General features: G+C 70.8%; 54 protein-coding genes and 1 rRNA gene (1 of these 55 cut by a window edge). 31 read left to right on the forward strand and 24 right to left on the reverse strand.

From position 1 onward, the window contains the following. The 10 genes from rrf to ACIRQH_RS35360 all read left to right on the forward strand — a co-directional run. Window positions 1-93: ribosomal RNA gene (rrf, locus tag ACIRQH_RS35315) — 5S ribosomal RNA — on the forward strand; the annotation flags it as partial. Window positions 94-155: 62 nt separating this feature from the next. Further along, window positions 156-800 carry an HAD family hydrolase gene (locus ACIRQH_RS35320; protein ID WP_358822336.1) on the forward strand — a complete coding sequence of 215 codons (645 nt, stop codon included), beginning with the start codon at window positions 156-158 and terminating at the stop codon, window positions 798-800. A 146-nt stretch (window positions 801-946) separates the two neighbouring features. Beyond that, window positions 947-1,690: a VC0807 family protein gene (locus ACIRQH_RS35325; protein WP_388874523.1), complete on the forward strand. Its 744-nt coding sequence runs from the start codon at window positions 947-949 to the stop codon at window positions 1,688-1,690. An 83-nt stretch (window positions 1,691-1,773) separates the two neighbouring features. After that, on the forward strand, window positions 1,774-3,003 hold the full coding sequence (locus tag ACIRQH_RS35330; RefSeq protein WP_404229105.1) for an MFS transporter: 1,230 nt from the start codon (window positions 1,774-1,776) through the stop codon (window positions 3,001-3,003). Then, on the forward strand, window positions 2,954-4,126 hold the full coding sequence (locus ACIRQH_RS35335) for an acetoin utilization protein AcuC (protein WP_388874527.1): 1,173 nt from the start codon (window positions 2,954-2,956) through the stop codon (window positions 4,124-4,126). Before ACIRQH_RS35330 ends, ACIRQH_RS35335 begins: the two co-directional genes overlap by 50 nt. 112 nt (window positions 4,127-4,238) lie before the next feature. Next, window positions 4,239-5,054, forward strand: coding sequence for a phosphatase (locus tag ACIRQH_RS35340; protein ID WP_388874530.1), 816 nt, complete (start codon window positions 4,239-4,241; stop codon window positions 5,052-5,054). A 129-nt stretch (window positions 5,055-5,183) separates the two neighbouring features. Continuing rightward, on the forward strand, window positions 5,184-5,393 hold the full coding sequence (locus ACIRQH_RS35345) for a helix-turn-helix domain-containing protein (protein WP_093781815.1): 210 nt from the start codon (window positions 5,184-5,186) through the stop codon (window positions 5,391-5,393). A 141-nt stretch (window positions 5,394-5,534) separates the two neighbouring features. After that, window positions 5,535-5,633, forward strand: coding sequence for a 30S ribosomal protein bS22 (locus ACIRQH_RS35350; RefSeq protein WP_003948845.1), 99 nt, complete (start codon window positions 5,535-5,537; stop codon window positions 5,631-5,633). 382 nt (window positions 5,634-6,015) lie between these two features. Beyond that, window positions 6,016-7,074 (forward strand): NAD-dependent epimerase/dehydratase family protein, encoded by a 1,059-nt coding sequence (locus ACIRQH_RS35355; RefSeq protein WP_358822340.1) that lies wholly within the window; start codon window positions 6,016-6,018, stop codon window positions 7,072-7,074. Window positions 7,075-7,088: 14 nt separating this feature from the next. Then, entirely contained in the window at window positions 7,089-8,141 is a 1,053-nt protein-coding gene (locus ACIRQH_RS35360) for a lysophospholipid acyltransferase family protein (protein ID WP_358822341.1), read from the forward strand. Window positions 8,142-8,258: 117 nt separating this feature from the next. Here the strand turns inward: ACIRQH_RS35360 and ACIRQH_RS35365 are convergent, their stop codons facing one another. From ACIRQH_RS35365 to ACIRQH_RS35375, 3 genes are all read right to left on the reverse strand, one after another. Continuing rightward, window positions 8,259-9,497, reverse strand: a complete 1,239-nt coding sequence (locus ACIRQH_RS35365) for a DUF5667 domain-containing protein (protein WP_404229110.1) — start codon at window positions 9,495-9,497, stop codon at window positions 8,259-8,261. Between the two features lie 254 nt (window positions 9,498-9,751). Then, window positions 9,752-10,522, reverse strand: coding sequence for an ECF subfamily RNA polymerase sigma factor, BldN family (locus tag ACIRQH_RS35370; protein WP_355880726.1), 771 nt, complete (start codon window positions 10,520-10,522; stop codon window positions 9,752-9,754). A gap of 429 nt (window positions 10,523-10,951) precedes the next feature. Then, complete coding sequence (locus tag ACIRQH_RS35375) at window positions 10,952-11,884, reverse strand: HAD-IB family hydrolase (protein ID WP_358822343.1); 933 nt, start codon at window positions 11,882-11,884, stop codon at window positions 10,952-10,954. A 185-nt stretch (window positions 11,885-12,069) separates the two neighbouring features. Between ACIRQH_RS35375 and ACIRQH_RS35380 the strand changes: the two genes are divergently transcribed. From ACIRQH_RS35380 to hemB, 6 genes are all read left to right on the forward strand, one after another. After that, window positions 12,070-12,369 carry a glutaredoxin family protein gene (locus tag ACIRQH_RS35380; RefSeq protein ID WP_358822344.1) on the forward strand — a complete coding sequence of 100 codons (300 nt, stop codon included), beginning with the start codon at window positions 12,070-12,072 and terminating at the stop codon, window positions 12,367-12,369. Between the two features lie 344 nt (window positions 12,370-12,713). Then, window positions 12,714-13,472, forward strand: a complete 759-nt coding sequence (locus tag ACIRQH_RS35385) for a redox-sensing transcriptional repressor Rex (RefSeq protein ID WP_355880717.1) — start codon at window positions 12,714-12,716, stop codon at window positions 13,470-13,472. Beyond that, window positions 13,469-15,175, forward strand: a complete 1,707-nt coding sequence (locus ACIRQH_RS35390) for a glutamyl-tRNA reductase (RefSeq protein WP_404229114.1) — start codon at window positions 13,469-13,471, stop codon at window positions 15,173-15,175. The genes ACIRQH_RS35385 and ACIRQH_RS35390 overlap by 4 nt, the downstream gene beginning before the upstream one ends. Continuing rightward, window positions 15,172-16,131, forward strand: coding sequence for a hydroxymethylbilane synthase (hemC, locus tag ACIRQH_RS35395; RefSeq protein ID WP_358822346.1), 960 nt, complete (start codon window positions 15,172-15,174; stop codon window positions 16,129-16,131). Before ACIRQH_RS35390 ends, hemC begins: the two co-directional genes overlap by 4 nt. Continuing rightward, window positions 16,128-17,831: a bifunctional uroporphyrinogen-III C-methyltransferase/uroporphyrinogen-III synthase gene (locus ACIRQH_RS35400; RefSeq protein WP_358822347.1), complete on the forward strand. Its 1,704-nt coding sequence runs from the start codon at window positions 16,128-16,130 to the stop codon at window positions 17,829-17,831. The genes hemC and ACIRQH_RS35400 overlap by 4 nt, the downstream gene beginning before the upstream one ends. Before the next feature lie 206 nt (window positions 17,832-18,037). Then, window positions 18,038-19,030 (forward strand): porphobilinogen synthase, encoded by a 993-nt coding sequence (gene hemB, locus ACIRQH_RS35405; RefSeq protein WP_358822462.1) that lies wholly within the window; start codon window positions 18,038-18,040, stop codon window positions 19,028-19,030. Window position 19,031: 1 nt separating this feature from the next. Here hemB and ACIRQH_RS35410 read toward each other — a convergent pair whose 3' ends face one another. The 4 genes from ACIRQH_RS35410 to ACIRQH_RS35425 all read right to left on the reverse strand — a co-directional run bounded on the left by ACIRQH_RS35410 (window position 19,032) and on the right by ACIRQH_RS35425 (window position 22,018). Next, entirely contained in the window at window positions 19,032-19,424 is a 393-nt protein-coding gene (locus ACIRQH_RS35410; protein WP_358822463.1) for a hypothetical protein, read from the reverse strand. Beyond that, complete coding sequence (locus tag ACIRQH_RS35415) at window positions 19,417-20,259, reverse strand: heavy metal-binding domain-containing protein (protein WP_358822464.1); 843 nt, start codon at window positions 20,257-20,259, stop codon at window positions 19,417-19,419. Before ACIRQH_RS35415 ends, ACIRQH_RS35410 begins: the two co-directional genes overlap by 8 nt. A gap of 1 nt (window position 20,260) precedes the next feature. Then, window positions 20,261-21,145 (reverse strand): heavy metal-binding domain-containing protein, encoded by an 885-nt coding sequence (locus tag ACIRQH_RS35420; RefSeq protein ID WP_358822465.1) that lies wholly within the window; start codon window positions 21,143-21,145, stop codon window positions 20,261-20,263. A gap of 147 nt (window positions 21,146-21,292) precedes the next feature. Continuing rightward, the gene (locus ACIRQH_RS35425; RefSeq protein ID WP_388874548.1) at window positions 21,293-22,018 is read right to left on the reverse strand and encodes a DUF4232 domain-containing protein; all 726 of its coding nucleotides are present in this window, start codon (window positions 22,016-22,018) and stop codon (window positions 21,293-21,295) included. Between the two features lie 210 nt (window positions 22,019-22,228). Here ACIRQH_RS35425 and ACIRQH_RS35430 point away from each other — a divergent pair, with 210 nt between their 5' ends. The 3 genes from ACIRQH_RS35430 to ACIRQH_RS35440 all read left to right on the forward strand — a co-directional run bounded on the left by ACIRQH_RS35430 (window position 22,229) and on the right by ACIRQH_RS35440 (window position 25,961). After that, on the forward strand, window positions 22,229-23,569 hold the full coding sequence (locus ACIRQH_RS35430) for a helix-turn-helix domain-containing protein (protein ID WP_388874551.1): 1,341 nt from the start codon (window positions 22,229-22,231) through the stop codon (window positions 23,567-23,569). Window positions 23,570-23,642: 73 nt separating this feature from the next. Next, window positions 23,643-24,545, forward strand: coding sequence for an SAM-dependent methyltransferase (locus ACIRQH_RS35435; protein ID WP_358822468.1), 903 nt, complete (start codon window positions 23,643-23,645; stop codon window positions 24,543-24,545). A 207-nt stretch (window positions 24,546-24,752) separates the two neighbouring features. Then, window positions 24,753-25,961 carry a PLP-dependent aminotransferase family protein gene (locus ACIRQH_RS35440; RefSeq protein WP_404229122.1) on the forward strand — a complete coding sequence of 403 codons (1,209 nt, stop codon included), beginning with the start codon at window positions 24,753-24,755 and terminating at the stop codon, window positions 25,959-25,961. 39 nt (window positions 25,962-26,000) lie between these two features. On the opposite strand, the gene ACIRQH_RS35445 is transcribed toward ACIRQH_RS35440, so the two are convergent. The 3 genes from ACIRQH_RS35445 to ACIRQH_RS35455 are packed head-to-tail and all read right to left on the reverse strand — an operon-like array spanning window position 26,001 to window position 27,935. Next, window positions 26,001-26,879: a DUF4253 domain-containing protein gene (locus ACIRQH_RS35445; protein WP_404229124.1), complete on the reverse strand. Its 879-nt coding sequence runs from the start codon at window positions 26,877-26,879 to the stop codon at window positions 26,001-26,003. A gap of 46 nt (window positions 26,880-26,925) precedes the next feature. After that, window positions 26,926-27,114, reverse strand: a complete 189-nt coding sequence (locus ACIRQH_RS35450; RefSeq protein ID WP_388874560.1) for a DUF397 domain-containing protein — start codon at window positions 27,112-27,114, stop codon at window positions 26,926-26,928. Next, window positions 27,111-27,935 carry a Scr1 family TA system antitoxin-like transcriptional regulator gene (locus ACIRQH_RS35455; RefSeq protein WP_404229127.1) on the reverse strand — a complete coding sequence of 275 codons (825 nt, stop codon included), beginning with the start codon at window positions 27,933-27,935 and terminating at the stop codon, window positions 27,111-27,113. Before ACIRQH_RS35455 ends, ACIRQH_RS35450 begins: the two co-directional genes overlap by 4 nt. Before the next feature lie 100 nt (window positions 27,936-28,035). On the opposite strand from ACIRQH_RS35455, the gene ACIRQH_RS35460 reads away from it, so the two are divergent. Then, window positions 28,036-28,482, forward strand: coding sequence for an ATP-binding protein (locus ACIRQH_RS35460; protein WP_404229130.1), 447 nt, complete (start codon window positions 28,036-28,038; stop codon window positions 28,480-28,482). An 87-nt stretch (window positions 28,483-28,569) separates the two neighbouring features. Then, window positions 28,570-29,517: a hypothetical protein gene (locus tag ACIRQH_RS35465; protein WP_388934007.1), complete on the forward strand. Its 948-nt coding sequence runs from the start codon at window positions 28,570-28,572 to the stop codon at window positions 29,515-29,517. Window positions 29,518-29,593: 76 nt separating this feature from the next. Here ACIRQH_RS35465 and argS read toward each other — a convergent pair whose 3' ends face one another. After that, window positions 29,594-31,363, reverse strand: a complete 1,770-nt coding sequence (gene argS, locus ACIRQH_RS35470) for an arginine--tRNA ligase (protein ID WP_358822475.1) — start codon at window positions 31,361-31,363, stop codon at window positions 29,594-29,596. Window positions 31,364-31,508: 145 nt separating this feature from the next. On the opposite strand from argS, the gene lysS reads away from it, so the two are divergent. Beyond that, window positions 31,509-33,251 carry a lysine--tRNA ligase gene (gene lysS, locus ACIRQH_RS35475; RefSeq protein ID WP_388874831.1) on the forward strand — a complete coding sequence of 581 codons (1,743 nt, stop codon included), beginning with the start codon at window positions 31,509-31,511 and terminating at the stop codon, window positions 33,249-33,251. Window positions 33,252-33,324: 73 nt separating this feature from the next. On the opposite strand, the gene ACIRQH_RS35480 is transcribed toward lysS, so the two are convergent. The 3 genes from ACIRQH_RS35480 to ACIRQH_RS35490 all read right to left on the reverse strand — a co-directional run bounded on the left by ACIRQH_RS35480 (window position 33,325) and on the right by ACIRQH_RS35490 (window position 36,805). Continuing rightward, entirely contained in the window at window positions 33,325-34,686 is a 1,362-nt protein-coding gene (locus ACIRQH_RS35480) for a DUF2637 domain-containing protein (protein ID WP_404229133.1), read from the reverse strand. 190 nt (window positions 34,687-34,876) lie between these two features. Beyond that, entirely contained in the window at window positions 34,877-35,797 is a 921-nt protein-coding gene (locus ACIRQH_RS35485; protein ID WP_388874578.1) for a DUF3558 family protein, read from the reverse strand. Window positions 35,798-35,944: 147 nt separating this feature from the next. After that, window positions 35,945-36,805, reverse strand: coding sequence for a DUF3558 domain-containing protein (locus ACIRQH_RS35490; RefSeq protein WP_404229136.1), 861 nt, complete (start codon window positions 36,803-36,805; stop codon window positions 35,945-35,947). A gap of 202 nt (window positions 36,806-37,007) precedes the next feature. Here ACIRQH_RS35490 and ACIRQH_RS35495 point away from each other — a divergent pair, with 202 nt between their 5' ends. Continuing rightward, a complete protein-coding gene (locus ACIRQH_RS35495; protein WP_388934000.1) occupies window positions 37,008-38,201 on the forward strand; it encodes an RtcB family protein in 1,194 nt (397 codons plus the stop codon). A gap of 112 nt (window positions 38,202-38,313) precedes the next feature. Here the strand turns inward: ACIRQH_RS35495 and ACIRQH_RS35500 are convergent, their stop codons facing one another. From ACIRQH_RS35500 to ACIRQH_RS35510, 3 genes are all read right to left on the reverse strand, one after another. Beyond that, on the reverse strand, window positions 38,314-38,487 hold the full coding sequence (locus tag ACIRQH_RS35500) for a hypothetical protein (RefSeq protein WP_358818304.1): 174 nt from the start codon (window positions 38,485-38,487) through the stop codon (window positions 38,314-38,316). After that, on the reverse strand, window positions 38,487-39,254 hold the full coding sequence (locus ACIRQH_RS35505) for an SDR family NAD(P)-dependent oxidoreductase (RefSeq protein ID WP_358818305.1): 768 nt from the start codon (window positions 39,252-39,254) through the stop codon (window positions 38,487-38,489). Before ACIRQH_RS35505 ends, ACIRQH_RS35500 begins: the two co-directional genes overlap by 1 nt. A gap of 172 nt (window positions 39,255-39,426) precedes the next feature. Further along, window positions 39,427-39,765 (reverse strand): YnfA family protein, encoded by a 339-nt coding sequence (locus tag ACIRQH_RS35510; protein ID WP_351429354.1) that lies wholly within the window; start codon window positions 39,763-39,765, stop codon window positions 39,427-39,429. A gap of 171 nt (window positions 39,766-39,936) precedes the next feature. Here ACIRQH_RS35510 and ACIRQH_RS35515 point away from each other — a divergent pair, with 171 nt between their 5' ends. Together ACIRQH_RS35515 and ACIRQH_RS35520 are read left to right on the forward strand one after the other, a co-directional pair. Next, window positions 39,937-40,404, forward strand: a complete 468-nt coding sequence (locus tag ACIRQH_RS35515; protein WP_404229141.1) for a hypothetical protein — start codon at window positions 39,937-39,939, stop codon at window positions 40,402-40,404. Between the two features lie 168 nt (window positions 40,405-40,572). Then, the gene (locus ACIRQH_RS35520; protein WP_404229143.1) at window positions 40,573-41,070 is read left to right on the forward strand and encodes a MarR family winged helix-turn-helix transcriptional regulator; all 498 of its coding nucleotides are present in this window, start codon (window positions 40,573-40,575) and stop codon (window positions 41,068-41,070) included. Here ACIRQH_RS35520 and ACIRQH_RS35525 read toward each other — a convergent pair. Then, entirely contained in the window at window positions 41,043-41,456 is a 414-nt protein-coding gene (locus ACIRQH_RS35525) for a winged helix-turn-helix transcriptional regulator (protein WP_404229146.1), read from the reverse strand. The two genes, ACIRQH_RS35520 and ACIRQH_RS35525, sit on opposite strands and share 28 nt — an antisense overlap. 124 nt (window positions 41,457-41,580) lie before the next feature. Between ACIRQH_RS35525 and ACIRQH_RS35530 the strand changes: the two genes are divergently transcribed. After that, window positions 41,581-42,471 carry a zinc-binding dehydrogenase gene (locus ACIRQH_RS35530; protein ID WP_404229149.1) on the forward strand — a complete coding sequence of 297 codons (891 nt, stop codon included), beginning with the start codon at window positions 41,581-41,583 and terminating at the stop codon, window positions 42,469-42,471. 19 nt (window positions 42,472-42,490) lie between these two features. On the opposite strand, the gene ACIRQH_RS35535 is transcribed toward ACIRQH_RS35530, so the two are convergent. Next, a complete protein-coding gene (locus tag ACIRQH_RS35535) occupies window positions 42,491-43,927 on the reverse strand; it encodes an MFS transporter (RefSeq protein ID WP_404229152.1) in 1,437 nt (478 codons plus the stop codon). A 167-nt stretch (window positions 43,928-44,094) separates the two neighbouring features. Between ACIRQH_RS35535 and ACIRQH_RS35540 the strand changes: the two genes are divergently transcribed. Continuing rightward, window positions 44,095-45,186, forward strand: a complete 1,092-nt coding sequence (locus ACIRQH_RS35540; protein ID WP_358818311.1) for an LLM class flavin-dependent oxidoreductase — start codon at window positions 44,095-44,097, stop codon at window positions 45,184-45,186. Continuing rightward, complete coding sequence (locus tag ACIRQH_RS35545) at window positions 45,183-45,872, forward strand: FMN reductase (RefSeq protein ID WP_388874599.1); 690 nt, start codon at window positions 45,183-45,185, stop codon at window positions 45,870-45,872. Before ACIRQH_RS35540 ends, ACIRQH_RS35545 begins: the two co-directional genes overlap by 4 nt. Before the next feature lie 104 nt (window positions 45,873-45,976). On the opposite strand, the gene ACIRQH_RS35550 is transcribed toward ACIRQH_RS35545, so the two are convergent. The 5 genes from ACIRQH_RS35550 to ACIRQH_RS35570 all read right to left on the reverse strand — a co-directional run bounded on the left by ACIRQH_RS35550 (window position 45,977) and on the right by ACIRQH_RS35570 (window position 53,124). Then, window positions 45,977-47,383: an ATP-binding protein gene (locus tag ACIRQH_RS35550; protein ID WP_404229277.1), complete on the reverse strand. Its 1,407-nt coding sequence runs from the start codon at window positions 47,381-47,383 to the stop codon at window positions 45,977-45,979. Window positions 47,384-47,527: 144 nt separating this feature from the next. After that, window positions 47,528-48,250 (reverse strand): response regulator transcription factor, encoded by a 723-nt coding sequence (locus ACIRQH_RS35555; protein WP_358818314.1) that lies wholly within the window; start codon window positions 48,248-48,250, stop codon window positions 47,528-47,530. A 91-nt stretch (window positions 48,251-48,341) separates the two neighbouring features. Continuing rightward, window positions 48,342-50,300 (reverse strand): amino acid transporter, encoded by a 1,959-nt coding sequence (locus ACIRQH_RS35560; RefSeq protein WP_388874603.1) that lies wholly within the window; start codon window positions 50,298-50,300, stop codon window positions 48,342-48,344. A gap of 168 nt (window positions 50,301-50,468) precedes the next feature. Beyond that, a complete protein-coding gene (locus tag ACIRQH_RS35565) occupies window positions 50,469-52,481 on the reverse strand; it encodes an APC family permease (protein WP_388874838.1) in 2,013 nt (670 codons plus the stop codon). 64 nt (window positions 52,482-52,545) lie between these two features. Further along, window positions 52,546-53,124 carry a hypothetical protein gene (locus tag ACIRQH_RS35570; RefSeq protein ID WP_388874606.1) on the reverse strand — a complete coding sequence of 193 codons (579 nt, stop codon included), beginning with the start codon at window positions 53,122-53,124 and terminating at the stop codon, window positions 52,546-52,548. Window positions 53,125-53,471: 347 nt separating this feature from the next. Between ACIRQH_RS35570 and kdpF the strand changes: the two genes are divergently transcribed. The 3 genes in view from kdpF to kdpB are tightly spaced (at most 8 nt apart) and all read left to right on the forward strand, a layout consistent with a single transcriptional unit that may run on beyond the window. Then, window positions 53,472-53,561, forward strand: coding sequence for a K(+)-transporting ATPase subunit F (gene kdpF / locus ACIRQH_RS35575; RefSeq protein ID WP_055544543.1), 90 nt, complete (start codon window positions 53,472-53,474; stop codon window positions 53,559-53,561). 8 nt (window positions 53,562-53,569) lie between these two features. Then, complete coding sequence (gene kdpA, locus ACIRQH_RS35580; protein ID WP_404229157.1) at window positions 53,570-55,234, forward strand: potassium-transporting ATPase subunit KdpA; 1,665 nt, start codon at window positions 53,570-53,572, stop codon at window positions 55,232-55,234. Continuing rightward, window positions 55,231-55,600 carry the 5' portion of a potassium-transporting ATPase subunit KdpB gene (gene kdpB, locus ACIRQH_RS35585; RefSeq protein ID WP_404229160.1) on the forward strand. The gene runs 1,766 nt beyond the window's last position, so the window shows 370 of its 2,136 coding nt (coding positions 1-370); it begins with the start codon at window positions 55,231-55,233; its stop codon lies off the right edge, out of view. The genes kdpA and kdpB overlap by 4 nt, the downstream gene beginning before the upstream one ends.

A 55,600-nucleotide genomic window follows, 5' to 3' on the forward strand; every position in this document is an offset into this window, starting at 1 on the left:
ACGCCCGGTTACATTCCGAACCCGGAAGCTAAGCCTCACAGCGCCGATGGTACTGCAGGGGGGACCCTGTGGGAGAGTAGGACGCCGCCGAACTATTTTTGAGAAAACCCCCTTGCCATTCGGCAAGGGGGTTTTCTGCGTTTAGGGTCTTTTCCATGCGCTACGACCTGGTCATCTTCGACAATGACGGCGTCCTCGTGGACAGTGAGCCGATCTCCAACACCCTGCTGGCCGCCCACCTCACCGAGCTGGGGCATCCCACCTCGTACGAGGAGTCCCTGCGCGACTACATGGGTGCCGCCATGCACCGCGTCCACGACATCGTCCTGGAGCGGAGCGGACAGCGTCTGCCGGACGACTTCGACGACGTGTTCCACGCGCGGGTCTTCGCCGCCTTCGAGCGCGAGCTGAAGCCCGTTCCCGGTGCCGTGCAGGTCGTGGAGAAGCTGGCGGCCGACGGGGTGCCGTACTGCGTGGCCTCGTCCGGGAGTCACGAGCGGATCCGGGTCGGGCACCGGACGACCGGACTCGACCGGTGGTTCGACGAGGGGCGGATCTTCAGCTCCCAGGACGTGGGCCGGGGCAAGCCGGCGCCGGACCTGTTCCTCCACGCCGCCGAGCGCATGGGCGTACCTCCGGAGAAGTGCGTGGTCGTCGAGGACAGTGCGCTCGGGGTGAGGGCGGCCAACGCGGCCGGTATGGACGTGTACGGGTTCACCGCCATGACACCCGCCGACCGGCTGGCCGGAGCGACCGAACTCTTCGGTGACATGCGGGACTTGGCTGACCTGCTGGTATGACGGCCCGTATGACGGCCTCCAGGGAGCTCCGCTGACATTTGTCATGCGGAGCACCGGACGATCGTTTCTGTCGGGGGAGAGGGTCCGACCGCGAAGCTGAGTACATCGGAACGGGACGTACACAGTGACGACGGAGGGACCCGATCATGAGCATCACCGCCAGCGAGATCAGCGCCGGATCGACCGACTACGCCGCCCCGGCGGTCATCGTGCCGGCCAAGGACATCGCCCCGGAGGCCGCTGGTCCCCGGCCGAGTTTCCTGCCGCTGATCGTGGACGTCGTGGTGCCCGTCGGGTCGTACTACCTGCTCAAGAACGGGTTCGGGATGGGCACCGTCGCGGCGCTCGGTTGGAGCAGCGTGGTGCCGGCCGTGCGGACCGTGTGGGGTGTGGTGAAGGAGCGCCGGGTGAACGCGCTCGCCGGGCTGATCCTGTTCGTCAACGTGGTCGGGCTCTCGCTCAGCCTCGTCGCCGGGGACCCGCGGCTCATGATGGCGAAGGACAGTGGTGCCAGCAGTGCGGTCGGCATCGGTGTCCTGCTGTCCGTGAAGTGGGGGCGGCCGATGATGACGCAGGGGATGAAGCCGTTCCTGGTGAAAGGGGACGCGGCGCGGGCCGCGGCCTGGGACCGGCTGGCGGCCGGTTCGGAGCCGTTCCGGAAGGCCGAGCGGACGTTCTCGCTCGTGTGGGGTGTGGTGCTGCTCGGCGAGTGTGTCGCGCGGGTGGTCGGGGTGTACACGCTGCCCATCGACACGATGGTCTGGCTCGGCACGGTCGTCATGGTCGCCTCGATGACCCTCGCCTTCCTGGTCAGCGGGCGCTTCGCGGTCGTCCCGATGGAGAAGATGCTGGAGCGAGAGCTCGCCGCCGGGGCCGGGTCGGACCGCTGAGGGACCTTCGGCCGAAGAGCTGAGCAGAATTCATCTTCGGCTTGATCTACCCACCGGTAAGCCGGGGCCCTACGCTCGCCGCCATGACAGATGTGCTGCGGCGCGGTAGGGCCTCTTTGGCGTTCAGTTTCTTCGCTCAGGGCGCCGCCTTCGCGCTGCTCGTGACGCGCATCCCGGCCATCCAGGACCGTTACGGGATCTCCGACGGGCTGTTGCCGGTATTCCTGGCCGCCGTTCCCGTGCTGGCCGGAGTCGGCAGCGTCACCACCGAGCAGTTGGTGAAGCGCATACCCCCCAGCCGCGTCCTGCGGTGGTCGCAGCCGGTCGTGCTGCTGGCCCTGCTGGGCGTCGGCGCCGGTGACCGACTCGTCGAAGTGGCGGTCTCCCTCGCTGCCTTCGGGCTCGCGGTCGGCGCGCTCGATGCCTCGATGAACATGCTCGGGGTGAGCCTCCAGCGGTCGTACGGGCGCAGCATCATGCTCGGTTTCCACGCCACGTACAGCCTGGGCGGGATCGTGGGTGCCTCGCTGGCGTGGGTCGGGGCGCACTGGCACCAGTCGCTGTTCATGTCGTATCTGCCGGTGGTGCTGGTGCTGTTGCCGCTCACGCTGGTGGGGAGCCGGTGGTACGTCGACGGGGGCGCGGTCGCCGTCGAGGGGAAGGACCGGGCGGCCGAGGGCGGTGCCGGCGCGGGACCGCTGGTCTTCCGGCTGCTGCTGCCGCTCTGCCTGGTGATGACGTTCGCGTACATCGGGGACTCGACGGTCTCCAACTGGAGCGCGAAGTACCTCCAGGACGTGCTGGGCAGTTCCGAGCAGCTGTCGACCGTTCCGTACAACGTCTACATGGTGATGACGCTGGTCGGGCGGGCTGTCGGGGACTTCGGGGTGCGGCGGTTCGGAGCGGTGGCGGTGGTGCGGCTGGGTGCCGTGATCGCCGCGCTCGGGTTCGGGGTGGTGGCGGTGGCGCCGGGGCCCTGGGTGGGCATGCTCGGGTTCACGCTGCTGGGTCTCGGGCTGTGTGTGATCGTGCCGCAGACCTTCGCGGCCGCGGGGCGGCTCTTCCCGGGAGCCTCGGACGCGGCGATCGCGCGGCTGAACATCTTCAACTACGTCGGGTTCCTGATCGGGTCGCCGTTGGTGGGGGCGTTGGGTGACGCCTGGAACTACCGCGGCGCCATGCTCGTACCGATGGTCCTGGTGCTCGCGACCTTGGGGTACGCCCGGTCGTTCGCTTCTGAACCGGACCGATACGGTGACGTGCATGAGCGGCCGCGCACAGCTGATGTGGGACGAGGCAGTAACGGGATATGACTTCGGGCCGGACCATCCGATGGATCCGGTCCGGCTCGCCCTGACCCGGAGTCTCGTCGACGCCTTCGGGATCGACCGGGACGTCGCCGTCGTCGCGGCGAAGCCCGCAGGGCAGTCGACGCTGCGGCTGGTGCACCGCGAGGACTACGTGGACGCGGTCAGGGCCGCGTCCGCGGATCCGGAGGCGGCCGACTCCGCGTACGGGCTGGGGACGATGGACGATCCCGCGTTCGCCGGGATGCACGAGGTGTCCGCGTTGATCGCGGGGCAGTCGGTGGGGGCCGCCGAGGCGGTGTGGCGTGGTGAGGCGCTGCACGCGGTGAACTTCGCCGGCGGGCTGCATCACGCGATGCCCGGTGCCGCGTCCGGTTTCTGCATCTACAACGACGCCGCGCTCGCTGTCGCCCGGTTGCTGGAGCTCGGCGCCGAGCGGGTCGCGTACGTGGACGTCGACGTGCACCACGGTGACGGTGTCCAGGCGGCGTTCTGGGAGGACCCGCGTGTTCTGACGATCTCGTTGCACGAGCATCCGCGGACGCTGTTCCCGCAGACGGGGTGGCCGGAGGAGACCGGCGCGGACGACGCCGAGGGTTCGGCCGTGAACGTCGCGCTGCCGGCGGGGACCGGGGACGCGGGCTGGCTGCGCGCCTTCCACGCCGTGGTTCCCGAGTTGCTCGCGGACTTCCGGCCGCAGGTCCTGGTGACGCAGCACGGCGCGGACACCCACTTCGAGGATCCCCTCGCGCACCTCGCCGTCTCGCTCGACGCGCAGCGGGCGGTGCAGGTCGCCTGTCACGACCTGGCGCACCGGTACGCGGACGGGCGCTGGGTGGCGCTGGGCGGCGGCGGGTACGCGGTGGTGGACGTCGTACCGCGGTCGTGGACGCATCTCGTGGCGATCGCCGCGGGGCGGCCGGTCGAGCCGGAGACGGTGATCCCGGAGGGCTGGCGCCAGGAAGTCTTCGCCCGGACCCGGCAGTTGGCGCCGATGCGGATGACGGACGGGCGGTGGCCGGTGTCCTGGAAGGACTGGGAGTCGGGGTACGACCCGGCGGACCGCCTCGACCAGGCGATCGTGGCGACGCGGCGGGCCGCGTTCCCGTTGCGGGGTCTGCTGCCGTAGGCCCCGCGCGGGAAACTGACGTGGAGGCGTCGCGGAGGGGCATTAGACCAACTGTGGGGCATTTTCCGTGTTTTGGGCGTTCGATCTTCGGTGATGCGTCAGCATCGCTGGCGTGTTGAGCACCGGAGCTTTGCGTGCACATCTGCTGGCCGCCCGGCTGGCCGGGCCTGTGGCCACCTCGCGCGAGGAGAGCTTGCGCAGTTATCGGCTCTTCGCGGCCCGTGACCCCCGTGTGCTGCTCGGGCTCGACCCCGAGTGGACCTGGGGGCAGCGGGAGCTGATCGAACTGATGGCGGACAAGTGTGGGGTTTCGGCCGACCCCTCGCACGTTTCGGGGCATGATGTGATCGACCCGGAGCGGACTCTGGCGGCTCTCGACGCTTTCGCGGAGCGGCTCGCTCGGGCGGCCCGTCATCGTCACCCTGTGCTCCTGGGCACGGGTCATCCGCACCGGCTGATCGCCTTCTACGCCGCGATCGCGGACGCCTTGTCGTCGGCTGGATGTACCGTCCTCACCCCGGCGCAGGGTAGCTCTGTCGACATAACGACCCGGTTCGGTCTACGCACCTACAACCTCGACTACGTACAAGGCGTCGCGTTGGTACGCGAACCCGGGCCGTCGGCCGCCGGTCGCACGACCGGCGCGCACAGCCATTCCCCGCTGCCGGTTCGGACGGTTCTGGCGGCCGCGGCGGCGTCCGGAGAGCCCCTCCCGGAGCTTGTCATCGGGGACCACGGATGGGTCTGCGGAGCAGGTCAGCTGGGGTTCGAGGCCATCGGGCTCGCTGATACGGACGATCCCGCGCTCTTCGTCGGAGAGGCGGAGGGGCGGGTGGCCGTCGTCGTTCCGCTTGATGACGCTGTGCGGTCTGATTACTACCGACCGCTTACTCGCTATGTACTCAATCGAGCGTGTCTGTCACAGTAGGCGGCCGATCGCATCCCCTCTTCCCCACTCGCATCACACGCCCCTACATTGGGGAGTGAGCACGCAACGACGAAGAGTCACCGGAAGGGGAAGCCGGTGACCGTCGAGTGCGGAAGGTTCGGGTGTGTCATGGCTGCAGGCGAGAGGCCTCTGAACGAGGTTCAGTTCCTTACCGTGGCGGAAGTCGCCTCGGTGATGCGAGTGTCGAAGATGACCGTGTACCGCTTGGTGCACAGCGGTCATCTGCCGGCGATCCGGGTGGGGAGGTCCTTCCGGGTTCCGGAGCAAGCGGTTCACGAATACCTCCGCGAGAGCTATGTGGGGGTGGAGACCGCCTGACCGATGTTCCGGGAGACCTCCGTGATCTCCCGGAACACCTCGATTACGACCTCAGCGTTCGGACGGGTAGGCTGGCCCCTCATAGGTCGTGTGGGCCCATGCAGCCCAGCACCGAGTAAAGAGAAGTGAGCGAGGGTAGTCGTGGGCTCTGTTATCAAGAAGCGGCGCAAGCGGATGGCGAAGAAGAAGCACCGCAAGCTGCTCAAGCGCACTCGCGTTCAGCGTCGCAACAAGAAGTAGGCGACGCCGCGGAAACGCGCGCGTACTGTGGCCCCCCGCCAGCAGGTGGGGGGCCACAGGCATGTCCGGCTCCGGGAGGGTCACCCGCACGGAGCGGCCCCCGGGATTCGGCTGCGCCACCCGGGAGTTCGCGTCGGCATCCGCGAACGCCGCCCGACGGGAACCTCCCGAAAGGCGACTCGGACGTCGAACGGTCTCCCGCGCTTTCGCGCGTACGCCTGTGGGCCGAATGGCTTGGTCTGGTCGTACGTCTGCGGCTGTCGTGACTTCATGCATCGGGCGGTCATCACAGCGCAACATCGACCCGCTAGGTTGGCGGCACACGGGGAACGCGGCAGGTACGAGTGAAGCTACGTCCAGATCTGGAAGGAAGGCGCTGATCTTGGGGAAGGTCGTGCTCGTGACCGGAGTGGCCCGACAGCTGGGGGGCCGGTTCGTACGACGGATCCAGCGTGACCCGCGGGTGGACCGGGTGATCGCCGTCGACGCCGTGCCGCCCGAGCACCACATCGGCGGCGCCGACTTCGTGCAGGCGGACATCAGACAGCCCGCGATCGCGCGGGTGCTCGCCGAGCACTCCGTCGACACGGTCGTGCACATGGACGTGACGGGCACGCCGCTGGGCTCCGGCAGCCGGACCTCGGTCAAGGAGACCAACGTCATCGGCACCATGCAGCTCCTCGGCGCCTGCCAGAAATCCCCGACGGTCAAGCGGCTCGTCGTGAAGTCCAGTACGAACGTCTACGGTTCGGCGCCCCGCGACCCCGCCGTCTTCACCGAGACCACCTCGCCCAAGTCCCTGCCCAGCGGCGGCTTCGCGAAGGACACGGTCGAGGTCGAGGGGTACGTGCGCGGCTTCGCCCGCCGCAGGCCCGACGTCGCCGTGTGCGTGCTGCGCTTCGCCAACATCCTCGGCCCGAGCGCGGACTCGCCGCTCGCCTCGTACTTCTCGCTGCCCGTGCTGCCGACCGTGTTCGGCTACGACCCGCGGCTCCAGTTCGTGCACGAGAACGACGTCATCGAGCTGTTGCTGCTCGCCTCGGACGAACCGCGGCGGGGCACGCTCAACAGTGGCACGTTCAACATCGCCGGCGACGGTGTCCTGCTGCTCTCGCAGTGCGCGCGGCGCCTCGGCCGCCCCACGGTCCCGCTGCTGCTGCCCGCGCTCAGCTGGGCCGGCACGGCCGTGCGTACCCTGGGCGTGACGGACTTCTCGCCGGAGCAGCTGCGGCTGCTGACGCACGGCAGGGTGGTCGCGACGCACCAGATGCGCGAAACCCTGGGCTATCACCCGAAGTACACGACGGCGGAGACCTTCGCGGACTTCGCCCACAGCCGGGGACCCGGACTCCTGCCCCCGGAGGCCCTCGCGGGGGCCGTGGACCGGATCGCCGCACTGCCTCTCCTGGGCGGCGGCCACCCGACGCAGAGCGCCAACTGAGGAGCGCATCAACGATGGCGGACGCCAAGGTCATTCCGTTCGACGACGACCGGTCGCGCGGGGCCGCCGCGCAACGCCCGCCGCGGCGCCGGGCCCATGGGACCCGGCGCAGGGGCGAGCCGACGGCGGTCCGGGAGGTCCAGCCCCTGCCGGGACGGGCCGTCCCGCAGGATGATGTTCCCGTGACGCACGACGAACAGCCGCCTCAGCAGCCCCAGCAGGGCGGTGCCGGCCTGGAGCAGCGCATCGCGGGAGGCCTCGCCTTCCTGCGGCGCCGGCTCACGGGCGACTACGAGATCGACGACTTCGGGTTCGACGAGGAGCTGACCGACCAGGTCCTCATGTCGCTGATCCGGCCGTTGTACGAGAAGTACTTCCGTGTCGACGTGAAGGGCATCGAGAACATCCCGTCCGAGGGCGGCGCCCTGATCGTCGCCAACCACTCGGGCACGCTGCCGCTGGACGGCCTGATGATGCAGGTCGCCGTCCACGACAACCACCCCGCCGACCGACACCTCCGGCTCCTCGCCGCCGACCTCGTCTTCATGCTGCCGGTCGTCAACGAGCTGGCCCGCAAGGCCGGTCACACGCTCGCGTGCGCCGAGGACGCCGAACGGCTCCTGGAGCGCGGGGAACTGGTCGGTGTGATGCCGGAGGGCTTCAAGGGCATCGGCAAGCCGTTCAGCGAGCGCTACAAGCTCCAGCGGTTCGGCCGGGGCGGCTTCGTCTCGACCGCGCTGCGCCAGGGCACCCCGATCATTCCGTGCTCGATCGTCGGCGCGGAGGAGATCTACCCGATGATCGGCAACGCGAAGACGCTCGCTCGGCTGCTCGGCTTCCCGTACTTCCCGGTCACGCCGACGTTCCCGTGGCTCGGTCCGCTCGGCGCGGTGCCGCTGCCGACGAAGTGGACGATCCAGTTCGGCGAGCCGATCCTGACGGACGGCTATCCGCCGGAGGCGGCCGAGGACCCGATGCTGATGTTCAACCTGACCGACCAGGTCAGGGAGCAGATCCAGCACACCCTGTACAAGCTGCTGGTGCAGCGCAGGTCCGTGTTCTTCTGATCATGCAGTTACGGTTCTGCTGATGATGCCCTGATATGCCCACGGGCTTTCGGCGGTACGGCGATGGGGCACCCTTCCTGAGAAGGGTGCCCCATCGCCGTACACGGAGTGCCTGGGTCAGCTGCTGTCCTCGGTGTCGATGCCGAGGCCCGGCAGCAGGCCGGGGAGCAGGGGAGGCAGGGTGACGTCCGGCTTGCTCGTCGCACTGCTGCCGCTGCTGCTGGACGGCGAGGAACTGGTGTCGTCCTTGGGCGGGTCGAGCAGGCCGCCGGTGTTGCCGCCGAGAAGGCCGTCGTCGCTCTCGCTGCCCGAGCTGGAGGGCTTCGGCTTGCCGCTGCTGCCGCCGCCGTGGCTGCCCTTCGCGGAACCGCTGGTGGCGCTGGGCTCCGGTGCGTCGGTGCCGGGGGAGTCGGTGGACTCCTCGCTCCTGCCGCGGTGACGCCCGGTGCCCTCGGGGGCGGGGGTCGTGGGCAGCAGTGAGCGGAGCGGGCCGACCTCTTCGTCTATGGCGTCGAAGACGGACGACACCTGGTCGCTGACGTCACCGAGCTGCACGGGCAGTCGGTCGCGCAGCGCGCCCCAGGCCTCGCGGTGCGACCGGGAGAAGGCGGACAGGGCCTGGATGGGGCCGAGTGAGCCGTCCCGTTCGTACGCCTCGTGCAGCAGGCGGTGGCCTTCGGAGGCGTCGTGCTGCATGCCGGACAGGGCGCGGCGGACCTCGCCCAGGGACTCGTGGTCGAGCTGTCCGGACCGGCCGCGCTCCATCAGCCGGCGTGCCTCGCTCAGGCGGTTCGAGGCCTGGTCGAGATAGAGCTCGCCCCGGTCGCTGTCACCCTGGGCCAGGCCCAGCTTGATGTCCTCCACGCCTCGCTTGAGCCCGTAGAGCGAATCGCCGGGCAGGGCGTCGGAGCTCGCGGCGGCTACACCGCCGAGGGCTCCGGCGGCCACGCCGATGCTGAGCCCGCCCGCGGCGAGCCCCTTGGTCAGCCGCGACCTGGGGCGCAGCTTCCCCAGTCCGGTCGCCCGGTGCGCGCCCTTGGCCCGATGGGACCGCTGCTCGGGCACGGCACGGTCCAAACCCTCGCCTCCGGCGGCGGTGCCTTCCAGCAGCATGGCCTCCATCGCGGCGACGAGCTGGGCTCGCTGCACGACCTTGACCTCGGGATCCAGCTCCGGTTTGGGCAGCTCGCCGAGACCCGTGGCAAGAGCCGTCAACGGCTCTTGCCCGGTTCGTTCCGCAGCAGCCCGTGACGGTGCAGACCCATCGGGCTGCTCGGCCGCCGTGCCCTGGTCGGACTGCTCCAGAGCCTGGGCGAAGGCGTCCGCCCGCCGGTGTGCCGATACGTTCGCGATCACTGGCGGCACCTCCTCTCGTCATGACGGTCGACTCCCCAGGGGGTCCTGAGGGTTGCACCCCTTGGCCATATCCACACGATCGGGTGATCGGCGATGGCCAAGGCGTGACCACAGGGAGCCTGTATCCCGCACAACGAGCGTCGCGGCACTTGGGTTACGGACGACGGATGATCGGACCGCGAAGTCAACGGACTCTTACGGACGGTGAGTTGGTCGTCGCCGAATGTGTCGGACCACCGTGGCTCGCAGCGGGCTCAGCGGACGTCGTCCGGCAGGAGTCGGGCCAGCGTACGGACGGCCCGGTACTGGAGGGTCTTGATGGCACCCTCGTTCTTCCCCATCACCCGGGCGGTCTCGGCGACCGAGAGCCCCTGGAGGAAGCGGAGTGTCACGCACTCCTGCTGCTGCGGGTTCAGTCGTTTCACGGCGTCCAGCAGCGCCGCGTTCGACAGGGACTCCAGGACGGAGTCCTCGGGGGAGCGCTCGACCTCGTTGGCGTCGAGCATCTCGCCGGTGGTGATCTCCAGCCGGAAGCGGCTGGACTTGAAGTGGTCGGCGACCAGGTTGCGGGCGATGGTCACCAGCCAGGCGCCGAAGTCCCGGCCCTGCCAGGTGAAGGTGCCGATCCGGCGCAGTGCCCGCAGGAAGGTCTCACTGGTGAGGTCCTCGGCAGTCGCCTTACCTCCCACCCGGTAGTAGATGTAGCGGTACACGGTGTCGCTGTACTGGTCGTAGAGCCGCCCGAAGGCGTCGGCCTCGCCGGCCTGAGCGCGCTCCACGAGATCCATCATCCGGGCGCTGTCGCTGTCCGCGGCCGGACGTCGTGCGGTGGTGGCCGAGCCTGAGCGGCCCCGTCTGCCGACCGTGGCGTTGCCGTCGGCCAGGGCATAGCAAGGGCCGACAGGCGTGGCGACGGCGAAGGCGGGGACGGCATACGCGGTGGGGACGAAGCCGCGCAGACGGTCGAGGACCGTTGCGCGCAGCGTAGCCAGGCCAGAGGCGTCAACCCCGACGTGTGAGTACACGGGACTCCCAGAGGCAGAGCTTCCATCACGTGCAGTGCGGGACCTTTCACCCGTCGTGGCGACGGAGGGGTACCGGTTTGCGTCTGAGGAGAATAACGCTTCGTACAGGCAGCGCTACACCGAGTTGCTCAAATCATCGATTACGTCGCTTCTGAGGCCTATCGGTGCCCGTTCAAGTACCGCTCGGTGATCAGTTGTTGATCGAATCAGTTCGCGTTCCGTCTGAGTGCAGGGCGTGTTGTGCCCGCCTGTGATGGGCGTGACTGGGCTGCCCACGGCGTGGGTAGGAGTGCTGACTGGCCGTCGCGGCAGGGGGCCCCGCCCAGGTCCGGACAGGTTTTCGCCCCGGCGGCCCTGCCCGCCCCGTACCGGGGGCTCCGCCCCGTACCCCGCTCCTCGAACGGAGGAGGGGCTCGAAACGCCGAGTGGTCAGCGGCGGCGGCGGTGGAGGGCGATGGCCGCCGCTGTGCCGCCGGCGACCGCGCCGACACCGGCCGCGGCCGGGATGCCGACCTTCGCGGCCTTGCGCGCCGTGCGGTAGTCCCGCAGGCGCCAGTCGAAGTCCCGCGCGTGCCTGCGCAGTTTCGCGTCGGGATTGATCGCGTACGGATGTCCGACGAGCGAGAGCATCGGGATGTCGTTGTGCGAGTCGCTGTAGGCCGCGCAGCGCGAGAGGTCCAGGCCCTCGGCGGTGGCGAGCGCCCGGACGGCCTCGGCCTTCGCCGGTCCGTGCAGCGGTTCGCCCACCAGCTTGCCGGTGTAGACGCCGCCCACCGACTCGGCGACCGTGCCGAGCGCGCCCGTGAGGCCGAGGCGTCGTGCGATCACCGTGGCGATCTCCACCGGGGCCGCCGTGACGAGCCAGACCTTCTGTCCCGCGTCCAGGTGGGCCTGGGCGAGGGCGCGGGTGCCGGGCCAGATCCGCTCGGCCATGTACTCGTCGTAGATCTCCTCGCCGATGGACATCAGCTCGGCGACCCGGTGGCCCTTGACGATCGACAGCGCGGAGTCGCGCGCCTCCTGCATGTGCTCGGGGTCCTCGACACCGGCCAGCCGGAACCACGCCTGCTGCCAGGCGAACTTGGCGAGGTCGCGGGTCTCGAAGAACTTCCGCTTGTAGAGGCCCCGCCCGAAGTGGAAGAGGGCGGCGCCCTGCATCACGGTGTTGTCGAGGTCGAAGAACGCGGCGGCCCTGTCGTCGCCGAGCACCGGGAACTCCGGTTCCTCCACGGCGTCCGGTGGCGCCAGTTCTTCCAGTTCCTGCGAGGACTTGCGGGCTGCCTCCGCAGAGGCCTCGCCTGCCAACACGCTCCGCGCGGTGGCGGAGCGCCTACGGGGAGTGAGCCATCCGAGAGCGGCCATGTCGTGAGCATAGCCAGTCTGTTCGGTGGTTCCGGAGTCGAGAGGATTCCACGCTGTGAACTCTCCGCGACCGAGCCGTTAAAGAAGTGGTCCCGTCCGTCGGCGTGGCGGCGCGTCGTCCCCGGTGGAGTCCGCTTGTCACATAAAGCGCGGAGGGGGCCCGTGGGCGCGCCGGGGGCGGGAGAATGGCGCGTATGAGCCCCATGTTCCGGCGCAGCGACCGCCGTACGGAGAGGAAGGCGCCCGAGGATCGCCTGGTCACGCTGATCAGGAAGCCCGGGTGTCATCTGTGTGATGACGCACAGGAAGTGATCGAGAAGGTCTGTGCCGACCTCGGGGTCCCGTGGGAGAAGAAGGACATCACCGAGGACGAGGAACTGCACCGTCAGTACTGGGAGCAGATCCCGGTGGTGCTGGTGGACGGCGCCCAGCACACGTTCTGGCGCGTGAACGAGGAGCGCCTGCGCAAAGCCCTCGCACAGTGAGTTCTGTGCGGGGCAGGCCCGCCCCGCTCGCGTTGTGCCCCGACTTGTGACCTGACCGAGTAGTCCAAGTGGCAGGGAAAGTCGCCTAGGATCGACGGCGGATTGGTCTCGGGGGCGGGATTCGTTGAGGAGTGTGTGCGGTTTTGCCCCCTTCAGGAGCGGAACGAAGCTGTCCACGCGCTGGTTCCATAGGCGTGCGCCGGACATGCGTGACCCCGGTCACGTTGGCCGGGCAAATCGGACACCATCTTTGTGCACGCGTTCACAAAGACATAGCCTGCATTCGACGGGGCGGTCTAGGTACGTGTGACCGCCTGCAGCCCCGCTCTACCCGCAGGAGCACCGTGGCAACTGGCCGAACTCACCGACCGGCGACCCGCAGCCGAGGGATTCCCGAGGCCACCGTCGCCCGGCTTCCGCTGTACCTCCGAGCCCTCACCGCACTGTCGGAACGCTCGGTACCCACGGTCTCCTCGGAGGAGCTCGCGGCCGCGGCGGGGGTCAACTCCGCGAAGCTGCGCAAGGACTTCTCCTACCTCGGCTCCTACGGGACGCGCGGTGTGGGCTACGACGTCGAGTATCTCGTGTATCAGATCTCCCGCGAACTGGGCCTGACCCAGGACTGGCCGGTTGTGATCGTCGGTATCGGTAACCTCGGTGCGGCACTGGCCAATTACGGAGGGTTCGCCTCCCGCGGATTCCGTGTCGCGGCGCTCATAGACGCGGACCCGGCGATGGCCGGAAAGCCCGTCGCCGGAATCCCGGTCCAGCACACGGACGAGCTGGAAAAGATCATCGACGAGAACGGTGTCTCGATCGGTGTCATCGCCACTCCGGCCGGAGCCGCCCAGCAGGTCTGCGACCGCCTGGTGGCCGCCGGAGTCACCTCCATCCTGAACTTCGCGCCGACCGTCCTGACCGTTCCGGACGGCGTCGACGTGCGCAAGGTCGACCTCTCCATCGAGCTGCAGATCCTCGCGTTCCACGAGCAGCGCAAGGCCGGCGAGGAGGCCGAGGCTCAGGCCGGTGCCGCCGCCCGGGCCGCGCGCGAGAACGACGGCGAGGGACCCGACGGGGACGTTCCCGCGGTGATGCCGGCATGAGTCTCCTCGTCGTCGGGCTGAGCCACCGCAGCGCCCCGGTCAGCGTTCTGGAGCGGGCCGCGCTGTCCGCGGACGCCCAGGTCAAGCTGCTGCAGGACACCCTCGCCGCCGAGCCGGCCACCGAGGGCGCCGTCCTCGCCACCTGCAACCGCATCGAGCTGTACGCCGACGTGGACAAGTTCCACGCGGGTGTCGCGGAGCTGTCCACCCTGCTCGCCCAGCACAGCGGCGTCGGGCTGGAGGAGCTCACCCCCCACCTGTACGTGCACTACGAGGACCGGGCCGTCCACCACCTCTTCGCGGTGGCCTGCGGTCTGGACTCGATGGTCGTCGGCGAGGGCCAGATCCTCGGCCAGATCAAGGACGCGCTCGCCACCGCGCAGGAACTGCACACGGCGGGCCGTCTCCTGAACGACCTGTTCCAGCAGGCCCTGCGGGTCGGCAAGCGCGCCCACTCCGAGACCGGCATCGACCGGGCCGGACAGTCCCTGGTCACTTTCGGCCTGGAGCAGCTGTCCGCCGGCCGGGCCGTCGAGGCCTGGGCCAAGGGCAAGAAGGCCCTCGTGATCGGCGCGGGCTCGATGTCCTCGCTGGCCGCGGCGACGCTCGCGCGCGCCGGAGTCGCCGAGATCGTGATCGCCAACCGCACCCACGACCGCGCCGAGCGCCTCGCCGAGATCCTCTCCGGCGGCGACGACACGGACGTGCTGGCCCGCGCGGTACCGATGGACGCGGTGCCGGCCGAGCTGACACGTGCCGACATCGCCGTCTCCTGCACGGGCGCGACCGGGCTGGTGCTGAGCGCCGACTCCGTCGCGGCCGCCGTCGAGGGACGGACCGGCAGCCCCGTCGCCGTCCGCGACGAGACGCCCGCCGGGCCCGACGGACAGCTCGCCCCCACCAGCATCGGCACCGACGACGGCTGTCCCCTGGACCTGTCCGCCGTCCAGGGCGCGACCGGCTTCTCCGTCATGGGTGAGGCCGCCGTCGCCGGTATGGACGCGGCCACCCTGGAGCAGCACGCCGTCTGGGTGGACAAGGGCACCGGGACCGACGAGCGCCGCGACAACCGCGGTACGCCCGACGCCGACGCCGAGCTGATCACCGCGCTGGCCGCCACGGCCTCGACGGTCGGCCGTATCCCCGAGCGCCGCAGGCCGGAGCCCGTCGCCAGGGTGCCGCGCCCCGCGCCGGTGCTCGCGCTGCTGGACCTCGCGATGCCCCGGGACATCGACGCCGCCGTGCAGCGGCTGCTCGGTGTGCGCCTCGTCGACATCGAGTCGCTGGCCGAGGCCTCCGCCGACGCGCCGATGGCCGCCGACGTGGACCAGGTCCGCCGGATCGTCTCCGACGAGGTCGCCGCGTTCGGCGCGGCGCAGCGGGCCGCGCACATCACCCCCACCGTCGTGGCGCTGCGCGCCATGGCAGCCGACGTCGTCGCGAACGAGATCGCGCGGCTGGACGGACGGCTGCCGGACCTCGACGACAAGCAGCGCGGCGAGATCGGTCAGACCGTGCGCCGCGTCGTCGACAAGCTGCTGCACGCTCCGACCGTACGGGTCAAGCAACTCGCCGCCGAACCCGGCGGTGCCGGGTACGCGGACGCGCTGCGGACCCTGTTCGACCTGGACCCGGAGACGGTCGCCGCCGTCTCGCGGGCCGAGAACAACACCGAGAACGCCAAGAACCGAGGGCGAGCATGAGTGAGCAGGCTTTGAGGCTCGGGACCAGGCGCAGCAAACTCGCCATGGCCCAGTCCGGGCAGGTGGCGGATGCCGTGAGCCAGGTGACGGGACGGCCCGTCGAGCTCGTTGAGATCACGACGTACGGCGACGTTTCCCGCGAACACCTGGCCCAGATCGGCGGTACGGGCGTCTTCGTGACCGCCCTGCGCGAGGCACTGGTGCGCGGGGAGGTCGACTTCGCCGTGCACTCCCTCAAGGATCTGCCGACCGCGCAGCCCGAGGACCTCGCGCTGGCCGCCGTGCCGGTGCGCGAGGACGTGCGGGACGTGCTCGTCGCCCGCGACGGGCTGACCTTCGCGGAGCTGCCGGACGGCGCCCGTGTGGGCACCGGTTCGCCGCGCCGCATGGCCCAGCTGAACGCGTACGCGCGCAGCCATGGCCTGACGATCGAGACGGTCGCCATCCGCGGGAACATCGACACCCGCGTCGGATTCGTCCGCAGCGGGGAGCTCGACGCCGTCGTGCTCGCCGCGGCCGGACTGAAGCGGATCGGCCGTATCGACGAGGTCACCGACTTCTTGTCGGTCGACACCGTTCTACCTGCCCCCGGCCAGGGGGCTTTGGCGATCGAGTGTGCCGCGGACAACGCGGACCTCGTCGCCGCGCTCGGAGAGCTCGACGACCCGCTCACGCGGGCCGCCGTGACCGCCGAGCGATCTCTGCTTGCCGCCCTGGAGGCCGGCTGCAGCGCACCTGTGGGCGCGTTCGCCGACCTCCTGGCCGACGGGCAGACTGTCAAGGAGATGCGCCTGCGCGGCGTCGTCGGCACGACCGACGGCTCGACGCTGGTGCAGCTGTCCACCACCGGTCCCGTGCCCGAGACACATGACCAAGCAATGGCGCTCGGCCGTGAACTCGCCGCCGAGATGCTTGCCAAGGGCGCGGCCGGTCTGATGGGGGAGCGAGCACTGTGAGCCCCACCAACCTTCCCGCCGGTCCCGTTCACGGGCACGTCACCTTCCTGGGTGCCGGACCCGGAGATCCAGGGCTGCTGACACTGCGCGCCGTCGAGGCGCTGGCGAACGCGGACGTCCTCGTCGCCGAGGACGACGTGCTCGACGTGGTGCGCGTACACGCCAGACAAGGCGTCGCTGTTCTGAACACGGATCCGGACACTTCGCCGGATACGTACCGGAACACAGGCACGCCTCAGCTGACGGTTGTTGACGGCACGTCAACAACCGTTGGTGACCCCGCGTCGAGGGATGCCGCCAATCTTGTCATGACGGCCGCACGGGGCGGCAAGCGGGTCGTACGCGCGGTGCCCGGGGACCCGGGACTTGATACGTACGCCGCCGAGGAAATGCTCGCCTGCGCCGCCGCGGGTGTTCCGTTCGAGGTCGTGCCCGGCATCGCCGCCGCCGTCGGGGTGCCCGCGTACGCGGGTGTTCCGCTGCGGGACGCGCAGGGCGCGGACGTCCGGTTCGTCGACGCGCGGACCGCCTCCGACCGTTGCTGGAGCGAGGTCGGCGCCTCCGACGGCACCGTCGTCGTGTCGTCGACGCTCGACTCGGTGGCCGCGGCAGCGGGCGAGCTGGTGGCCTCCGGCCGCAAGCCCGACACCCCGATGTCGGTGACGATCGCCGGTACGACGACCCGTCAGCGCACCTGGTCGGCCACCCTCGGCACGATCGCGCAGACGCTGAAGCAGGCGAAGGTGCTGCCGTCCCCGGACGGTGGCCGCCCGGTGATAGCCGTGGTCGGTGAGCGTTCCTCCGCCGCCCAGCGCGACCAGTTGTCGTGGTTCGAGTCCAAGCCGCTGTTCGGCTGGAAGGTCCTCGTGCCGCGGACGAAGGAGCAGGCGGCGTCGCTCTCCGACCAGTTGCGGTCCTACGGTGCCGTGCCGCACGAGGTTCCGACGATCGCCGTCGAACCGCCGCGCACGCCCCAGCAGATGGAGCGCGCGGTCAAGGGCCTGGTCACGGGCCGCTACGAGTGGATCGCCTTTACCTCGGTGAACGCGGTCAAGGCCGTGCGCGAGAAGTTCGAGGAGTACGGGCTCGACGCCCGTGCCTTCGCGGGCATCAAGGTCGCCGCGGTCGGCGAGCAGACCGCGACGGCGCTCATCGCCTTCGGCGTGAAGCCGGACCTGGTGCCGAGCGGTGAGCAGTCCGCCGCCGGTCTCCTGGAGGACTGGCCGCCCTACGACCCGGTCTTCGACCCGATCGACCGGGTGTTCCTGCCGCGTGCCGACATCGCCACCGAGACGCTGGTGGCCGGGCTCATCGAGCTGGGCTGGGAGGTCGACGACGTCACGGCGTACCGCACCGTGCGTGCCTCGCCGCCGCCGTCCGACACCCGTGAGGCGATCAAGGGCGGCGGTTTCGACGCGGTGCTGTTCACCTCGTCGTCGACCGTGCGGAACCTGGTCGGTATCGCGGGCAAGCCGCACAACGTGACGGTGATCGCCTGTATCGGTCCCGCCACGGCCAAGACGGCCGAGGAGCACGGGCTGCGGGTCGACGTGATGGCTCCCGAGCCGTCCGTGCACAAGCTGGCCGAGGCCCTGGCCGACTTCGGGCTTCGTCGGCGGGCCGCCGCGCTGGACGCGGGGGACCCTGTCACCCGGCCCAGTGAGCGCCGGCCCGGGTCTCGGCGTCGCCGGACCACCTGACGCCGGTGGGGGCGGGGGAGGCGGGTTTCCGCCTCCCCCGCCCCTTCCCGTCCCGGACCCGGGGGCGCTGCCCCCGGACCCACGCGCCTCGAACGCCGGAGGGGCTGGATGGTTCGCCGGAGGGGCTGGATTCGGGGTCGATCCACGCCCTGGCCCCGACACAGCGTCGGTATGGGTGCCCTTGTGGCGGGCGTAGCGTAGATGTCATGACGAAGTACGGATCCTTCCCCGGTACGCGTCCCCGGCGGCTGCGTACCACGCCCGCCATGCGCCGGATGGTCGCCGAGACCCGGCTGCACCCCGCCGATCTCATCCTCCCCGCGTTCGTGCGCGAGGGTGTCGGCGAGCCGGTGCCGATCGCCGCGATGCCCGGAGTCGTGCAGCACACCCGGGACAGCCTGCGGAAGGCCGCCGTGGAGGCGCTGGAGGCCGGGGTCTCCGGGATCATGCTGTTCGGCGTTCCCGAGGACGCCAAGAAGGACGCTGTCGGGACGCCCGGCACGGACCCGGACGGCATCCTCCAGGTCGCCCTGCGCGACGTCCGCGCCGAGGTCGGCGACGAACTGCTCGTGATGTCCGACCTGTGCCTCGACGAGACGACCGACCACGGGCACTGCGGTGTGCTGGACGAGCAGGGCCGGGTCGACAACGACGCCACCCTGGAGCGGTACGCCGAGATGGCCCAGGTGCAGGCCGACGCGGGCGCCCACATCGTGGGCCCCAGCGGGATGATGGACGGCCAGATCGGCGTCGTCCGGGACGCCCTCGACCAGATCGGCCGCGAGGACGTAGCCATCCTCGCCTACACCGTCAAGTACTCCTCCGCCTTCTACGGCCCCTTCCGGGAGGCCGTCGGCTCCTCGCTCAAGGGCGACCGCAAGACGTACCAGCAGGACCCGGCCAACGCGCGGGAGTCGCTGCGGGAGTTGGCGCTCGACCTGGAGGAGGGCGCCGACATGGTGATGGTCAAGCCCGCCGGTCCCTACCTCGACATCCTCACCCGGGTCGCCGACGCGTCGGACGTGCCGGTCGTCGCCTACCAGATCTCCGGCGAGTACTCGATGATCGAGGCCGCCGCGGAGAAGGGCTGGATCGACCGGGACAAGGCGATCCTGGAGTCCCTCGCCGGCATCAAGCGGGCCGGCGCGCAGAACATCCTCACGTACTGGGCGACCGAGGTGGCGCGGAACCTGCGCTAGGTCAGGTCAGGAACCGTTCGACGGCCGCGCGGGCGCGAGCGTTCGAGGCCGCGGCGTCGGCCAGCGAACGGGCCAGTAGGTCGATCCACTCGTCCAGGGCCACCGGGCGCCGCGAGAGCACGATGCCCCGCACCTCGTGGAGGATCTCCCCGGTCACCCGGCCCCGGTCGGTCCGCAGGGCGAGCCGTTGGTCCCCGAGCGCGACGTGCAGCTCGGCGACCGTGCCCGCGCGCCCGGCCAGCCGGTCCGCGACGGAACGCCTGCGCCCCACCCGCACGGCGCCGGGCGGCAGCGAGTCGGCGAGGTTCTCCGTCAGGACCCGGGCGTACAGGTTCAGGTCCGCGCTGTCCCGGCGCAGGGCGGCGGCGAGGAGTTCGACATCAGGGTCAGCCATCGAGGCTCAGCACCATCGTCGGCCGTTCGATGACGTGGTCGTCGCGGAGCGGGCGCACCGCTGTGCCGATGGCGAAGAACTCCGTGGTGTGCGATCCCCAGGTGTGCGCGTGCTGCGTGAGCCGGACCGCCACGATCCCCTCGGCCTCCAGTGCCTGCCCCTCCGCCTGCATGCGGCTCATCGCCAACTCGCGTGCGTCGTAGAGGGCCTGGGTGAACTGTTCGATCTCGACGTTGCGGCCGGTGGTGTTGAGCACCTGGCCGAAGCGCTGGTGGGCCACGTGGTAGACGCACGACCCCATGACCATGTCCAGCGGCGCGTAGCCGGCCCGGATCAGGGTCCAGAAATCCTGGCCCGACAGGTCCGAGGTGAAGGGCCTGCCCTTGTTGTTGAGCCAGGTCCCGCCCGGCCCCGGGTCCGCGCCGTCGGCCTTCACCGCCGTGCCGACCGCGATGAACTCGGCGATGTCCGAGCCGAACTCCTTGAACTCGATGTCCAGCCGGACACCCACGACGCCGTCCGCCCCGAGCGCGGCGGCCTCGGCCTCCATCCGGCTCATCGCCAGCTCACGCGCGCTGTACATCGCCTGGGACAGCTTCGTCAGTTCCTGGTTGCTCGACCACCGGCCGAGCTGGAGACCCACGTGGTAGACCGAGCAGCCGAGGACCAGCCCGAGCGGACGGAAGCCGGCCTCGCGGACCAGCAGGAACTCGTTGACCGTCAGGTCCGAGGTGAAGAGGGAGCCCTTCTCCCCGGGGGTGAGCTGGGCGAGTCGCCGCATCGCATCCTCGGGCACGCCCTCGGGGGCCGGTCGCCGCTCTGTTCGGTCGGTCATGTCAGCGCTCGCGCTCCAGTCTCATGATGGTCAGGGGCCGTGGTCCGGCGGGTCGCCGGGAGCGGTCGAACCGGACAACGGAGGTGCCGACGAGGACCGCCTCCGCGTCGAGGTCGTGCGTGTCCCCGTACGTGGTGCACGCCCGCTCGCGCACCTCCAGGTCCATCCCGTCCACGACCACCCCGTCCCCGCCCTGTTTCCGGGCGTCCAGGGCCAGTTGGTTCCGGGCCTCCCGGCGGACGTGGCCGATCAGCCGGGTGTAGCCGTCGACCTCCTGGTTCCCCGCGGTCCAGGAGATCGTGCGTGAGGTGCGCCAGTCGTCGTGCCGGGTGGCGAGCGCGATGCCGAAGGCGAGTCCGGCGGGAACCCAGCCGGTCCCGATCAGCTTGGCGAAGTCCTGGCCGCTCAGGTGCGAGGTGAACGGCCTGCGCGGGCGGATCCGCGAGCGGGCCCGGACGGCGGTGCCCCGTACGGTGAACTCGACGCCTCCAGCGGGGAATTGGGCGATCCGCAGACGCACCCCGACGACCCCGTCACCGGCCAGCGCGGCGCACTCGGCCACCGCCCGGGAAAGGGCCAGCCTGCGCGCCGCGTACAGCGTTCTCAGCAGCGGCGCGAACGACGAGGACCACGGTGAGGACGGGCCGCCCGCGTCGCCCGACCACGCGCCGGGGCAGCCCCAGACCCCGGTGTACGCGATGGTGTGGACGGCGGTGCCGAGTACCTGTCCGACCGGCTCGAACCCGGCGCCCTTGATCGCGGCGAACTCCTCCACCGAGAGGCCCGAGTTCCACGTGTCACCGGGTTGTCGTGGATGCGCGGAACCGTTGCCGGAAGTGCCGGCCGGACCGGCGTCCCGTCCGTGTGACTTCGGCTCCTGTGTCATCGACCTCTCGGCTCACCGTGCGGATCATCGCTTCGCCGTCCGGCAGCGTATGCCATGGGGCCGTTCGGCGAAACGGCGATCACGAGCCTCAACGGCCGTGCCCGGCAGGGTTTCTGGAGGTGTCGGGTGCGGCCGCGTGCCGGGCGCTCAGTACGAGAGCGCCGTGTCCAGGTCCTGCTGCCAGTACGTCACCGTGAGCTTCTCGTCGATGTAGACGCCCTTCGCGGGGAGGGCGGGGCGGGCGCTGCCGCCCTTGTCGCCGAAGTAGATCTCCAGGGTCTTGGCCGTGTAGCCGTGGACGCCGCTGCCGTCGGCCGCCGACAGGAGCACACCGGCGTAGCCGGACTCGCCGGGAGCGAGCGTGACGACCGCCTGCGGGTGGGTCTCCTCAGCGACCGGCGGGACGGACTGGGCCTCGCTGAAGCGGACGATCGGATAGCCCGTCAGGTCGCAGGTCTTCGAGCCCTTGTTGGTGACGGTGAGCAGCAGGTGGTTGAGCGGGCGCGAGACGACCGTCGCGGTCGTACGGGTGTTGGCGCCGACGCACGCCGGATTCCGGGTGCCGCTGCCGTTCTGGCCCGTGGAGCCACCCGCGGACCCGGTGGTGCTGCCGGTGCCCTTCGAGCCCGTGGTACTGCCGGTGCCCTTCGAACCGTTCGTCGAGCCCGTGGTGGTGCCGGTGCCCGCGGGCTTCGCCGTCGTGCCGCCACCGGTCGTCCGGTTCTGGTCGTCCGGTCGCGCCGAGGAGCGGGCCCCGGCGGACGGGCCCTCGTCGCGGACGCCGTCTCCGTTGCCGCAGGCCGTGAGGGCGAACGCGGCGAGCGCGATGGCGGGGACGGCGAGCAGACGGGTGCGGGTGGTGCGTGCGGACATGGGTGATCCCCCTGTGATGTGGCTGGTGGAACGGCCGCTCGACCGGTCGTCGGGAGCGGCGTGCTTGGATGGCAGAAGCTTGTGCGGTGATCCGTCCCGGCCGCCACACCCGGCGGGGAACACGGGACGCTGGAACGCCGATACAGGCTCTGACCTGGGAGAACGGCATCTCCCTGGAACGCGGTCCGGGACACGGGGGATGGAGGAACGGTGGCGGGGGACGAGTTCGCGGGAATGCTCCGGGAGCTGAAGGAGCGGTCCGGTCTCAGCTACGGGGCGCTCGCCAAACGGCTGCACGTCAGTACGTCCACACTGCACCGGTACGTCAACGGGGACGCGGTACCGGCGGACTACGCGCCCGTCGAGCGGCTCGCGCGGGTCTGCCGGGCCACTCCGGACGAGCTGGTGGAGCTGCACCGGCGGTGGGTCCTCGCGGACGTGCTGCGGGGGAAGAAGGCCCCGGGGCGTCCGGGAAACGGTTCGGACGCGGGAGCCGTGGACGCTGCCCCTGTTGTTCCCGGGATCGAAGCCGCGGACGCGAGCGGTGCGGCGCCCGGTGCGGGGACGAGAGGTACGGCGGACGGCGGGCCGGAGGGCGTCGGCGAGGAGGCCGGCGGTGCCGCGCCGGTGAGGCCGAGCCGGCTGCGGAACCGGCGGGCCGCGGTGCTCGCCGGGGTCGGTGCCGTCGTCGTGACGGCGGTCGTGTCCGGCGTGCTGGCCGTGCAGCTCGGGTCCGGCGGTGGTGACGACGACGCCGGGGCAGGCGCCGGGGCCGTCGAAGTCCCGTCCTCGGCGCGTCCGAGCGCAGCCGGTACGACACCCGGCGCGCGTCACGGATCGGCCTCGCCGTCCGCCTCGCGCCACCCGAGCCCCGAGCCGTCGGGTTCGCCGGTCGGCGGAGCCGTCGACGAGAACGGTGTCGTCGACGACAACGCGTCCGATGAAGGCGCCGGCGCACCGACCGTCGTCGTCGACCCGTACAAGTTCGACGACCCGTGCAGCCAGCATTACTTGGTGAACCGGCCCGCGCAGCAGGTGCCCCCGCCGCCGAACGAGTCGGACGCGCGGGGCTGGGTCACCGCGCTCGGCGGAGTCCCCGGCGGGGAGCAATTGCTCGCGCTCACCGTGCAGGGCGCCGGGAAGGCGACCGTCGTCCTGAAGGCGCTGCACGTGCGGGTGCTGGACAAGGGCGCGCCGCTCGCGTGGAACGACTACGCGATGGGCGTGGGCTGCGGCGGAGGGGTGGAGACGAAGTCGTTCATCGTGGACCTCGACGCGGGACGTCCGTCGGTCGCGCTCAAGGGCGGGCAGCGCGACTTCCCCTACAAGGTGAGCGAGTCCGATCCCGAGGTCTTCTACGTGTTCGCGGACGCGCAGGCGCACAACGTGAGCTGGTACCTGGAACTCGACTGGTCCAGCGGGACGCGGAGCGGCACCGTGCGGGTCGACGACCACGGCAAGCCGTTCCGGACCAGCGGGAACGTGGGGCGGCCCGCGTACGACTACCCGCTGGGTGGCAGCGAGTGGGGCAAGGCTGCTCCTCCGGGCTGACCGGCGCCGTCAAGTCGCCCCAGCGGCTAGGTTGTTGCCTGTTGTATGCCGCGACTCTCCAGGGAGATGTTTCATGTCCGGTGATGCCCTCAGCCAGGATCCCGCGGAGCTGAGAAGGAGGATCGACACCACCAAGGCACACCCCGCCCGGGTCTACGACGTCTTCCTCGGCGGCAAGGACAACTACCCGGTCGACCGCGACGCGGCCGCCGCCGCGCTCGCCGCGAATCCGCGGGGCTACCTCGACGTCCGGCACAACCGCGACTTCCTGCGTCGTGCCGTGACGGCGCTGACGGCGGAGAGCGGCGTCAAGCAGTTCCTCGACATCGGCACCGGGCTGCCGACCCAGGAGAACGTCCACCAGATCGCGCAGGGGATCACCCCGGACGCGCGGGTCGTGTACGTGGACAACGACCCGGTCGTCCTCGCCCACGCGCGGGCCCTGCTCACCAGCGGGCCCGAGGGGCGTACGGACTACATCGACGCGGACCTCAAGCAGCCCGGGCAGATCCTCGAACAGGCCGCCAAGACGCTGGACTTCGACGAGCCGGTCGTCCTGGTGCTGGTCGCGATCCTGCACTTCGTCGAGGACGAGGAGGCGTACCCGATCGTCCGCGGTCTGGTCGACGCCCTGCCGTCCGGCAGCCGGATCGTCCTCAGCCACCTCACCGAGGACCTGAACCCCGAGGCCATCCGCGCGGTCCAACGCACCTACACCGAACGCGGGTTCACCTTCGTGCTGCGGTCGCGGGCGGAGGTCGAGCGCTTCTTCACCGAGAACGGCCTGGTGCTGGACGAGCCCGGTGTCGTCCCGGCCCACCACTGGCGTCCCGACGGGGGGGCTCCGGCCCCGGAGAAGGCCGACGCCGACCTCCTGGCCACGCTCGACGCCATCGAGATGGTCCGTTACCGCGACATCAACGACGTGACGGACGCGGACATCAACGTGTACGTGGCGACGGGCGTCAAGCCGTAGCCGACGGACACCCAAAGCCCGACGGGCACCGGGGCGCGACGTCGCCCCGGGCCTCCGTCCGGATGCCGGAATCGACGGGTGCGGGCGGCACGCAGCCGCCTAGGGTGCGGGCACGAGCGGTCCCGGGGTGACGGGGCCGCCCGCCCGTCGTTCCCGGGAAGGCCACCGGCCCCCGCGAGGTCTCCGCCAGGACAAGGAGCCGTCATCGTGACCGTCATCGATCCCGCAGCCGCGACCGCCCCCGTGCCCCCGCTCGCCGCCCGGGCCACCGCGATCGGAGGCTCACCGGTACGGGACATCCTCGCGGTCACCGCCCGTCCCGAGGTGATCAACTTCGCGGGCGGGCTGCCCGCCCCGGAACTGTTCGACGCGGCCGGTATCGCCGCCGCCTACCGCGACGTCCTCGCCGAGGAGCCCGCACGGGCCCTGCAGTACTCGACGACCGAGGGCGAACCGGCGCTGCGGACGGCCCTCGCCGAGCGGACCGCGGCGCGCGGTCTGCCGACCGGGCCGGACGACGTGCTCGTCACCACCGGTTCGCAGCAGGCGCTGTCCCTGCTCGCCACGGCCCTGCTGGAGCCGGGCGACACGGTCCTCGTCGAGAGCCCCTGTTATCTGGCGGCACTTCAGGCGTTCGCCTTCGCGGGGGCCCGCGTGCTCGCCGTGCCGGGCGACGAGGACGGCATCGACCCCGAGGCGCTGGACACCCTGGTCGCCCGGGAGCGGCCGAAGCTCCTCTACACCGTGCCGACCTTCCAGAACCCGACCGGCCGCACCCTCCCCGCCGAGCGCCGCGCCGCCATCGCCCGCGTCGCCGCCACGCGCGGCCTGTGGATCGTCGAGGACGACCCCTACGGCGAACTGCGCTTCGAGGGCGGGCGCGTCCCGTGGATCGCCTCCCACGAAGGTGCCGGGGACCGGACCGTGCTCCTCGGGTCCTTCTCCAAGGTGATGGCACCCGGCCTGCGGCTGGGCTGGCTGCGGGCACCCGCGGCGCTGCGGCGGGCCTGCGCCGTCGCCAAGCAGGCCGCCGACCTGCACACCCCGACCGTCAACCAGCTCGCCGCCGCACGGTATCTGGCCGACCAGGACCTGGACGCGCACGTGGCCAAGGTCGCCGGTGTGTACCGCGAGCGGCGCGACGCCATGCTCGCCGGGATCGGCGACGCCCTCCCGGCCGGGTCGACGTGGACCCGGCCGGAGGGCGGCATGTTCCTCTGGGCCCGGCTGCCCGAGCCGTACGACACCACGGCGCTGCTCCGGCCGGTGGTGGAGCACGGGGTGGCGTACGTGCCCGGCGCGCCCTTCTACGCGGGCACCCCGGAGGCGTCGACGATGCGCCTGTGCTTCGTCACGCAGACCCCGGACGAGATCGCGGAGGGGCTGCGCAGGCTCGCCTCGGGCCTGCGCGGCTGACCCCGGCCACCCTCAACCGGGGAGTGGCGCCGGCGCCGGTCAGTCCCACCAGAAGGACCACACCGGCTTGTCCAGCACCTCCTGCTCGGCATACGTCCGCAGCGCCGTGTGACTCCCCTGCGTGATGTTGTCCGGGCAGAACGCGAAGTGCTCGGCGGCGACCGCCTCGGCCTCCGCCATGGTCGTCGGCGGCGCCGCCACGGACACCACCAACTGGTCGAAGGTCAGCGCCACCACCCGTATCCCGAAACGGTCCTCCCAGGACCGCAGGACCGCGCACAGGCGCGCCACGTCGTTCTCGTAGTTCAGCGGGCCCGTCCAGCCCAGCGCCGCCGGGATGTCCGCACTCCGGCGCGCCGGAACGAGCGCGAGCCGGGGCTCCTTCAGCCACGAGCCGCGGCCTCCGAGGACGTCCGCGATCTGTGCCGCGCGCGCGTCCGGATCGGCCTCCCGCACTCCGGCGGCGGCGAGCCCCGGCCACGCGGGGCCGTACGGCGCGACCTGCGCGTCATAGGGCTCCGGCTTGCCGAAGAGGCTCTCGACGACCTCCCGACTCGCGTAGTCCTGGGCGCCCTCCAGCTCGTCCGCCGCGTACCGCTCCCAGAAGTCGGCCAGCACCTCGTCGGCGTCGTGGTCCCCGGCGTACGACATCTCGCCGGGCATCAACTCCCAGTCCTCCGGGCCCTCCTGTGAACCACCGACCTCCAGCAGCACCGGCAGCAGGCCGAGCATGCGGGCGGGATTCGTCGCGGTCCAGGCCCCGGGAGCCGGCCGCTCCTCGGCATGCCACACCAACGGCTCGTGCCACGCCCCTTCGTGGGTCGCGTCGATCAGTCTCCCGGCGGGGAGTTCGAGCCCGAGGGTGCGCCCACTCGGGTCTGCCACCAGCCGCGGCAGCGGGTTGGGAAGAGTCGCCATGCCGGTGACTGTAGGGGCCCCCACTGACAGGGGCCGCTCCGCTCTCCTACTGGGCTGCGGTGAACGCGGCCCAGGCCTGCGGCGAGACACGGAGGTGGTGTCCGGCGGGGTTCTTGGAGTCGCGGAGGTGGACCGCGGTCACGTTGCCGAACCGGGGCCCGGAGTAGGCGACTTCGAGGCACTCGCCTTCGTCGCTGCTGTAGGTCGACTTGAACCAGTGCAGTTCGACGCTCATTGCCCTCCCAGCATGCGGTCCAACAGGCCTTTGCTGTCCTCGGTGTTGAGGGCCTGCGTCCGCAGCATCGCATATTTTTGCGAAAGGGCCGACACCTCGCCGGGGTCGGCCACGAGCTGGCTCCCGCGTTGCGTTTCGGCGTAGGCGAGACGCTGGTGATCGTCGGTCTCCAGGAGGATGAAGGGGCCGGCCAGCCCGGCGTGGGCGCGGCGGCCGAACGGCAGGATCTGCAAGGAGACCCCAGCGAGGTCGGAGTCCGCGCGCAGGTGGCGCAGTTGCTCGGCGAAGACCTCCGGGCCGCCGATGCGGTCCATCAGGACGGCTTCCCAGATGACGAAGCTGACGGTGGTGGGAGTCGGGCGGCGGAGCAGCCCCTGCCGAGCCGTGCGGGCGGCCGTCCGCCTCTCGACCTCATCCTCGCTGTACGCGGGGACGCGACTCCTGAAGACCGCGCGCGCATAGTTCTCGGTCTGGAGCGACCCGGGAAGGACCGCGTTGGCGTAGAAGCTGAGCGCGGGTGCGGTCCTTTCGAGGTCAAGGTACTCATCGACCCAGCGGGGGACGAGGTCGATCTCCGGCATGTTCTCCACGGCGACCGCCAACACCCCTTTGGTGTCCAGGAATTCGTCCAACTCGGCGGCCAAGGAGTCCTTCAGGGGGCGCCGCCCCTGTTCGATCGAGGCGATCGTCTCCTCCTGCGCGCCCACATGGCGGCTGAGGGAGGCCTGGCTGTGCCCCGCCGCTCGCCGGAGCGTGGCCAGCATGGCGCCCAGCATCTTCATCGCCGAAGCGTTCTTCTTGTAGTGGCGCCTTGGGCTCACGGTGCATCAACTCCGTTACGGGGGCGACGCATCCCGTACGGACAATCTGTACGGGATAGCACACTGCACCAGTGTGACCACGGAGGGTCACTCTTGTCCGGTGAACGAGACCATCCACCTCCCGCCCCTGCGTGAGCGCTTCTTCCGACGGGACCGGCGGGCCGTGGCCGCCGCCAGGCGGTTCGCCCACGAGACCCTTGCCGGATGGGGACTCGTCGGCACCGAACAGGCCGACGACGTGTTGCTCTGCGTCAGCGAGCTCGCGACCAACGCCCTCGTGCACGCCGTACCGCCCGGACGGCACTTTCGGGTCTTCCTGCGTTACGACGGCACCGTCCTCCGGGTGGAGGTGCACGACAGCGGGCCGGGCGTGCCCCGGATCACCGACCGGGCCGACGAGGGAGGCCGGGGACTCCTGCTGGTCGCCGCGTTCGCCGACCGCTGGGGGGTCGACGAACGGAACCCGGGCAAAGCGGTGTGGTGCGAGTTCGGCGACCGCAAGGCCCCAACACCGCTTCGGCTGAAAGAAGTTGATGGGTTGAGGTAATAGTTCGACTGCCGTGCGTGGCCCTGGTTACTTGAGAGGCGCGGGCGCTCAGCAGGGGCGCCCGCTCTCATGGAGGGGGAGGCATCCGTGCCCAGAAGCACTGGATGGAGACGCGTTCTGACCGGCGTTCTCGCCGGCCTGACCGCGACGGTCGGTCTCACCACGGCGCTGGCCGCGCCCGCCGCGGCGGCCACCACCACACCGGTCGCCGTGACCAAGTACAGCCACACCAGTCAGCCCGGGGACTACATAGGCCAGGGCGCCACCGCGTCGTACACGCCGAAGACGGCCACGATCACGGCGGGCGGCACCGCGGAGTACGTGCGCTTCCGTGCGTGGGCCGACGACACCTGGTGGGACGTCGACCTCGCCGCACCGCAGGGGGAGAAACTCCATCCCGGCGTCTACCGGAACGCCGAGCGCGCGGCGTTCCGCACAGGACGCTCACCGGGCCTCGACGTCTCCGGGGACGGGCGCGGCTGCAACGAGGTGTACGGGCAGTTCTCGGTCAACCAGATCGAGACGGACGCCGACGGCGCCATCACCCTGCTCGACGCCACCTACACCCAGCACTGCGAGAGCGCGACCGCCCCGGCCCTCACCGGTGTGGTCAAGTACCGCGCCTACCCGCTGTCCTACGCCTACACCAGTGACGCCGGGGACTACATCGGGCAGGGCCTGAGCGCCACCCACACCGGGGCCACCAGCACGTTCGGCATCCGCAAGTGGGGTGACGGCATCCAGTACGACGTGTCCGGCAAGCGCAGCTACTTCACCGCACTGCTCACGCCGCCCACCGGACGGAAGCTGGAGGCGGGGCACACCTACGAGACGCGGCGCAGCAACGACGAGACGTACGCGGGTCTCGACGTCTTCGGTGACGGCCGCGGCTGCAACAGCAGCACCGGCGAACTGACCGTCGGCAAGCTGGCGTTGAACGACGACGGCACCGTGAAGGCGTTCGCGGCGACGTTCGTCCAGCACTGCGAGGGCGGCACGCCCGCGCTGCGCGGCACGATCCACTACTACGCCTGACAGCCGGACGGCCCCGGCGGGGCGGTGATGTCACCGTCCCGCCGGGGCCGCGAGGTCCGTGCGTCCCGCCCGGCCGTCAGAGCCGCTCGGGCGTCCTGATCCCCAGCAGGGACATGCCCTGGTGGAGGGTCCGGCCCGTCAGGTCGCAGAGGAACAGGCGGTTCTCCGCGATCTCCTGGGCCGGGGCCGGCTTGATGACCGGGCACTGGTCGTAGAACGTCGTGTAGAGCGAGGCCAGCTGGTACAGGTACGCCGCCAGCTTGTGCGGCGCGTACTCCGCGGCGACCTCCTCCAACGTCTCCCCGAACCGGTCCAGGTGCAGACCCAATGCCCGCTCCGCCGGAGCCAGTTCGAGCTCCGGGTGCGCCACCGGCGTACGGTCGCCCGCCTTGCCGAAGATCGACCGGATCCGGGCGTACGCGTACTGCAGGTACACCGAGGTGTCACCGTTCAGCGAGACCATCTGGTCCAGGTCGAACTTGTAGTCCCGGACCGCGGAGGTGGACAGGTCCGCGTACTTCACGGCACCGATGCCGACGAACCGGCCGTTCTCCTCGATCTCCGGCTCGCTCAGGCCCACCTTCTCGGCCTTCTCCCGCACGACCGCCGTGGCCCGGTCGATCGCCTCGTCGAGCAGGTCGACCAGCCGCACCGTCTCGCCCTCACGGGTCTTGAACGGCTTGCCGTCCTTGCCCAGCACCGTGCCGAACGCCAGCTGGTGCGCCTTCACGTCGTCGTTCAGCCAGCCCGCCCTGCGCGCCGTCTCGAAGACCATCTTGAAGTGCAGGGACTGCCGGGCGTCCACGACGTAGATCAGGCTGTCGGCCTTCAGGTTGAAGACCCGGTCACGGATCGCGGAGAGGTCGGTGGCCGCGTACCCGTAGCCGCCGTCCGACTTCTTCACGATCAGCGGCACCGGGTTGCCGTCCGGGCCCTTCACGTCGTCGAAGAACACGCACAGCGCACCGTCCGAGCGGACCGCGACGCCCGACTCCTCCAGCAGCCGGCACGTCTCGTCCAGCATGTCGTTGTAGCCGGACTCGCCGACCACGTCCGCGTCGCGGATCTCCATGTCGAGCTTGTCGAAGACCGAGTAGAAGTAGATCTTCGACTCGTCCACGAACTTCTGCCACATGGCCAGCGTCTCCGGCTCGCCCGCCTGGAGGTCCACCACCCGGCGCCGCGCCCGCGTCTTGAACTCCTCGTCGGAGTCGAAGACCGTCCGGGCCGCCTTGTAGAGCCCGTTCAGGTTCGACATGGCCTCCTCGCCGGAGACCGCGCCGCCCTGGTGGTCCAGCTCGTGCGGGTGCTCGATCAGGTACTGGATGAGCATGCCGAACTGGGTGCCCCAGTCGCCGATGTGGTGCCGCCGCACGACGGACTCACCGGTGAACTCCAGGATCTGCACCACCGCGGCGCCGATCACCGCGGACCGCAGGTGACCGACGTGCATCTCCTTCGCCACGTTCGGCTGGGCGTAGTCGATCACCGTCGTGCCCGGGTGCTCCGCGAGCGGCACGCCGAGCCGGTCGCTGTCCGCGTACCGCTCCGCCAGGTTCCGGACGATCGCCCCGTCGGTGACCGTGATGTTCAGGAAGCCGGGCCCGGAGACCTCGATGTCCTTGATCACGTCACCCGACGCCACCTGCGCCACCACCTGCGTCGCCAGGTCGCGCGGGTTCGCCTTCGCCTTCTTCGCGAGGGCCAGGATCCCGTTGGCCTGGAAGTCGGCCCGGTCGCTTCGGCGCAGCAGCGGGTCCGCGGAACCGGCCTCCGGCAGAGCTGCCGAGAGGGCGTCCGCGAGGCGCTGGTGGACGGAAGCGGTGAGGGACGTGACCGAGGCCATGGAGTGGCTGCCGTTCTAGTCGGGTTCCAGGGTTTCTACGTACAGGAAAGCCAGTATCCCACGCGGTGAAAAGCCGTTTTCGCGGTTGCGGCGCGAGCTGGGAGAATGGTCGCGTCAGCCGTAGTGGCGTATGAGAAAGAAGGACGTGCCGATCGTGGCTCAGAGCACCGAGACCACCGACTGGGTCTCCCGTTTCGCGGACGAGGTCATCGAGGAGTCGGAGCGTCGGGCCCCGGGCAAACCTGTGGTCGTCGCGTCCGGCCTCTCCCCCTCCGGCCCGATCCACCTCGGCAACCTCCGCGAGGTCATGACCCCGCACCTGGTCGCCGACGAGATCCGCCGCCGCGGGTACACCGTGCGCCACCTGATCTCCTGGGACGACTACGACCGCTACCGCAAGGTCCCGGCCGGCATCGCGGGCATCGACGCGTCCTGGGCCGAGCACATCGGCAAGCCGCTGACCTCCGTCCCCGCCCCGGCCGGCTCGGCCCACCCGAACTGGGCCGAGCACTTCAAGGCCGCGATGACCGAGGCGCTCGCCGACCTCGGCGTCGAGTACGACGGGATCAGCCAGACCGAGCAGTACACGACGGGCGTCTACCGCGAGCAGGTGCTGTTCGCGATGAAGCACCGCGGTGACATCGACGCCATCCTTGAGCAGTACCGCACCAAGAAGGCCCCGGCCAAGAAGCAGCAGGGCCAGAAGCCCGTCGACGAGGCCGAGCTGGAGGCGGCCGAGGGCTCCGGCGCAGCCGCCGAGGACGACGGCAGCTCCACCTCGGGGTACTACCCGTACAAGCCCTACTGCGGGCGGTGCGGGACGGACCTCACCACCGTCACGTCCTACGACGACGAGACGACCGAGCTGTCGTACACCTGCGCAGCCTGCGACTTCTCCGAGACGGTGCTGCTGAGCGAGTTCAACCGCGGCAAGCTCGTCTGGAAGGTCGACTGGCCGATGCGCTGGGCCTACGAGGGCGTGATCTTCGAGCCCAGCGGCGTCGACCACTCCTCGCCCGGCTCCAGCTTCCAGGTCGGCGGACAGATCGTCGGCCTGTTCGGCGGCAAGCAGCCCATCGGCCCCATGTACGCCTTCGTCGGCATCAGCGGCATGGCCAAGATGTCCAGCAGCAAGGGCGGCGTCCCCACCGCGGCGGACGCCCTCCGGATCATGGAGCCGCAGCTGCTGCGCTGGCTGTACGCCCGCCGCCGCCCCAACCAGTCGTTCAAGATCGCCTTCGACCAGGAGATCCAGCGGCTCTACGACGAGTGGGACAAGCTCGCGGGCAAGGTCGCCGACGGCTCCGTGCTGCCCGCCGACGCCGCCGCGTACAGCCGCGCCATCGGCACCGCCGCCGGAGAGCTGCCCCGCACCCCCCGTCCGATGGCCTACCGCACCCTGGCCTCCGTCGCCGACATCACCGCCGGCGCCGAGGACCAGACCCTGCGGATCCTGAGCGAACTCGACCCGGAGAACCCGCTCGCCTCCCTCGACGAGGTGCGCCCCCGGCTCGACAAGGCCGAGACCTGGATCAACACCCAGGTTCCCGCCGAGGAGCGCACCGTCGTCCGCGACGAGCCCGACGTCGACCTCATCACGTCCCTCGACGACCAGGGCCGCGAGTCGCTGCGCCTGCTCCTCGACGGACTGGAGCGCAACTGGTCCCTGGACGGCCTCACCCACCTCGTCTACGGCGTTCCCAAGGTCCAGGCCGGCTTCCCCGCCGACGCCACGGCCAAGGAACTCCCCGCCGAGATCAAGGTCGCCCAGCGCACCTTCTTCGCGCGGCTCTACCACCTGCTCGTCGGCCGCGACACCGGCCCACGCCTGCCCACACTGCTCCTCGCGGTGGGCCAGGACCGGGTCCGCAAGCTGCTCTCCGCGTAGGACCTCCGGCGGTACGAGAGAGGGGGCGCCCGGTGATCACCGGGCGCCCCCTTCCACGTGGACCATGGCGTGGCTACGCGATGTGGTCCTCCTGCAGTTCCGCCGTGTGGCGGTTGGTGAAGCGGTTGACCATCCGCTCCGCCTCGCGCTGCGGGAGCGTGGTGCCGTACGTGGCCTCCACGTCGCCCCTGAACTGGCCCGACGTCGGGTAGCTGCCGTCTATCGACTTCTTGAAGACCAGGTAGTAGTCGTTCTCGGTCGGTTCCGTGCCGCCGCCCGCACCCATCTCACGGGTACGTCCGGGGCCGGCCGGGATCGGGAACGTGCCGGTGTCCTCCGGAGAGGGCTCCGGGGCGGGTACGGGGGCAGGGGCGGACTGCTCCTCGTACTGCTGCTGGAGCAACGCCTGCTGCTCGAACCGCTGCTGTTCCTCGTCGTACGGCTGGGGGAACACCCGCTGCCCGAACCGCTGCTGTTCCTCGTCGTACTGCCGGAACTGCCCGGCCTGCTGCTCCGCGTACCACTGCTGGTCCGCGACATCCGGGTCGAACGTCGGGTCGTAGCCGCCCTGATACGCGATGCCCTGGGGGTTGCGCGCCGAGAGCCACGGATTCTGCGACTCGGCGTACCCCTCCGCCTGTTCGGGGAACTCGCCGGCCTCGGCAGCCGGAAGCTGCTCCCGGACAGGTGCCTCGTCGCTCTGCGCGGCGGGTGCCGTCGGCTCCGGCTCGCGCGCCACCTCCAACTGCGGAGCGGGCGGCAGCAGCACCGGCTCGATGCCCGCCGCCGCGAGACCCGAGGGAGCCGTCTGGGCGAGAGGGACGCCGTAGCGCGCCAGGCGCAGCGGCATCAGCGACTCCACCGGGGCCTTGCGGCGCCAGGCGCGGCCGAAGCGGGAGTGCAGGCGGGCCTGGTAGACGAGGCGGTCCTGCTCCAGCTTGATGACCTGCTCGTAGGAGCGCAGCTCCCACAGCTTCATCCGTCGCCAGAGGAGGAAGGTCGGGACGGGGGAGAGCAGCCAGCGGGTGAGGCGGACGCCCTCCATGTGCTTGTCGGCCGTGATGTCGGCGATGCGGCCGATCGCGTGCCGGGCCGCCTCGACGGAGACCACGAACAGCACCGGGATGACGGCGTGCATGCCGACACCCAGCGGGTCCGGCCAGGCCGCCGCGCCGTTGAACGCGATCGTCGCGATCGTCAGAAGCCACGCGGTCTGACGCAGCAGGGGGAACGGGATACGGATCCAGGTCAGCAGCAGGTCCAGCGCGAGCAGGACGCAGATCCCCGCGTCGATACCGATCGGGAAGACGTACGAGAAGTTCCCGAACCCCTTCTTGATCGCGAGCTCACGGACCGCCGCGTACGAACCCGCGAAGCCGATCCCGGCGATGACGACCGCACCGGCGACGACCACACCGATGAGTATCTTGTGCATCCGAGTCAGCTGTATGGGCGCGGACACCTGTACTCCCCTCCCCTTGCGTGTTGTTGCGCGCAACAGAGTGGCACATGTGTGCGGCGTCCGGGTGCCCGGCATGGAAGGAGCCCGGGCCCCTCGGGTACCGGGCCCCGACAACTGCCCAGCTCAGAACGGAAGTTGGGCCTCCGGAACGCCTGTGGGCGGGTCAGCTCCTGGTCGCCGCGGACTTCGACGCGGACTTCGACGGGGAAGCGCTCCCGGAGTCCGCCTTCGCGTCACCCTCGGAGCCGCTCTTGTCCGCGCTCTTGGACGGCGACGCCGACTTCGAACCGGAGGAGGGCTTCGAGGACGAGCCCTTGGACGGGGACGAATCGGCCGATCCGCCGTCCTTGTTCGCCGCGGACACCGCCGCGACGGCCTCCTTCGCAGCCTTCTCGGCCGCCTTCAGCAGGTCACCGGAGTCCGGGGTCTTCTCACCCGCGAGACCGGCGCCGTTGTAGTCGACCGTGACGACCACGTTCTCCACGCGCGCCACGACCGTCTGCTGCTTGAAGGCGCCTTCCTTCTTCTTCAGGTCGTAGCGCACGGCCGTCGCCTCGTCGCCCGTCCCGGCGACCGGAGCCGACTTGGCACCCTTCGCGCCCTCGACCGCCTGCGCACCCGAGACCTGCTTCTCGAAGTACGCGTGCGCCTGCTCGTCGCCCGAGCCCCGCGCGTCCGAGTCGAAACGCAGCAGCGCCACGTTCAGCCAGCGAAACTGGGAGCCCTTCACGCCGTTGTTGTCGAGGCTGCTCCAGTTGCAGTTGCTGCGCTGAGCCGCATCGTCCGATGCGCCCTTCTTGCCGGACTTGTCGGCCTTCGGGGCAAGTTCACCCAGCGTCTTCTTCGACAGCACCGAACACGGCTGGGGAAGCGTCGCGTACGCCGCCGGCTGGACGGCCTCGGCCGTCGGGCTCGCGGACTTCTTCGCGTCCGGCGTCGCGCTCGCGCCCTTCTGGGCGTCGTCTCCGGAGCCGGAGTCCGAGGAACAGCCCGCGGCGACGAGCGCCACCGGGATTGCGGCTGCGCTGACAAGGATGCGGGTGAGTCGCGGTGCTCGGCCTACTCGCTGTACTGGTCGGTGCATGGTTCCTTCACTCGTGGCGCTCGTGGTACGGCCGCACATGGGACGAGCGACCGGTCGGGTCCGAGGGGCCACGGTACGCGGTGATCCGCCGGGCCGGTTCCCGTTCGGGCGGTTCGTGCAGGGGTGTCCGAGGGGGGTGCCGAGACGTCAGCCGTCGAGCTTTCCGGCGAGCACGTCGGCCAGTTTCCGGGCCCTGTCCTGCATTTCCTCGCTGTCGGGGACGCCTCCGGAAGCCGTCGGCTGCTCCGCGTACTCGATCGTCACGATGACGTTCGACGTGCGGAACACCACAGTCACCGTGCGCTGCCGGGCGGTCGACGAGCCAGTGCTCAGCTTGTCGTCCAGGAACGCCTGGTCCGCCAGATCGTCGAGGACGCGGGGCTGGAGCGCGGCGGGCGTCTCGGAGGGAGAACCGGAGCCGGAAGGAGTGGGCTCGGAGCCGTCTCCAGCAGTGTCCTTGCTACTGCTACTGCTACTGCCGCTGGTCTTGCCGGTGCCGCTCGGGGTGCCGGCGTCGCCGCTCGGGCTCGACGAGGCGTCGGTGCTGGAGGGGGCGGGCTCGGGAAGGTCCGCCGCCGTCTCCCGGGTGGTGTAGAGGTCCTCGGCCTTGTTGTCGTCGCTCACCGCGTTGTCGTACGACACGACCCGCTCGAAGCCGACGGAGAGGTGGTCGGTGGCGGAGGCGGACTCCACCTTCCAACTGCAGCCGTCACTCCGGTCCGTGTCGTACGTGAGCGCCGCCTCACCCTCGTACGCCGTCTCCTGCTGTGCCGGGTCGGTGAGTTGCCGGACGCCCGGCAACAGCGAGTCCAGGGTGTCGTGATCGACCGCTCCGCACGCCTCCGGGAGGGTGCGGTACTTGCCCGGCTGGGCCGCGACGGCCGTCGTGCCGGTGTCGCCGCCCTTGGAGTCGATCGGCGAACCCCCGTCGTCCGAAGCGCCGCTGCAGCCCGCCAGCAAGGCCGCGAGGAGCACGGCGGCGCCGGGTACGTACGCCTTCCGCTGCACGGTCAGGCTCCTCTCGACGGTTCCCCGGCGCGCTTCCGCCCGGGTGTCCTGTGGTTATTCGGTTGCCGCACAGGGGCGACCCCTGGAGACAATGTGTATCGCACGCACAGCCGTGGACGCCGGTCCGTTGTCCTATACGTCGACCAAGGCGCCGGTTTTGCGATTTAAGACTTCTGTTGGTTTCCGGGGGATTGAGGGCGATATGTCGTATGTAGAGGTGCCGGGCGCGAAGGTTCCCATCCGCATGTGGACCGATCCGGCGTCGGTCGAGGACGTGGCACTCCGTCAGCTCCAGAACGTGGCGACCCTGCCCTGGATCAAGGGGCTCGCCGTCATGCCGGACGTCCACTACGGCAAGGGCGCGACGGTCGGCTCGGTCATCGCGATGCGGGACGCGGTGTGCCCGGCCGCGGTGGGCGTCGACATCGGCTGCGGCATGTCCGCCGTCCGCACGTCCCTCACGGCCAACGACCTGCCGGGCGACCTCTCCCGCCTCCGCTCCAAGATCGAGCAGGCGATCCCGGTCGGCCGCGGCATGCACGACTCCCCGGTCACCCCGGACGCCTTCCACGGCCTGCCCACCGCCGGGTGGGACGACTTCTGGGGGCGGTTCGAGGGGGTGGCGGACGCGGTCAAGTTCCGCGAGGAGCGGGCCGTCAAGCAGATGGGGACGCTGGGATCCGGAAATCACTACATCGAACTGCTGCTCGACTCGGAAGGGGTTGTGTGGCTCACGCTCCATTCCGGTTCCCGGAACATCGGCAAGGAACTCGCCGAGCACCACATCGGCGTGGCCCAGAAGCTGGCACACAACCAAGGCCTGGTCGACCGGGACCTCGCGGTCTTCGTCGCCGACACACCCCAGATGGCGGCTTACCGCAACGACCTGTTCTGGGCTCAGGAGTACGCGAAGAACAACCGCACGCTCATGATGGCGCTCCTGAAGGACGTGGTCCGCAAGGAGTTCAAGAAGGCGAAGCCGACCTTCGAGCCGGAGATCTCCTGCCACCACAACTACGTCGCGGAGGAGCGGTACGACGGCATGGACCTGCTCGTCACCCGCAAGGGCGCCATCCGCGCGGGCTCCGGTGAGTACGGGATCATCCCGGGCTCGATGGGTACCAGCTCGTACATCGTGAAGGGTCTCGGCAACGAGAAGGCCTTCAACTCCGCCTCGCACGGAGCGGGCCGGCGCATGAGCCGCAACGCCGCGAAGCGCCGCTTCACGACGAAGGACCTGGAGGAGCAGACGCGAGGCGTCGAGTGCCGTAAGGACTCGGGTGTCGTGGACGAGATTCCGGGCGCCTACAAGCCGATCGAGCAGGTGATGGAGCAGCAGCGCGACCTCGTGGAGGTCGTGGCCAAGCTGAAGCAGGTCGTGTGCGTCAAGGGGTGAGCCCCGTGAAGGGGCCAACTGGCCAAAGGGCCCGAGCCGTTGCCGGCTCGGACCCTTTCACGTGGGTGCATGCGGGCGCCCGCGGACACACGTGGAGGCGCGTCGTGGGCGGTCACTTCGCGTGGAGGACCGCGTAGATCATGACGAAGGCGATGATGTGGATGCCGAAGAGGAAGTACGCGAGGTAGTACCAGACGAAGCGTTCGCGTTTCTTCTCCAGGGCGAGGCGGGCCTTCTCGCCGTCGTCCGGGGGGAGCCGGTCCTCGGGTGACGCCGGGGCGGGCATCACTGCTCCCTGTGGACCTTGGTGTTCGACGCCTGGGCGCGGGGGCGGACCACGAGCAGGTCGATGTTGACGTGGCTCGGGCGCGTGACGGCCCAGGTGATCGTCTCGGCGACGTCGTCCGCGGTGAGGGGCTGGGCGACGCCCGCGTAGACCTTGGCCGCCTTCTCCGTGTCGCCGCCGAAGCGGGTCAGCGCGAACTCGTCCGTCTTCACCATGCCGGGGGCGACCTCGATCACCCGGACCGGCGTGCCGACGATCTCCAGGCGCAGCGTCTCCGCGAGGACGTGCTCGGCGTGCTTGGCGGCGACGTAGCCACCGCCGCCCTCGTACGTGCCGTGGCCCGCCGTCGAGGACAGGACGACGACCGTGCCGTCGCCGCTGGCCGTGAGCGCGGGCAGCAGGGCCTGGGTCACGTTCAGGGTGCCGATGACGTTCGTCTCGTACATCTGGCGCCACTGGGCCGGGTCGGCCGTGGAGATCGGGTCGGCGCCGAGCGCGCCGCCCGCGTTGTTCACCAGCACGCCGATCGACTTGAACGCCGTCGCGAACTCGTCGACCGCGGCGCGGTCCGTGACGTCCAGGGCGTACGCCGTCGCCTGGCCGCCCGCCGCGGTGATCTCCTCCGCGAGCGCCTCGATGCGGTCCTTGCGGCGCGCGGTGATCACGACGCGGTAGCCCTCGGCCGCCAGCTGCCGGGCCGTCGCGGCGCCGATTCCGCTGCTGGCACCGGTGATGACGGCGATACGGGATGCGGCGGCGGGGGTCATACGGCTGCTCCTGCTCATCGGGCGGTGGCTCGCGCAGGCCGTCTGGCGGTGGCTCGGGCGGGCCGGCTGGGGTGTGTCTCCGGCAAGGATAGGTGGGTGCGGGTGGTGGGGGCCGGGGTGAGGTGCCCGTTCGGGCGCCGCGGGTGAGGGTGCGGGCGGGGTGAGGTGGGCTTCAGGCGCCGTTGCGGGGGCCGTACATGATCACGGCCATGCCGGCCAGGCAGATCAGGGCGCCGGTGATGTCCCAGCGGTCGGGGCGGTAGCCGTCGGCGACCACGCCCCAGGCGATGGAGCCGGCCACGAAGACGCCGCCGTACGCGGCCAGGATGCGGCCGAACTCGGCGTCCGGCTGGAGGGTGGCGACGAAGCCGTACACGCCGAGGGCCATCACGCCCGCTCCGATCCACAGCCAGCCGCGGTGCTCCCGTACGCCCTGCCAGACCAGCCAGGCCCCGCCGATCTCGAAGAGGGCGGCCAGGACGAACAGGGCGGCGGAGCGGGCGACGAGCATGCGGTCACTCTGGCACGGGGGCCGCGGGGGTCCGGCGGCCGGTTCGGCGCGGGGCGTCCGGGCGTCACCTGTTGGACGGCGCCTGAGGGGTGGCCAGGGTGGGATACATCCCGGGACGGCGGGTCGACGACCCGATGATCGTGATGGTTCGTGCCGGCGGAGGAAACAGCCATGTGGATGCTGAGTGCGGTGGGTCTGTTGGGTTCGGGGGCTGTGCTGGTGGGAGGCGTCGGGGGCCCGGGGGGTGCGGTGGCTCCCGAGGCGGATCTCGCCTACCACGGGTCCGCGTCCATGGCCGTGGGGCGGGTGGACGTCCGGCTGACGCCGCGGAACCACGGGCCCGACCCGGTGGACGACGCGACGGTGCGGCTGCGGTGGTCGGCGGCGCTGGACGACACCCAGGTGCTGCCGGACGGGTGTGCCCGGTCGGGCGAGCGGGTGGTGGTGTGCCGGACGGGGGCGCTGCCGGCGGACGGGCCGGGGGAGGAGATCCGGATGACGGTGCGGCTGCGGGAGGTCGCGTCCGAGGTGACGTTGGGGCTGGACACGGTCTGGGGTGGGGGGTCGGTGGACCGGAACCATGCCAATGACCGGCAGCAGGTGTTGGTGCTGGACACGGGGGACGCGTACGCGTTCTAGCCGGGGGCCCGGCCGCGCGCCGGGCGGTCCGGGTGCCCCCGGCCGGGCTCCGGCGGGTGGGGCAGGGGCGGAGGGGGGCGAGAAAGCGCCGGGACGTGGGGGACGACTGGGGCCGGGGGGAGGGCAGGGTGCGGCGTACGATTTCGGGGAGGCTCGGGAAGGGGCGGGATGACTGGGGATGCGCACGAGGGGCTGCTGGGTGAGCTGGCGGTCGTGTCCCGCCGGTACATGGCCTCGTACGCCCTGTTCAACCAGGCCCTCGCCGACCACGTCGGCCTGCACCCCACGGACGTGCAGTGCGTGAACCTTCTCAGCCTGGAGCAGGGTCCGGTGACCACCGGGCGGATCGCCGAGATGACCGGGCTGACGACCGGGTCGGCCACGCGGCTGGTGGACCGGTTGGAGAAGGCGGGCTATGTCGTGCGGGAGCGCGACGTGGTGGACCGGCGGCGGGTGCTCGTGGCGACCGTGCCCGAGAAGATCGCCGAGTTCGGCCGCATGTGGGACCGGCTGGGCGGCGGCTGGTACGCGCTGTTCGAAGGGCTCGACGACGCCGAAGTCGCCCTGATCATCGGGCATATGAGGCGGACGGTCGACTTCAGCGCGCGGCAGGTCGCGCGGCTTCGCGCCGGGGACCTTCAGGAGGCCCCGGAGGGCGCGTCGTAGCGCTCGCGGGCCTCGACGACCTCTTCGATGTGGTGCTCCGCCCAGTCCTTGACGGCGGTGAGCAGGCAGCTCAAGTTGCCGCCCAGGGGCGTGAGTTCGTAGTCGACGCGGACGGGCACGGAGGGGGTGACCGTGCGGGAGACGATGCCGTCGCGTTCCAGTGAGCGCAGGGTCTGGGTCAGCATCTTGGGGCTGACGCCGGCGATCTTGCGGCCGAGGTCGCTGTAGCGCATCGGGCCCCGGGCGTCGGCGAGCGCGCTCACGATCAGGCTGACCCATTTGTCGCTGATGCGGTCCAGGAGCTGGTTGGTGGGACAGCTCTTGATGAACGCGTCGTACTCGACGCGGGCCTGCAGTCGCCGCTGAGCCGCCGTCGTGGTCGCCATCGCTCACCTCCGGGTGACGTACGCACCTTGAGGTGCCTACTTACCAGAAGATAGTAGCTCTTCCTAGGGTAGTTGCAACGGGTGAGAGACCCGGGTAACCGGCTTGTGGATGGGGTGAGTTGGCATGCGTGCTGCTGTGGTGACGACGTTCGGTGGTCCGGATTCGGTCGAGATTGTCGAGGTGGCGGTGCCGGAGCCGGGGGTGAGGCAGGTGCGGATCAGGGTGGCGGCCGCGGCGGTCAATCCCGTCGACGCGGGGGTCCGTGCGGGGGTCTTCGGAGGCGCCGGGAAGCGGCTGGGGCTCGGGTGGGACGTGGCCGGGGTGGTCGACGCGGTCGGGGTCGCCTCCGGGTGGAACGCGGGCGACGAGGTGGTGGCGTTGGCGTACGGGACGGCCAAGTCCCTCGGTACGCACGCCGAGTACGTGGTGGTGGATGCCGACGCCGTGGCCGCCGCGCCCCGCTCGGTCGACGCGGTGCACGCGGCGGGCGTGCCGCTGAACGCTCTGGCCGCTGCGCGGGCTCTGGAGATGCTGGCCCTGGAGCCGGGGCGGAGTCTGCTGGTGACGGGGGCGGCCGGTGCGGTCGGCGGGTACGCCGTGCAGTTGGCGGCCCGGCTCGGGGTGAGTGTGACCGGGCTGGCCCGGGAGGCGGACGAGGGGCTCGTGCGGTCCCTCGGGGCGGACCGGTTCGTGTCGGGTGCGGTGGCCGCGGGGAGCGTGGACGCGGTGCTGGACGCGGCGATCCTGGGCGCGGACGCGCTGGAGTGGGTGCGCGACGGGGGCGCGTTCGTCGGTGTCATCCCGGGGGCCCACCCGGCGTCCGTACGGGGGGTGCGGACCGGATCGGTGGAGGTCGCCGCCGACGGGTCGCGGCTCGCGGAACTGGTGGCGCTGGTCGACGAGGGGGTGCTGACGACCCGGGTCGCCGAGACGTACGCGCTCGGCGATGCCGCCAAGGCGCACGCCCGGCTCGCGGAGGGCGGCCTGCGGGGCCGGCTGGTCCTCGTCCCCTAGGACCTCTGCCGGACAGGCCCTAGTGATGCTGGTCCTCGGGTGCCTTCAGCGGCAGCAGGCGCACGAGGGGGCAGCACAGCAGAGCGATGGCGGCGACGACGGTGAGGCTCACGGTGGTGGCGTGGGCCTCGCCGCCGCCGGAGTGGAAGTAGACGCTGGTGACGGCGGCGGCTCCGAGGGCGTTGGCGAGTTGCTGGACCGCGCCGAGCGAGCCGCCCGCGCTGCCGGCCTCGGCGGGGGCGATGTCGCCGATGGTGACGTCGTAGAGCGAGCCGAAGCAGGCGCCCATGCCCAGCCCGATGACGAACAGGGGCGGCACCAGGGCCCAGCTGCCGGTGCCGGTCCCGGAGGCGTGGACCAGGGCGAGGAGGTGGAGCGTTCCGGCGAGCGTGACGAGGAAGCCGATGAGGACGAGGCGTCGGCCCAGCCGGGCGATCAGGCCGTAGCAGGCGATCGAGGCGATGACGATGCCCGCGGACAAGGGCATCAGGGCGACCGCGGCGCCCGCGGGGGAGCGGTTGAGGCCCTGCTGGAGGAAGAGGGAGACGACGTAGAGGAGGCCGGCGACGGCGGCGAAGAAGACGACGCCGAGGATCAGCCCCGAGGTGAAGCCGCGGTTGTGCAGGAGCGAGGGCCGGATCAGCGGGCTGGGCGCGGTGCGCTGGCGGTGGCAGAACGCCGCGAAGAGCGCGAGGCCGGCGACCAGTGCGAGAACCGGGAGCGCCGTCCAGCCGTGCGCCGAGCCCTGGATGAGGCCGGTGAGCAGGGCGAGCATGGTGGCGCCGAGGAGTGCGGAGCCGGGGACGTCGACGGTGGTCGTGCGGTCGCCGGTGTCGTGGGGGAGCAGGCGGGCGGCGGCGAGCAGGGCGGCGCCGCCGAGGACGAGGTTGATGAGGAACATCGGGCGCCAGCCGAGTCCGGCGAGGTCCGCGTCGATGAGGAGTCCGGCGAGGATCGGGCCGCCGACGGCGGACAGTCCCATCACCGGCCCGAAGAGGCTGTAGGCCTTGCCGATCTGGTCACGGGGCCAGGTCGCGCCGAGGATGCCGAAGCCCTGCGGGATGACGAGCGCGCCGAAGGCGCCCTGGACGAGGCGGGCGGCGATGAGGGTGCCCGGTGTCGGGGCGAGGCCGCAGGCGACCGAGGCGGCGGTGAAGCCGGTGAGGCCGGTCAGGAAGAGCCGGCGGCGGCCGTACTTGTCGCCGAGCCGTCCGCCGAGGACGAGCAGGACGCCGAGCGCGAGGGCGTAGGAGGCGCCGAGCCACTGGACGAGGGCGGTGCCGCCGCCGAGGTCGTGGGTGATCGTCGGGGCGGCGATGTTCGTGATGGTGCCGTCGAGGAGGTCGAGGACGTCGGCGGCGAGGACGACGCCGAGGATCGCCCAGCGGGTGCGGGCGGATGGATGCGGGGTGCTTCGCAGGCCGTTTTCATCTGCGTCATGCAATGTCTGTGTCACGCAGATAAATGTCGGGCATGGAGGGGGGTGCGGTCAAGAGGTTTGCGCGGGAGAGGGGTGCGAGGTGGGGATGCCGGCCGCCGTCGAAGGCTGTCGCGGAATACCTGGGGCGGGGTGGTGGTTCGAGGGTATAGTTGAACCGTCAACAACTTGGAGGGTGAGCGACCATGCAGTTCGGGATCTTCAGCGTCGGCGATGTGACTCCGGACCCGACCACGGGCCGGGAGCCGAGCGAGCACGAGCGCATCAAGGCCATGGTCGCCATCGCGCAGAAGGCCGAGGAGGTCGGCCTCGACGTCTTCGCGACCGGCGAGCACCACAACCCGCCGTTCGTCCCGTCGTCCCCGACCACCCTGCTCGGCTACGTCGCGGCGCGCACCGAGAAGCTCGTCCTGTCCACGTCCACGACGCTGATCACCACCAACGACCCGGTGAAGATCGCCGAGGACTTCGCGATGCTCCAGCACCTCGCCGACGGACGCGTCGACCTGATGATGGGCCGTGGCAACACCGGTCCCGTCTATCCCTGGTTCGGCCAGGACATCCGGCAGGGCATCAACCTCGCCGTCGAGAACTACGCGCTGCTGCACCGCCTGTGGCGCGAGGACGTGGTGACGTGGGAGGGCAAGTTCCGTACGCCGCTCCAGTCGTTCACGTCGACGCCGCGACCGCTGGACGGGGTCCCGCCGTTCGTCTGGCACGGCTCCATCCGCTCGCCGGAGATCGCCGAACAGGCCGCGTACTACGGCGACGGCTTCTTCCACAACAACATCTTCTGGCCCGCCGACCACACCAAGAAGATGGTCGAGCTCTACCGCGAGCGGTACGCGCACTACGGGCACGGCACCGCCGAGCAGGCGATCGTCGGCCTGGGCGGGCAGGTCTTCATGCGGCCCAACTCGCAGGACGCGGTGCGGGAGTTCCGTCCGTACTTCGACAACGCGCCGGTGTACGGGCACGGCCCTTCGCTGGAGGACTTCACCGAGCAGACCCCGCTGACCGTCGGCTCGCCGCAGCAGGTGATCGAGAAGACGCTGGCGTTCCGCGACTACGCCGGTGACTACCAGCGCCAGCTGTTCCTGATGGACCACGCCGGGCTGCCCCTCAAGACCGTGCTTGAGCAGCTCGACCTCCTCGGCGAGCAGGTCGTGCCGGTGCTGCGCGAGGAGTTCGCCAAGGGGCGGCCTGCCGACGTGCCGGACGCGCCGACCCATGCGGCCCGGGTGGCCGCCGCCCAGGAAGAGGTGACCGTCGCATGAAGCTCGTCGTCGTCTCGGCGGGGCTGAGTGTCCCGTCGTCCACGCGGCTGCTTGCCGACCGGCTGGCGGCCGCGACCGCCGGCCGGGCGGCCGGGGCCGGCCTCGTCGACGTACACGTCGTCGAACTGCGGGACCTCGCCGTCGAGATCGCGCACAACTTCACCAACGGGTTTCCCGGGCGGGCCCTGTCCGCCGCGATCGACGACGTGACCTCGGCGGACGGGCTGATCGTCGTCACCCCGGTGTTCTCCGCCTCGTACAGCGGGCTGTTCAAGTCCTTCTTCGACGTGCTCGACAAGGACGCGTTGGCAGGGAAGCCGGTGCTGATCGGGGCGACCGGGGGTACCGGGCGGCACTCGCTGGTCCTCGAACACGCGCTGCGGCCCCTGTTCGCCTACCTGCGGGCCGTGGTCGTACCCACCGGGGTGTACGCGGCTTCGGAGGACTGGGGTGCGGAGGGGTTGGCCGAGCGGATCGAGCGGGCTTCGGGGGAGCTGGCGGTGCTGGTGTCCGCCCTGGTGGGTGGGGCGGCGCCCGCTGCCCCGGGCCGGGCCGAGTCCGGGTCCAGCACTCCGACTGCGGGCGCGTCCGGCTCATCCGTCCCCGCTCAGGGGAGCGTGGGTGCTCGCGAGGACGGGTTGCGGGTGGTCCCCTTCGAGGAGCAGCTCGCGGCGCTGCGGCGGTAGGCGTTCTTTCGCCCCCTCCGCCCCTACCCGTCCCGACCCGGGGCGCCGCCCCGGACCCCGCTCCTCAAGCGCCGGAGGGGCTGGAAATCTGGGCCCTCCGGGGCTCAGGCGCCCGTCGTGAAGCCGATCACCGTGCCGCCGCCGGGGCGGGCGTGCGCGAACGGGGTGCCTCCGTGGGCCGTCGCCACCTCGCGGACGATGGACAGGCCGAGGCCGGAGCCGGGCAGGCTGCGGGCGTCGGCGGCGCGGTAGAAGCGGTCGAAGACGCGGACGAGGTCGTCCTCGCCGATGCCGGGACCGCGGTCGAGGACCTCGACGCGCAGCGGGCCGGGGCGGCCACCGGGTTCACCGGGGCGCCCGGTCACCACCACCTCGATCGGTGACGTGCCGCCGCGGTCGAACTTGGCCGCGTTCTCCACGAGGTTGGAGACCGCGCGCTGGAGGGCGGTCGGGCGGCCGTCGACCGTGGTGTCGCCCGTGACGTCGAGGGTGATCTCCCGGCCGGTGCGCCGGCGCGCGACGATCACGGCGTCCTCGGCGAGTTCGGCGAGGTCGAGGAGTCGTACGGGCTCGGCGTCGGACTGGCCGGCCGCGAGGGCGACCAGTTCGTTGACCAGGTCGGTCAGCTCGCGGGACTCCAGGGCGAGATCGGCGACGAGTTCCTCGCGCGCGTCCGGCGGCAGCTCGTCGATCCGGCGCAGCATGGAGATGTTCGTGCGCAGCGAGGTCAGCGGTGTACGGAGTTCGTGGCCCGCATCCTGGACCAGGCGGCGCTGGTCCTCCTCGGACTGGGCGAGGCGGCCGAGCATCCGGTCGAAGGAGCGGCCGAGCCGGCCCACCTCGTCGTAGCCGGTGACCGGCACCTGGATGCCGAGATGCCCGGTGCGCGCGACGTCCTCGGCGGCCCCGGCGAGCCGCACCAGCCGCCGGGTGATGCGCCGGGCCAGCCACCAGCCGAAGAGCCCGGCGGCGATGACGACGGCCCCGACGAGCAGCACGGTCCGCTGCTGGAGCTCGCGCAGCAGGTCCTCCGTGTCGCTGAACTGCTGGGCGACCTGGACCGCGCCGCGTCCGCCACCGAGGGAGACGGTCGCGAGCCGGTAGCGGTCGCCGGCGACGTCGACGTCCTTGTGTTCCTCGACCTTTCCCGCGGTGGCGTCGTCGGCGATCGCCCGGTCGTGGCCGTCCACGGGCAGGGGCGGGCTGCCGTGGTCGACGACCGTGCCGCCCTGCCCGAGCACCTGCACGTCGGTGCGGCTGGGCCGGATGATGTCGTCGAGGGGGCCGTCGTGGTCGCGGTCGGAGGCGGCGAAGTCCTGTGGTTGCAGCGGGTGTTCGCGTACCTGGTCGCGCAGGTCCTGGACGACCTCGGCGAAGACGGTCTGCTGGTCGACGCGTACCAGGCGGGCGGCGGCGTCGTAGCTGAGGAAGCCGACGAGGACGGTGACGGCGGCGGCGACGGCCGCGAAGGAGACGGTGAACACGGCGCGCAGGGACGACAGCTGCCGCAGCCGTCCGGACGTGCCGGGGAACCGGGATCCCCACGAGGGTCCCGGCCCGCCGCCGCGGCGCTGCCGGGCCGCACCGGGGAGAGGACTCCCGTCGCCGGGTCGGCCCGTCCGGCCCGGCTCGGGGTCCGCCGGACCCGGTGGCACTCAGTCCTCCCGGAGCACGTAGCCGACGCCCCGGACGGTGTGGATCAGGGACGGGGTTCCCGGCTCGTCGAGCTTGCGGCGGAGGTAGCCGACGTAGACGGCGAGGTTCTTGGAGCCGGGGCCGAAGTCGTAGCCCCAGATGCGGTCGTAGATCGTGGAGTGGTCGAGGACGATGCCGGCGTTGCGGACGAGGAGTTCGAGGAGTTCGAACTCGGTGCGGGTCAGTTCCAGCTCGCGCTGCCCGCGCCAGACCCGGCGGGCCTGTACGTCCATGCGCAGCCCGGCCACGGAGATCTGTCCGGCGGTGGCGCGCGGCTCGCGCGGCGCGGGCGCCGCGCTGTCGTCGAGGGGGCCGTTGCCGGTACGGCGCAGCAGCGCGCGCAGCCGGGCGAAGACCTCCTCGACGTCGAACGGCTTGACCACGTAGTCGTCGGCACCGGCGTCGAGGCCCGCGATGCGGTCGGCGGTCTCGACGAGTGCGGTGAGCATGAGGATCGGGGTGCGGTCGCCCTCGGCGCGCAGGACGCGGCAGACCTGGAGGCCGTCGATGCCGGGCATCATCACGTCGAGGACGAGGACGTCCGGTGGGGTGCGGTGGGCCTGGGCGAGCGCCTCCACCCCGTCGGCGACGGCCGTCACCTGGTAGCCCTCCAGGGTCAGCGCTCTTTCCAGGGCGTGACGGATGGCGCGGTCGTCCTCGGCGAGCAGCACAGTCTGGGGCACCCGGCCAGTCTGCCAAGCACCGGGCGGGTGCGGCGTGGCGGGCGGGTCCCGGGGCGGGCTTCTTACCGGCCTCTCACTCCGTCGGGCGGGGTCAGCCGACGTGGACGCGGGGGCGGCGGGCGCGGTCGGGCTCGGCCTCGCGGAGCACTTCGCGGGTGACGGGGGCGACCTCGCCCTGGCCGAAGAGGAAGAAGCGCAGGAAGTTGGTGAACGGGTTGCCCTCGGTCCACTCGAAGTAGACGTGCGGGATGCAGCCGGTGGTGTCGCGGACGTGCAGGAGCAGGGCGGCGAGCGCGTTGGGGATGGAGGAGGACTCCAGGGTGAGGACGCGGTAGCGGCCGTGCAGCACCTCGCCGCGTACGTTCATGACCGACTCGAACTCGGAGGGGTCGAGGACGGTGACCTCCAGGAAGACGAAGTCCTCCTGGGCGGGGAGGTCGTGGTCGGCGCGGATCTGCTCGACCTTCTCGCGGTACTCGGTGATGTCGCGGTTGTCGGGTTCGTTGGCGATGAACCGGATGCGCCGGCTCGCGATGTCGCGGACGAACCGTTCGGCCATCGGGTCCACGGTCACGCTGGTGACGCGCAGCTCGAAGGCGCGGGCGAGCCGGGAGAGGAAGGACACGAGGATGATGCCGGCGATGAAGCAGGCGCCGATCTTCACACCGTCGGGGCGTTCGATGACGTTGACGACGGTCGTGTAGAGGAAGACCGCCGAGATGACGGCGAAGGCGATGGTCCAGTGCTTCTGGCGGGCCTTGCGGGCGGCGATGGTGACGGCGATGGCGGCGGAGCTGATCAGGACGAGGACGCCGGTGGCGTAGGCGCCGCCCTGGGCGTCGACGTCGGCGTCGAAGATCCAGGTGACGAGGAACGCGATCAGGATGAAGACGATCACCATGGGGCGGACGGCGCGTGCCCAGTGCGGGGCCATGCCGTAGCGGGGGAGGTAGCGCGGCATGAGGTTGAGGAGTCCGGCCATGGCGGAGGCTCCGGCGAACCACAGGATGGCGATGGTGGAGGCGTCGTAGACGGTGCCGAAGGCGTTGCCGAGGTATTCGTGGGCCAGGTAGGCGAGGGCACGGCCGTTGGCCTGGCCGCCCGACTCGAACTCCTTCTCGGGGATCAGCACGGTGGTGATGAAGCTGGTCACGATGAGGAAGACGCTCATGATCACGGCGGAGGTGGTGAGCAGCTTCTTCGTGCCGCGGATGCGGCCGGCCGGGTTCTCCTCGGTGTCGCCGGAGTCGCCCTCGACGTGCGGCATGACGGCGACGCCTGTCTCGAAGCCGGAGAGGCCGAGGGCGAGTTTCGGGAAGACCAGCAGGGCCACGCCGACCATCGCGAGGACGTTGCCGTGTTCGGCGGTCAGGGCGGTGGACCAGTCGGTGACGACGTGTCCGTGGGCGGCGACCTGCCACAGTCCGGTCACCGCGACCACGACGTTGAGGCTGAGGTAGATGCCCACCAGCACCACGGCGACGCCGATGGCCTCCAGGAAGCCCTTGAGGAAGACGGCGCCGAGCAGGGCGACGAGGGCGAGGGTGATCACCATCTGCTTGTCGTGCAGGACGCTGTTCAGGTGGGGGTTCTCCACCAGGTGGGTGGAGGCGTCGGCCGCGGAGAGGGTGATGGTGATGAGGAAGTCGGTGGCGGCGAAGCCGAGCAGGGTGAGGACGAAGAGCTTGCCCTGCCAGAACGACAGGAGCCGTTCGAGCATCGAGATCGAGCCTTCGCCGTGCGGGCTCTCCTCGGCCACGCGGCGGTAGACCGGCAGTGCGCCCGCGAGCGTGACGAAGACGAGCACGACGGTCGCGACGGGGGACAGGAGGCCGGCGGCGAGGGCGGCGATGCCCGGCTGGTAGCCGAGGGTGGAGAAGTAGTCGACGCCGGTCAGGCACATGACGCGCCACCAGCGCTGGCCCTTGTGGACGGGCGCGGGCTGGGCGGCCCGGGGCAGCTGTCGGCCCTTGCCCTTGCCCATGTCGGACAGGCCTTCCAGCATCCAGGCGCGCAACCGGCTCGGCGGGGCGTGCTCGGGGCTGGCCATCGGCGGCTCTCCTGACGTACGGCTCGGCGATCGTTTCCGGCCATCCAGGAGACGGCGTCATCAGCGTATGCAGAGAGTGATCCCTGGGCCCACGCCTGCCGGGGGCCTCCGCGTCAAGCTTGCGTTAAGACCCGCTGGTCGCGCATCACGGGGACGGCGAGGGGGCGGCTACGGACGTCCCTGCCGTGCGGGTTGCGGCGGGACCGGCTCGCCCCGGCGGACCGCACCCGGCGCACGGCCCGTCGGCCGGTTCGCGTGTGCGGAGGAGCTGAGCTGCCAGGGCACGCTCGCCACCATCACGCCCGGGGTGAACAGCAGCCGGCTCTTGAGCCACAGGGCGGACTGGTTGTGCAGGGCGTTCTCCCACCAGTGGCCGACGACGTACTCGGGGATGAAGACGGCGACGACGTCGCGCGGGCTGTCGCGGCGCACCGAGCGCACGTATCCGACGACCGGTCTGGTGATCTCGCGGTACGGGGAGTCGACGACCTTCAGCGGCACGTCGATGGCGAACTCCTCCCAGTGCCGGAGCAGCTCGTCCGTCGCCTCCTGGTCGACGGAGACGGTCAGGGCCTCCAGCCGGTCGGGGTGGATGGCGCGGGCGTAGGCCAGGGCCCGCAGGGTCGGCTTGTGGACCTTGGAGACGAGGACGATCGCGAGGACCCGGCCGGGCGGTACGAGTTCGGCGTGCGGGTCGGTCACCGCCAGCTCGGCCGCCGTGGCGTCGTAGTGGCGTCGGATCGCCCGCATCATCAGCCACAGGACGGCCGCCGCGAGGACGGCCAGCCACGCGCCCTGGGTGAACTTGGTGGTCAGGACGATGAGGAGGACGAGGCCGGTGACGACCGCGCCCACCGCGTTGATCACGCGCGCCGTCTGGTGACGGCGTCGGGTGACCGGGTCGGGTTCGGTGCGCAGCGCGCGGTTCCAGTGCCGCACCATGCCGAGCTGGGAGAGGGTGAACGAGGTGAACACGCCGAGGATGTACAGGTGGATGAGGCTGGTGACGTTCGCCCGGTAGCCCCACAGCAGCAGGCCCGCGACGATCGCGAGGGCCAGGATGCCGTTGGAGAAGGCCAGCCGGTCGCCCCGGTTGTGGAGCTGGTGGGGCAGGTAGCGGTGCTGGGCGAGGATCGAGGCCAGCAGCGGGAAGCCGTTGAAGGCGGTGTTCGCCGCGAGGATCAGGACGAGGGCGGTCACGGCCTGGATGAAGTAGAAGCCGAAGCTGTGCTCCCCGCCGAACACGGCCGCCGCGATCTGTGCGATGACCGTGCGCTGCGTGTAGGTGGCGCAGTCGCCGCCCAGTCCGGTCAGCCGGCACGCGTCGTCGGTGATGTGCACCTTCGCGACCAGCGCCAGCGTGGTGACCCCGACGAACATGAGGACCGCCAGGCCGCCCATCGCCGCGAGGGTCGTGGCCGCGTTGCGCGACTTGGGCTTGCGGAACGCCGGTACGCCGTTCGAGATCGCCTCCACGCCGGTCAGCGCCGTACAGCCGGAGGAGAACGCGCGCAGCACCAGCATCACGAGGGCCAGGCCCGTCAGATGGGCGTCGGAGGCGGCGGGCCGGACTCCGTAGGCGGCGCTCTCGGCGACCGGCGCGTCCCCGAGGGCGTACCGGATCAGGCCGGTGATCACCATGATCAGGACACCGCCGATGAACAGGTACGTCGGTGCGGCGAAGGCCCGGCCCGACTCGCGCATCCCGCGCAGGTTGATGGCGGCGAGGACGGCGACGAAGACGAGGGCCATCAGGACGCGCTGGTGGGCGAGGGCGGGGATCGCCGAGATGATGTTGTCGACGCCGGATGCGACGGAGACGGCGACCGTCATCACGTAGTCGACCAGCAGGGAGGCGGCGACGACCAGACCGGCCGAGGGGCCGAGGTTCGTGGACGCCACCTCGAAGGAGCCGCCTCCGCTCGGATAGGCGTGCACCACCTGCCGGTACGACAGCACCACGACCGTCATCAGCGCCACCACCGCGCCCGCGATCCACGGCGTGAAGTGCAGGTACGCCAGCCCGCCGAGGGTGAGGACGAGCAGGATCTCCTGCGTCGCGTAGGCCACGGACGACAGTGGGTCGGAGGCGAAGATCGGCAGGGCGAGCCGTTTGGGCAGCAGGGTCCCGTGCAGCTCGTCGCTGCGCATCGCCCTGCCGATCACGAGCCGTTTGAGCATCCCCGTCACGTTCAGCACGGGCGGAGGGTAAGCCGGGACAGGGGGGTGCGGGCGGTCCCGACACTCAGTCCAGCCCGGACAGCTTGAACACCGCCCGTGCGGCCTCGTCGTCGACGCGCTCGCTGACACGGCGCAGCGCGGTCGTCCCGCAGACGAGGGAGCCGCGCAGCGCGGAGACGCGGGCGTCCTCGTCGAGGCGGTGCCACAGGGCCGGGTTGGCGACCAGCAGACGCGGGTCGATCTCGACGCGCGCGCCGGAGGTGTCGCGCAGGACGAGCCGCTGCCCGACCCCGTCCAGACAGCGCACGGACACCAGGTGGTCGGTGCGGACCCGCCGGGTGCCGAGGAGCCCGCGGGTGCTCAGCCAGCCCTCGCCGACGGCGACCCGGACCGGGTACAGGACGAGGAGGAGCAGCGCGCCGAGTCCCGTCCACAGCAGGACGCGGGGGCCGGTGAGGGTGCCGGCCGCGTGGTCGATCAGCAGCAGGAGGGCGAGCAGGAGGGCCGAGCAGCGGACCGCGCCGCGCAGGTCCCGGGCCCAGTGGAGGTCGTGCGCCACCTCCGGGGAGGGGCGCGGGGCCGGGCCGGGGGTCCGGGGCGGGGGCAACTCGACCGCTTCACGCGGATCGTCGCGGCGTTCCATGCCGTCGACGGTAGGCACCCGCGAGGCCGGACCCGGCATGCCTTGACGGGTCTCTGACGTGCCGCGGCGTCAAGGATGCGACAGGGCCGGGGCCCTCGCCACCGGCCGCTCCGGGGCACTCCGCCGCGGGTTCCGCGCCGCCCCGTCAGGGATGCGTCAAAGGGACGCCGTGGCCCGTATGAGAGGCGTCAACGGTGGCCGAAACGGGTCGCGGGGGCGGTTTCCTCTAGTCGTCAGTCCGATCCGAACCTCATCTAGGAGCTCACGATGGCCGACGTGGCCTTCGTCGTCACCACGATCGCGGTGTTCGCGCTGGTGGCCCTCGTCGCCAAGGGGGTGACCAAGCTGTGACCGCCGAGAACATCGTCGGCCTGATCGTGGCCGTCGCCCTGCTGGGCTATCTCGTCCTCGCCCTGGTCTTCCCGGAGAGGTTCTGAGCCCTGATATGAGCCCCGTCCTCTCCGGCGTGCTCCAGCTGCTCGCTCTCATAGCGGCACTGGCCCTCGCCTACCGCCCCCTCGGCGACCACATGGCCCGGGTCTACTCCTCCGACAAGCACCTGCGTGTCGAGAAGTGGATCTACAAGGGCATCGGCGCCAACCCGGACGCCGAAATGCGCTGGCCCGCCTACCTGCGCGGTGTCCTCGCCTTCTCGGCGGTCAGCGTCCTCCTCCTCTACCTGCTCCAACGGCTCCAGGGCCACCTGCCCGGCTCGCTCGGCTTCGCCGCCATCGACCCGGACCAGGCGTTCAACACCGCCGCGTCCTTCGTGTCGAACACCAACTGGCAGTCGTACTACGGCGAACAGGCCATGGGCCACGTCGTGCAGACCGGCGGCCTCGCGGTGCAGAACTTCCTGTCCGCCTCGGTCGGCATCGCCGTCGCCGTCGCTCTCGTGCGCGGCTTCGCCAGGTCCCGCACCGGTGAACTGGGCAACTTCTGGGCCGACCTGGTGCGCGGCACCGTGCGCATCCTGCTGCCGATCGCGGTGCTCGCCGCGATCGTGCTCGTCGCGTGCGGCGCCCTCCAGAACTTCTCCGGCATCCACGCGGTCGGCCAGTTCTTCGGCGGCTCGCAGCAGTGGAACGGCGGTGCGGTGGCCTCGCAGGAGGCCATCAAGGAGCTGGGCACCAACGGCGGCGGCTACTTCAACGCCAACAGCGCCCACCCCTTCGAGAACCCCACCCCGTTCACCAACCTCTTCGAGATCTTCCTGATCCTCCTCATCCCGTTCGCCCTGACCCGCACCTTCGGCCGCATGGTCGGCTCGCTGCGCCAGGGCTACGCGATCCTCGCCACGATGGTGACGATCTGGATCGGCTTCACGGCGCTGATGATGTGGACCGAGTTCGCCCACCACGGCCCGGCGTTCGACATCGCCGGCGGGGCGATGGAGGGCAAGGAGACGCGCTTCGGCGTCGGCGGCTCGTCGATCTTCGCGGTGGCCACGACCCTGACCTCGACCGGCGCGGTGGACTCCTTCCACTCCTCCTTCACCGGTCTCGGCGGCGGCATCACCATGCTGGGCATGCAGCTCGGCGAGATCGCCCCCGGTGGTACCGGATCCGGCCTCTACGGCATGCTGATCATGGCGATCATCGCGGTGTTCATCGCCGGCCTGATGGTCGGCCGCACCCCCGAGTACCTGGGCAAGAAGATCGGCACGCGCGAGATCAAGTTCGCGGCCGTCTACATCCTCGTCACCCCGGCGCTGGTGCTCGTCTTCACCGCCGCCGCGATGGCCCTGCCCACCCCGGGCAACTCGATGACGAACAGCGGCGCGCACGGCTTCTCCGAGATCCTGTACGCCTACACGTCCGGCGCCAACAACAACGGCTCGGCGTTCGCCGGTCTGAACGCCGACACGCAGTGGTTCAACAGCACCATCGGACTCGCGATGCTGCTCGGCCGCTTCCTGCCGATGGTGTTCGTCCTCGCCCTCGCCGGATCGCTCGCCGAACAGAAACCGGTCCCGGCGACCGCGGGCACCCTGCGTACCGAAAAACCCCTGTTCACAGGGTTGTTGGTGGGCGCGATCCTGATCATCACCGGTCTGACCTACTTCCCGGCCCTCGCTCTGGGCCCGCTGGCCGAGGGGCTGGCGTCATGACCACTCGTACCGAGAACCAAGAGGACGCGATGTCCACAGCCACTCCGGCCCGGGCGCCGCACAGCGACCTGGCGACCGGCCACCACCAGGACGAGGGAAGGGTCGGCGCGGGGCTGTTCGACCCGAAGCAGCTCCTGCGGTCGCTGCCCGACGCCCTCCGCAAGCTGGACCCGCGGATCATGGTCAAGTCGCCCGTGATGTTCGTGGTCCTCATCGGCTCCGTGCTGACCACCGTCTTCTCCTTCAAGGACCCGGGCGACTGGTTCGGCTGGGCGATCAGCGCCTGGCTGTGGCTCACCGTCGTGTTCGCCAACCTCGCGGAGGCCGTGGCCGAGGGCCGCGGCAAGGCGCAGGCCGACACCCTGC

This window comes from Streptomyces sp. NPDC102279 (genome assembly GCF_044766365.1).
In the GTDB taxonomy this organism is placed as follows: Bacteria; Actinomycetota; Actinomycetes; order Streptomycetales; family Streptomycetaceae; genus Streptomyces.

Excerpts from the sequence above, each read along its gene's own strand:
- ACIRQH_RS35320 (WP_358822336.1), top strand. The coding sequence starts at position 156 with ATGCGCTACGACCTGGTCATCTTCGACAATGACGGCGTCCTCGTGGAC.
- ACIRQH_RS35325 (WP_388874523.1), top strand. The coding sequence starts at position 947 with ATGAGCATCACCGCCAGCGAGATCAGCGCCGGATCGACCGACTACGCC.
- ACIRQH_RS35330 (WP_404229105.1), top strand. The coding sequence starts at position 1,774 with ATGACAGATGTGCTGCGGCGCGGTAGGGCCTCTTTGGCGTTCAGTTTC.
- ACIRQH_RS35335 (WP_388874527.1), top strand. The coding sequence starts at position 2,954 with ATGAGCGGCCGCGCACAGCTGATGTGGGACGAGGCAGTAACGGGATAT.
- ACIRQH_RS35345 (WP_093781815.1), top strand. The coding sequence starts at position 5,184 with ATGGCTGCAGGCGAGAGGCCTCTGAACGAGGTTCAGTTCCTTACCGTG.
- ACIRQH_RS35360 (WP_358822341.1), top strand. The coding sequence starts at position 7,089 with ATGGCGGACGCCAAGGTCATTCCGTTCGACGACGACCGGTCGCGCGGG.
- ACIRQH_RS35375 (WP_358822343.1), bottom strand. The coding sequence starts at position 11,884 with ATGGCCGCTCTCGGATGGCTCACTCCCCGTAGGCGCTCCGCCACCGCG.
- ACIRQH_RS35380 (WP_358822344.1), top strand. The coding sequence starts at position 12,070 with ATGGCGCGTATGAGCCCCATGTTCCGGCGCAGCGACCGCCGTACGGAG.
- ACIRQH_RS35390 (WP_404229114.1), top strand. The coding sequence starts at position 13,469 with ATGAGTCTCCTCGTCGTCGGGCTGAGCCACCGCAGCGCCCCGGTCAGC.
- hemC (WP_358822346.1), top strand. The coding sequence starts at position 15,172 with ATGAGTGAGCAGGCTTTGAGGCTCGGGACCAGGCGCAGCAAACTCGCC.
- hemB (WP_358822462.1), top strand. The coding sequence starts at position 18,038 with ATGACGAAGTACGGATCCTTCCCCGGTACGCGTCCCCGGCGGCTGCGT.
- ACIRQH_RS35410 (WP_358822463.1), bottom strand. The coding sequence starts at position 19,424 with ATGGCTGACCCTGATGTCGAACTCCTCGCCGCCGCCCTGCGCCGGGAC.
- ACIRQH_RS35415 (WP_358822464.1), bottom strand. The coding sequence starts at position 20,259 with ATGACCGACCGAACAGAGCGGCGACCGGCCCCCGAGGGCGTGCCCGAG.
- ACIRQH_RS35420 (WP_358822465.1), bottom strand. The coding sequence starts at position 21,145 with ATGACACAGGAGCCGAAGTCACACGGACGGGACGCCGGTCCGGCCGGC.
- ACIRQH_RS35425 (WP_388874548.1), bottom strand. The coding sequence starts at position 22,018 with ATGTCCGCACGCACCACCCGCACCCGTCTGCTCGCCGTCCCCGCCATC.
- ACIRQH_RS35435 (WP_358822468.1), top strand. The coding sequence starts at position 23,643 with ATGTCCGGTGATGCCCTCAGCCAGGATCCCGCGGAGCTGAGAAGGAGG.
- ACIRQH_RS35445 (WP_404229124.1), bottom strand. The coding sequence starts at position 26,879 with ATGGCGACTCTTCCCAACCCGCTGCCGCGGCTGGTGGCAGACCCGAGT.
- ACIRQH_RS35450 (WP_388874560.1), bottom strand. The coding sequence starts at position 27,114 with ATGAGCGTCGAACTGCACTGGTTCAAGTCGACCTACAGCAGCGACGAA.
- argS (WP_358822475.1), bottom strand. The coding sequence starts at position 31,363 with ATGGCCTCGGTCACGTCCCTCACCGCTTCCGTCCACCAGCGCCTCGCG.
- ACIRQH_RS35480 (WP_404229133.1), bottom strand. The coding sequence starts at position 34,686 with ATGCACAAGATACTCATCGGTGTGGTCGTCGCCGGTGCGGTCGTCATC.
- ACIRQH_RS35485 (WP_388874578.1), bottom strand. The coding sequence starts at position 35,797 with ATGCACCGACCAGTACAGCGAGTAGGCCGAGCACCGCGACTCACCCGC.
- ACIRQH_RS35495 (WP_388934000.1), top strand. The coding sequence starts at position 37,008 with ATGTCGTATGTAGAGGTGCCGGGCGCGAAGGTTCCCATCCGCATGTGG.
- ACIRQH_RS35500 (WP_358818304.1), bottom strand. The coding sequence starts at position 38,487 with ATGCCCGCCCCGGCGTCACCCGAGGACCGGCTCCCCCCGGACGACGGC.
- ACIRQH_RS35505 (WP_358818305.1), bottom strand. The coding sequence starts at position 39,254 with ATGACCCCCGCCGCCGCATCCCGTATCGCCGTCATCACCGGTGCCAGC.
- ACIRQH_RS35510 (WP_351429354.1), bottom strand. The coding sequence starts at position 39,765 with ATGCTCGTCGCCCGCTCCGCCGCCCTGTTCGTCCTGGCCGCCCTCTTC.
- ACIRQH_RS35515 (WP_404229141.1), top strand. The coding sequence starts at position 39,937 with ATGTGGATGCTGAGTGCGGTGGGTCTGTTGGGTTCGGGGGCTGTGCTG.
- ACIRQH_RS35520 (WP_404229143.1), top strand. The coding sequence starts at position 40,573 with ATGACTGGGGATGCGCACGAGGGGCTGCTGGGTGAGCTGGCGGTCGTG.
- ACIRQH_RS35525 (WP_404229146.1), bottom strand. The coding sequence starts at position 41,456 with ATGGCGACCACGACGGCGGCTCAGCGGCGACTGCAGGCCCGCGTCGAG.
- ACIRQH_RS35530 (WP_404229149.1), top strand. The coding sequence starts at position 41,581 with ATGCGTGCTGCTGTGGTGACGACGTTCGGTGGTCCGGATTCGGTCGAG.
- ACIRQH_RS35540 (WP_358818311.1), top strand. The coding sequence starts at position 44,095 with ATGCAGTTCGGGATCTTCAGCGTCGGCGATGTGACTCCGGACCCGACC.
- ACIRQH_RS35545 (WP_388874599.1), top strand. The coding sequence starts at position 45,183 with ATGAAGCTCGTCGTCGTCTCGGCGGGGCTGAGTGTCCCGTCGTCCACG.
- ACIRQH_RS35560 (WP_388874603.1), bottom strand. The coding sequence starts at position 50,300 with ATGGCCAGCCCCGAGCACGCCCCGCCGAGCCGGTTGCGCGCCTGGATG.
- ACIRQH_RS35565 (WP_388874838.1), bottom strand. The coding sequence starts at position 52,481 with ATGCTCAAACGGCTCGTGATCGGCAGGGCGATGCGCAGCGACGAGCTG.
- ACIRQH_RS35570 (WP_388874606.1), bottom strand. The coding sequence starts at position 53,124 with ATGGAACGCCGCGACGATCCGCGTGAAGCGGTCGAGTTGCCCCCGCCC.
- kdpA (WP_404229157.1), top strand. The coding sequence starts at position 53,570 with ATGAGCCCCGTCCTCTCCGGCGTGCTCCAGCTGCTCGCTCTCATAGCG.